Origin of the sequence: Pseudoalteromonas sp. DL2-H2.2 (assembly GCF_021532535.1) — a bacterium.
Classification (GTDB): domain Bacteria; phylum Pseudomonadota; class Gammaproteobacteria; order Enterobacterales; family Alteromonadaceae; genus Pseudoalteromonas; species Pseudoalteromonas rubra_A.
Genome location: NZ_JAKGBD010000013.1, coordinates 57,672 through 115,342 on the forward strand (window position 1 = coordinate 57,672; position 57,671 = coordinate 115,342).

47 protein-coding genes (2 of these 47 cut by a window edge) are annotated in these 57,671 nt (G+C 49.4%); 15 read left to right on the plus strand and 32 right to left on the minus strand.

The window, feature by feature from the left end; translation table 11 throughout:
• The 3 genes from L1285_RS18835 to L1285_RS18845 all read right to left on the minus strand — a co-directional run.
• Positions 1-2,551 carry the 5' portion of an RHS repeat domain-containing protein gene (locus tag L1285_RS18835; RefSeq protein ID WP_235413705.1) on the minus strand. The gene continues 2,291 nt to the left of window position 1, outside the view, so the window shows 2,551 of its 4,842 coding nt (coding positions 1-2,551); the start codon lies at positions 2,549-2,551; the stop codon falls past the left edge of the window.
• Positions 2,552-2,905: 354 nt separating this feature from the next.
• Complete coding sequence (locus L1285_RS18840) at positions 2,906-5,839, minus strand: hypothetical protein (RefSeq protein WP_235413706.1); 2,934 nt, start codon at positions 5,837-5,839, stop codon at positions 2,906-2,908.
• A gap of 600 nt (positions 5,840-6,439) precedes the next feature.
• Positions 6,440-8,497 (minus strand): fibronectin type III domain-containing protein, encoded by a 2,058-nt coding sequence (locus tag L1285_RS18845; protein WP_235413707.1) that lies wholly within the window; start codon positions 8,495-8,497, stop codon positions 6,440-6,442.
• Positions 8,498-9,558: 1,061 nt separating this feature from the next.
• Between L1285_RS18845 and L1285_RS18850 the strand changes: the two genes are divergently transcribed.
• The 3 genes from L1285_RS18850 (at position 9,559) to L1285_RS23915 (ending at position 13,011) form a co-directional block, all read left to right on the plus strand.
• Positions 9,559-10,260: an AzlC family ABC transporter permease gene (locus tag L1285_RS18850; RefSeq protein ID WP_235413708.1), complete on the plus strand. Its 702-nt coding sequence runs from the start codon at positions 9,559-9,561 to the stop codon at positions 10,258-10,260.
• 10 nt (positions 10,261-10,270) lie between these two features.
• Positions 10,271-10,582, plus strand: coding sequence for an AzlD domain-containing protein (locus L1285_RS18855; protein ID WP_125783512.1), 312 nt, complete (start codon positions 10,271-10,273; stop codon positions 10,580-10,582).
• A 431-nt stretch (positions 10,583-11,013) separates the two neighbouring features.
• A complete protein-coding gene (locus tag L1285_RS23915) occupies positions 11,014-13,011 on the plus strand; it encodes a S8 family serine peptidase (protein ID WP_328285059.1) in 1,998 nt (665 codons plus the stop codon).
• Between the two features lie 58 nt (positions 13,012-13,069).
• On the opposite strand, the gene L1285_RS18875 is transcribed toward L1285_RS23915, so the two are convergent.
• Positions 13,070-13,423: a winged helix-turn-helix transcriptional regulator gene (locus L1285_RS18875; protein ID WP_328285060.1), complete on the minus strand. Its 354-nt coding sequence runs from the start codon at positions 13,421-13,423 to the stop codon at positions 13,070-13,072.
• Between the two features lie 175 nt (positions 13,424-13,598).
• On the opposite strand from L1285_RS18875, the gene L1285_RS18880 reads away from it, so the two are divergent.
• Positions 13,599-14,606, plus strand: a complete 1,008-nt coding sequence (locus tag L1285_RS18880; protein ID WP_235413709.1) for an MBL fold metallo-hydrolase — start codon at positions 13,599-13,601, stop codon at positions 14,604-14,606.
• Between the two features lie 143 nt (positions 14,607-14,749).
• A complete protein-coding gene (locus L1285_RS18885; RefSeq protein WP_235413710.1) occupies positions 14,750-16,111 on the plus strand; it encodes an MFS transporter in 1,362 nt (453 codons plus the stop codon).
• 120 nt (positions 16,112-16,231) lie between these two features.
• On the opposite strand, the gene L1285_RS18890 is transcribed toward L1285_RS18885, so the two are convergent.
• The 10 genes from L1285_RS18890 to L1285_RS18935 all read right to left on the minus strand — a co-directional run bounded on the left by L1285_RS18890 (position 16,232) and on the right by L1285_RS18935 (position 29,195).
• Positions 16,232-19,324 (minus strand): efflux RND transporter permease subunit, encoded by a 3,093-nt coding sequence (locus L1285_RS18890; RefSeq protein ID WP_235413711.1) that lies wholly within the window; start codon positions 19,322-19,324, stop codon positions 16,232-16,234.
• Entirely contained in the window at positions 19,321-20,418 is a 1,098-nt protein-coding gene (locus tag L1285_RS18895; RefSeq protein ID WP_235413712.1) for an efflux RND transporter periplasmic adaptor subunit, read from the minus strand. The genes L1285_RS18890 and L1285_RS18895 overlap by 4 nt, the downstream gene beginning before the upstream one ends.
• Positions 20,419-20,479: 61 nt before the next feature.
• Positions 20,480-21,709 (minus strand): phosphatidylserine decarboxylase, encoded by a 1,230-nt coding sequence (locus L1285_RS18900; RefSeq protein ID WP_235413713.1) that lies wholly within the window; start codon positions 21,707-21,709, stop codon positions 20,480-20,482.
• A complete protein-coding gene (locus L1285_RS18905) occupies positions 21,702-22,223 on the minus strand; it encodes a DUF2165 family protein (protein WP_046004135.1) in 522 nt (173 codons plus the stop codon). The genes L1285_RS18900 and L1285_RS18905 overlap by 8 nt, the downstream gene beginning before the upstream one ends.
• A gap of 27 nt (positions 22,224-22,250) precedes the next feature.
• Positions 22,251-23,522 carry an ATP-grasp domain-containing protein gene (locus tag L1285_RS18910; protein WP_235413714.1) on the minus strand — a complete coding sequence of 424 codons (1,272 nt, stop codon included), beginning with the start codon at positions 23,520-23,522 and terminating at the stop codon, positions 22,251-22,253.
• A gap of 1 nt (position 23,523) precedes the next feature.
• The gene (locus tag L1285_RS18915) at positions 23,524-24,864 is read right to left on the minus strand and encodes a coproporphyrinogen-III oxidase family protein (protein ID WP_046004133.1); all 1,341 of its coding nucleotides are present in this window, start codon (positions 24,862-24,864) and stop codon (positions 23,524-23,526) included.
• Position 24,865: 1 nt separating this feature from the next.
• Positions 24,866-26,452 carry an NAD(P)-binding domain-containing protein gene (locus L1285_RS18920; RefSeq protein WP_235413715.1) on the minus strand — a complete coding sequence of 529 codons (1,587 nt, stop codon included), beginning with the start codon at positions 26,450-26,452 and terminating at the stop codon, positions 24,866-24,868.
• Between the two features lie 57 nt (positions 26,453-26,509).
• Positions 26,510-27,361, minus strand: a complete 852-nt coding sequence (locus L1285_RS18925; protein ID WP_235413716.1) for an NAD(P)H-binding protein — start codon at positions 27,359-27,361, stop codon at positions 26,510-26,512.
• 285 nt (positions 27,362-27,646) lie between these two features.
• Complete coding sequence (locus L1285_RS18930) at positions 27,647-28,579, minus strand: AraC family transcriptional regulator (RefSeq protein ID WP_235413717.1); 933 nt, start codon at positions 28,577-28,579, stop codon at positions 27,647-27,649.
• Between the two features lie 391 nt (positions 28,580-28,970).
• Positions 28,971-29,195, minus strand: coding sequence for a hypothetical protein (locus L1285_RS18935; protein ID WP_235413718.1), 225 nt, complete (start codon positions 29,193-29,195; stop codon positions 28,971-28,973).
• Between the two features lie 374 nt (positions 29,196-29,569).
• Here L1285_RS18935 and L1285_RS18940 point away from each other — a divergent pair, with 374 nt between their 5' ends.
• A complete protein-coding gene (locus L1285_RS18940) occupies positions 29,570-30,112 on the plus strand; it encodes a nuclear transport factor 2 family protein (RefSeq protein WP_049863867.1) in 543 nt (180 codons plus the stop codon).
• A 407-nt stretch (positions 30,113-30,519) separates the two neighbouring features.
• On the opposite strand, the gene L1285_RS18945 is transcribed toward L1285_RS18940, so the two are convergent.
• From L1285_RS18945 to L1285_RS18970, 6 genes are all read right to left on the minus strand, one after another.
• A complete protein-coding gene (locus L1285_RS18945) occupies positions 30,520-31,317 on the minus strand; it encodes a hypothetical protein (RefSeq protein WP_235413720.1) in 798 nt (265 codons plus the stop codon).
• A gap of 371 nt (positions 31,318-31,688) precedes the next feature.
• The gene (locus tag L1285_RS18950; protein WP_235413721.1) at positions 31,689-32,579 is read right to left on the minus strand and encodes a LysR family transcriptional regulator; all 891 of its coding nucleotides are present in this window, start codon (positions 32,577-32,579) and stop codon (positions 31,689-31,691) included.
• Positions 32,580-32,699: 120 nt separating this feature from the next.
• Positions 32,700-33,041 (minus strand): transposase, encoded by a 342-nt coding sequence (locus tag L1285_RS18955; protein ID WP_235413722.1) that lies wholly within the window; start codon positions 33,039-33,041, stop codon positions 32,700-32,702.
• A gap of 147 nt (positions 33,042-33,188) precedes the next feature.
• Entirely contained in the window at positions 33,189-33,719 is a 531-nt protein-coding gene (locus L1285_RS18960; RefSeq protein ID WP_235413723.1) for a hypothetical protein, read from the minus strand.
• Between the two features lie 56 nt (positions 33,720-33,775).
• Positions 33,776-33,937, minus strand: coding sequence for a hypothetical protein (locus L1285_RS18965; RefSeq protein WP_164518247.1), 162 nt, complete (start codon positions 33,935-33,937; stop codon positions 33,776-33,778).
• Positions 33,938-34,006: 69 nt separating this feature from the next.
• Entirely contained in the window at positions 34,007-34,252 is a 246-nt protein-coding gene (locus L1285_RS18970) for a helix-turn-helix transcriptional regulator (protein ID WP_235413724.1), read from the minus strand.
• A 238-nt stretch (positions 34,253-34,490) separates the two neighbouring features.
• Between L1285_RS18970 and L1285_RS18975 the strand changes: the two genes are divergently transcribed.
• On the plus strand, positions 34,491-34,712 hold the full coding sequence (locus L1285_RS18975; protein ID WP_235413725.1) for a helix-turn-helix domain-containing protein: 222 nt from the start codon (positions 34,491-34,493) through the stop codon (positions 34,710-34,712).
• A 39-nt stretch (positions 34,713-34,751) separates the two neighbouring features.
• On the opposite strand, the gene L1285_RS18980 is transcribed toward L1285_RS18975, so the two are convergent.
• From L1285_RS18980 to L1285_RS18995, 4 genes are all read right to left on the minus strand, one after another.
• Entirely contained in the window at positions 34,752-35,207 is a 456-nt protein-coding gene (locus tag L1285_RS18980) for a TnsA endonuclease N-terminal domain-containing protein (protein ID WP_235413727.1), read from the minus strand.
• A 154-nt stretch (positions 35,208-35,361) separates the two neighbouring features.
• A complete protein-coding gene (locus tag L1285_RS18985; protein WP_235413728.1) occupies positions 35,362-35,541 on the minus strand; it encodes a hypothetical protein in 180 nt (59 codons plus the stop codon).
• Between the two features lie 487 nt (positions 35,542-36,028).
• On the minus strand, positions 36,029-37,849 hold the full coding sequence (gene glmS / locus L1285_RS18990) for a glutamine--fructose-6-phosphate transaminase (isomerizing) (protein ID WP_235413730.1): 1,821 nt from the start codon (positions 37,847-37,849) through the stop codon (positions 36,029-36,031).
• Positions 37,850-37,880: 31 nt separating this feature from the next.
• Positions 37,881-38,651: a DeoR/GlpR family DNA-binding transcription regulator gene (locus L1285_RS18995; RefSeq protein ID WP_235413732.1), complete on the minus strand. Its 771-nt coding sequence runs from the start codon at positions 38,649-38,651 to the stop codon at positions 37,881-37,883.
• Between the two features lie 682 nt (positions 38,652-39,333).
• Between L1285_RS18995 and L1285_RS19000 the strand changes: the two genes are divergently transcribed.
• The 3 genes from L1285_RS19000 to L1285_RS19010 all read left to right on the plus strand — a co-directional run bounded on the left by L1285_RS19000 (position 39,334) and on the right by L1285_RS19010 (position 42,914).
• Positions 39,334-40,086, plus strand: a complete 753-nt coding sequence (locus L1285_RS19000; protein WP_235413734.1) for a LytTR family DNA-binding domain-containing protein — start codon at positions 39,334-39,336, stop codon at positions 40,084-40,086.
• A 147-nt stretch (positions 40,087-40,233) separates the two neighbouring features.
• Positions 40,234-42,201, plus strand: a complete 1,968-nt coding sequence (locus L1285_RS19005) for a TonB-dependent receptor plug domain-containing protein (protein WP_235413736.1) — start codon at positions 40,234-40,236, stop codon at positions 42,199-42,201.
• A gap of 239 nt (positions 42,202-42,440) precedes the next feature.
• Positions 42,441-42,914: an aminoacyl-tRNA deacylase gene (locus L1285_RS19010; RefSeq protein ID WP_235413737.1), complete on the plus strand. Its 474-nt coding sequence runs from the start codon at positions 42,441-42,443 to the stop codon at positions 42,912-42,914.
• Between the two features lie 80 nt (positions 42,915-42,994).
• Here the strand turns inward: L1285_RS19010 and L1285_RS19015 are convergent, their stop codons facing one another.
• The gene (locus tag L1285_RS19015; RefSeq protein WP_125718576.1) at positions 42,995-43,300 is read right to left on the minus strand and encodes a DUF6482 family protein; all 306 of its coding nucleotides are present in this window, start codon (positions 43,298-43,300) and stop codon (positions 42,995-42,997) included.
• A 174-nt stretch (positions 43,301-43,474) separates the two neighbouring features.
• Between L1285_RS19015 and L1285_RS19020 the strand changes: the two genes are divergently transcribed.
• Genes L1285_RS19020 through L1285_RS19035 form a run of 4 tightly spaced genes read left to right on the plus strand, consistent with a single transcriptional unit; the run spans position 43,475 to position 47,279 of the window.
• A complete protein-coding gene (locus L1285_RS19020) occupies positions 43,475-44,743 on the plus strand; it encodes a LysM peptidoglycan-binding domain-containing protein (RefSeq protein ID WP_235413739.1) in 1,269 nt (422 codons plus the stop codon).
• Positions 44,744-44,767: 24 nt separating this feature from the next.
• Positions 44,768-45,562: a hypothetical protein gene (locus L1285_RS19025; protein WP_235413741.1), complete on the plus strand. Its 795-nt coding sequence runs from the start codon at positions 44,768-44,770 to the stop codon at positions 45,560-45,562.
• 5 nt (positions 45,563-45,567) lie between these two features.
• Entirely contained in the window at positions 45,568-46,221 is a 654-nt protein-coding gene (locus tag L1285_RS19030) for a glycoside hydrolase family protein (protein WP_235413743.1), read from the plus strand.
• Entirely contained in the window at positions 46,212-47,279 is a 1,068-nt protein-coding gene (locus L1285_RS19035) for an AraC family transcriptional regulator (RefSeq protein ID WP_235413744.1), read from the plus strand. Before L1285_RS19030 ends, L1285_RS19035 begins: the two co-directional genes overlap by 10 nt.
• Here L1285_RS19035 and thpR read toward each other — a convergent pair.
• Together thpR and L1285_RS19045 are read right to left on the minus strand one after the other, a co-directional pair.
• Positions 47,246-47,767 carry an RNA 2',3'-cyclic phosphodiesterase gene (gene thpR, locus L1285_RS19040; protein ID WP_235413745.1) on the minus strand — a complete coding sequence of 174 codons (522 nt, stop codon included), beginning with the start codon at positions 47,765-47,767 and terminating at the stop codon, positions 47,246-47,248. The two genes, L1285_RS19035 and thpR, sit on opposite strands and share 34 nt — an antisense overlap.
• Before the next feature lie 80 nt (positions 47,768-47,847).
• Positions 47,848-48,576, minus strand: a complete 729-nt coding sequence (locus L1285_RS19045) for a helix-turn-helix domain-containing protein (RefSeq protein WP_235413747.1) — start codon at positions 48,574-48,576, stop codon at positions 47,848-47,850.
• A gap of 302 nt (positions 48,577-48,878) precedes the next feature.
• Between L1285_RS19045 and L1285_RS19050 the strand changes: the two genes are divergently transcribed.
• A complete protein-coding gene (locus L1285_RS19050) occupies positions 48,879-50,183 on the plus strand; it encodes a serine hydrolase domain-containing protein (RefSeq protein WP_235413748.1) in 1,305 nt (434 codons plus the stop codon).
• On the opposite strand, the gene L1285_RS19055 is transcribed toward L1285_RS19050, so the two are convergent.
• The 5 genes from L1285_RS19055 to L1285_RS19075 form a co-directional block, all read right to left on the minus strand.
• The gene (locus L1285_RS19055) at positions 50,117-51,883 is read right to left on the minus strand and encodes a hypothetical protein (protein WP_235413749.1); all 1,767 of its coding nucleotides are present in this window, start codon (positions 51,881-51,883) and stop codon (positions 50,117-50,119) included. The genes L1285_RS19050 and L1285_RS19055 overlap by 67 nt on opposite strands.
• A 94-nt stretch (positions 51,884-51,977) precedes the next feature.
• On the minus strand, positions 51,978-53,024 hold the full coding sequence (locus L1285_RS23920; RefSeq protein WP_235413750.1) for a helix-turn-helix domain-containing protein: 1,047 nt from the start codon (positions 53,022-53,024) through the stop codon (positions 51,978-51,980).
• Between the two features lie 51 nt (positions 53,025-53,075).
• Positions 53,076-53,618 (minus strand): hypothetical protein, encoded by a 543-nt coding sequence (locus L1285_RS19065; RefSeq protein ID WP_235413751.1) that lies wholly within the window; start codon positions 53,616-53,618, stop codon positions 53,076-53,078.
• 98 nt (positions 53,619-53,716) lie between these two features.
• Positions 53,717-56,863, minus strand: coding sequence for a lantibiotic dehydratase (locus L1285_RS19070; RefSeq protein ID WP_235413752.1), 3,147 nt, complete (start codon positions 56,861-56,863; stop codon positions 53,717-53,719).
• A gap of 10 nt (positions 56,864-56,873) precedes the next feature.
• Positions 56,874-57,671, minus strand: partial view of a lanthionine synthetase C family protein gene (locus L1285_RS19075; protein ID WP_046004107.1) — the 3' portion only. The gene runs 417 nt beyond the window's last position; only the last 798 of its 1,215 coding nucleotides appear in the window; its start codon lies beyond the right edge, outside the window; its stop codon occupies positions 56,874-56,876.

The window sequence follows — 57,671 nt, forward strand, 5'->3', positions numbered from 1 at the left end:
ATGTCAGTTGGTTATTTTTGTTATAACCAAACTTTTGATAGCGGCTAATTGTGCTATTTTCAGAAGTATCATGTGATGCTGTTGTTATGAGGCGCGTCAAGCCATCGTATGTCTCAACCGTTTTGAAAGTCGCCTCGTCAGTACATTCATCTCTATAACTATTCAAAGTACAGCGAGAAATAGTACGGGTTTGATGTTTGTCGTCCCATTCAACTAACGTACCCAACCACTGGCCATGAACCGCGTCACTTTCAAGCGCAATTGACACCAGATAGCCGTTGCCATATTTGTATTTGTAGCGTGTTTCAGTCCCGTTAAAGTCTGTGGCCTTTACAATCTTGCCAAACTCATCCACTTCCTGTGTGCGGCTAATAGTGCTGTCTGACTCAAGTGAGGGCACTGTAATGGTTCCGGGAGTCCCTCTTTTGTAGTTTAAATATTGCGTAAAGCGATTACCTGTACCAACGGCTCTTGCAGCATTATACTCTTCTTTCGCGAGGTTTCCTTTGGCAGTATACTCCGTATATCTGGTCACCCATGTACCAAATTTTTTATGCTCATACGGCAGACCCAACCCGACGTAATCACCATCTTGTGTTGTCTCATCATGATAGACAACTTCCGTCACCTTTTCGTATTTATCGCTGGTATCAGTATCAGATACTTCAACATACGTCGGCAAGCCTAAGATCCAGTTGCCAGTGTGATTATAGTATCCTAATTTTGTATACTTGTTATTTCCTGAAAACGTCTCTTTGATTTTAGTTGGGTAACCATAAATATTGTGTTGCAAGTATTCGGTCACATAGTCCTTACCATCTAATGTGATGGTTTTTTTCTTTACCGCGACAAGTGAAGTGAGTGACTCCGGTATATCTTCTGGAAAGTCTAAGAATTTAAAATCACCGATATTTGCTATTTGCTTATATTCAAACTTAGTTTTTTTAGTTTTACTGCTACTGGTGTCTGTAATAACTTCTTCTAGAAGCTGACCATGTTGAAACGATTTATCATCTGAGAAGGTTTTCTTTATGGTCTCATCTGCATTTGTAATCGTTACCTCAATCGCATCTTCTTTATCATAGCTAGTATCAGCATAATCAAAGGTTAACACGTCAATATCGGCTGTACCATTATTCACAGTTTTTTTATGCAGCTTAATATTTTCACTGTATGGATCGCGACGAAGCTTATCAAATACTTTATAGTCGTAACTGATGGTGCCGCCCGATGGCAGTGTTACTTGAGTCAATAAACGAGGGCCGTAATAATTAAATGCCGCGCTTTGCGATTCAATATCAAAATAGGCCTTCTTATCGTCAATCGTTCCCTCACCGTATTTATAGCCCCACTTTTTCCCGCCGGTTTTAACGCTTGTTAGGTAGTGACGCCCGTCTTGCGAGCTTTTTTCATAATCATAACGAATGAAAGTTTTATGAGTGTAAAAATCATAATCCCCCTCCCCCATTGAAATATTTTTGATACGCTCCCAGCCAGTCGCTGATGTAACAACAATATCATCCCCTGGCGTCCCATCTGGGTTCGGTGTTCCTGGAATAGTCTCTAATGATGTATCATAGTTGATCCTGATAGGCGTCTCATTCTCACGCAGTATTTGTACCAACCTTTGCTCTATGTAAGGTACATTGAAGTGTGATGCCATAGCCCCGATATCATTTCTTGGCATCTTTGAAAAGTTGAACACCTCATAAACGTACTGAACGCTTTCTCCATGCACATTTGATTTCTCTGAGGCCAGCATTGTCACAGTACCGGTATGAGCAAAGGATGAACTTAAGTAGCTTGGAAAAGCACTGAGCGCTTGTACCTTATCTATTGTATAAGTGACCCCTTGCGGTGACTTAACAATAAAACCGTTGCCATCATTTGTACATGAAGCAACCCAGTTATGGGTAGTTACCCATTTAGCTGTCGGATAACGAGTGGTATCGGTGTTTTTAAATAACTGTTGTGCTGGTTGACCAGGTATTTTCAGACGCATGCCCGACCAATACTTTTTGGCAATTTTATCACCACCGCTATTCAGCCATGAAGCTCTGCCATCGCCAGGGTATGGGTCTTTACAAATTCCCTGACGTGTTGTGCTGGTATGTTTTATGTATTTATCGTACTCAGCAGTGTCAAAGTCATAGATGTATGGTGTATCACCCATTCCATATAGAGGTCCCGTTGGGTCCCAACCGCGAACGATACCAAAAGGCACCGTGGGAATGATTATTCTTGGTATCTCCAATCGCCAGTTGCTCATATTGGCAACTTGACCGTTATTACCCCACACACGCTCAGAGTCGTCAAAGCTTCTTGAAAGCACAATGTCCAACCCCGGGTTACCAGGAATAACCGCATCAACGACTTCGTAGGATAAGCGCCCACTTTGTAAGTCGATTTTTTCTCCATACTGATTCTGATCATCAACCTTGAGATAATTTATTTTCTCACCCTGATATTCAGATGCCTCCATAGCATACGCTGAGTTGAATACCACCAGCGCTGAAAGGCAACAATATAGCCTGCTTTTTAATAATTCCATTCGCAATTTCTCTTCGCTCTTTACTTTAATTCTCATTTAAAAAATTATCACCTCTATCCAAAAAACGTTTAAACCCCTTTGAACAGCAAAATCTAAAACTTAAAAAACACAAAAAACAATCCACTTCATAAACACCAGCTTCATAAAACATGCACCGAACCACAAGAACAAAAAACTTGATATTATGAAACCAGTAGATTTAACAACTAATCTTACTTATCAAGCACCCATAAAACAAACAATAACAACTAGTTAACATCACTAAAAAAAGAAGATAAATAAATTGGAGGGAATGCCCCCTGTTGTCATTTTTTAAACAGCCCCTCATAAATCATTTTGAGGGGCTGCTTGCCTTTATTCCATTACCGTCTCGGCAACAGGGTTGCCGAGTAAGTCTGTGTGAATAAAGATCGTCTTATTTTTCGGGGTATATTTGATAATATAAGTCCATTGAGTACAGGTACCATCGCCAAAACATGCTTTAATCCTATAAAACTGATTCTCTGTTGGTACAATCTTATGGCGAGTATCGCTGCCTGCAAGGGTGGCAAAAGCACTCCACTCTAACGCTAATAAATCGTCACAGCTTTCTGCACAAACGGCACTTTCAATAACATAACTGGTTGCGCCAGACACTGTCTGCCAAGTTAACTCTTTTCCATTATTTTCTGGCGCAAAGTCTTCTGATATTTCAACGGTTCTGCGTACCACAGCGCTGCTTGTACAGTTGTCATCGTTTTTGTTACAAGCCTGCACTTTAATATCGAGTGATGTTGGGTCCGTCACTAAGAGTTCATGTGAATATTCAAGCTTTTTGGAGCCACCCGTATGCGGAATGTCGATACCTCGGCACTTATCTGTACCATCACTTGCGACACAACTGACCTTGAAATAGGCCCCGTCCCAGATCAACCCATCAGGGCGATTCCAGTCTATTTTGAGCGCTTGGTTTACCGATGGTGATGCGGGGGTTACCGAAACGACCGGGGCGCCAGGCTTAGCGAAAGACACAATACGGATCTTTTCACTCAACTCTCCACAACGATAGCCACCTGAGCTTGTCGCTGAACATGACGCAATTTGCAAGGTGTAAAACCCTTTAGCGCCCACATTTACGTCGACTTTGCCTTGCGTTTTAGCCGCGTGATCAACCTTCTTCGCAGCTTCACCTTCTGGGTAATAGTAGATATCGAAGCTATCCGCACCCACAATAGACTGAGCAAGGTTGACCGTCATCGTTGTATTTTGTGGGTAATAGAAATCCCACTCGACGTTGTAACTCGGGTCACCATGCCCAGGAGGTGTGGTTGACAAGGTTGTCTTCTTACTCACTGCACAGTGCGCATCAGATTTGTTACACGCCTTTACGTGAATATCTAACTTATCCGCATTTGGAACGGTAAACGTATGGCTATACTCAGTTTTATTTGAGCCACCTTGATGCGAGATTTTTTGTCCACAAGCTTCAAGCTTAGCGTCCGCTTTGCAGCTGACAAGGAAGTAGCCGCCAGACCAGATCAAGCCATCTGGACGATTCCAAGTAATTGTCGCCTGTCCATTTACCTCGGGCACTTGTGGTGTTACAGAAATGACAGGGGCTTGTGGGTTGTTAAACGACACAATACGGATCTTTTTACTTAACTCCCCACAGCGAGTGCTGCCTGAGCTTGATGTGGTACACGAGGCGATTTGCAACGTATGGTAGCCTTGCTCACCCACATTAATATCCATTTTGCCCTGAGCTTTTGAAACGTGCTTTACTTTTCTGACTTCACCACCCTCTGGGTAGTAATACACATCAAAACTATCTACACCGTTCAGTGACTGAGACAAGTTTACTGTCATCATACTGTTTTCTGGATAGTACAGATCCCAGTTTACGTTATGACTTGGATCCCCGTGCTGCGCAGGGTTTGTCGTAAAACTGCTGGTATTACTTGATGTGCAATACGAGGCCGTTTTGTTGCAAGCTTTTACCTGAATATCAAATTGGGCAATATCCTGTACAGTAAAGCGATGACTGTACTGTGATTTGTTTGAGCCTCCCACATGCGGAATACTCTGATTGCAGACATCTTTTCCTGTGTCGGTGACACAACTGAGCTTAAAATATGCACCTGACCAAATCATGCCGTTCGGACGATTCCAGTTGATGGTCACTTCCTCATTTAACTCAGGTGTATTTGGTGTTATCGATAGTATTGGAGCTTCAGGTTTAATAAATGACACAATAGTCCGAGCCTGGCTCTGTGCACTACATTGAGCACCGCCGGAGTTTGACGAAACACACGATGCCAACGCCAGATTATATTTACCAGCACTGCCAACATTAACGTCTATCGTTCGCTGAGATTTTGGCACGTGCGCATATAGCTGTGGCGAACTGCCATCTGCGTAATAGAAAACTTTGAAACTGTCAGCACCTTCTAAGGATTGTGGCAGTTTGACTGACATAGTCGTGTTTTGCGGGTAGTAAAAGTCCCAATCAACATTGTATCCTGGGTCGCCGTGAACCGCAGGAAGTACATAGGCAGAGCTAACATGGCTACCGGCGCAGTAGGAATCCGTCTTGTTACAGGCTTTTACTTGAATATCGTAGCCACTTACACTGCTTGCCGTGAAACTATAGGAGTAGGCTGATTTGTTCGACCCGCCAATGTGTGGAATATTCTGGTTACACACATCTGTCCCGGCGCTGTTTATACAGCTAACCTTGAAGTAGGCCCCTGACCAAATCATACCGCTTGGACGATTCCAGGCCACGGTTACCGTTGCGTTTTTACTTGGATAGACAGGGCTCACCGATGCAGAGGGGGCACTTGGGGTCGTAAAGATCACAACTCTACGGGGAGGGCTCTCGGCACTACACCCCGCACTGTTACAGGCCTTAATTCTGATATAGTTTGGCCCAGTTGATACTGAAGAAATATATTCCCAGGTACTGCTATAAAACGTACGACTCACAGAGGTGCTGGTTGAAGATGTGCCGTTATAGACCTGATAATAAGTAGCCCCTGCAATACTCGGGATCTTAACGCGCACGGAAGAACCTGCAGGGTGATATAAGTCCCAGTTCACATCAGGCTCACCCGGTACCGATGGAATAGTTGGACGTTCGGATAAATAGACGCCAACGCTGTTTGACTGTGCACAGCGACCACTGCTATCACAGGCTTCAACATAAAAAGTATGTGTACCTGGATAGTTTTGGATCCACCGACTAAAAGATGTACCAGAATAACCTGTTCTAAATGCAAATGCGCTTTGTCCTGGTTTGGCTACCCACAAATTAAAGTATGAAGTTCCACTTGGCTTAGACCATGACAAATATGTTGTATCTCCCAGATACATAGAGCTCTTTGATGAACTTAGATTTGGCGACTGAATAGCAAGCACATATTGACTGAAAAATAATGCTACTGATAAAAATAAAAACCTACACACGACATTTTCCTTTCAATACTTTTACTCCTTGGCACTCAAATAGATCCAGCTTCAAATCCACCCTATATTACTCCTAATTAATTGTTATTAAATTTAAAGCGCCAGTATAGCCACGCAAAAACCAAAAACAACCTTTTAGGTACAAACAATAGGCAAAGCATTGTTTATTAGCAGGCTTATATATTTAATCAAGAAGAAAAACCAAAAACGCTCAAATAGGAAACAAAAATACAGTAACGTAATACTGCATATTCACTATGGCTTTTCTCGCATATACATAACGTGCTCTTCGCGTTAATGATATTTTTTATCTGCTCACGTGTGAGGAAATTAGGCGAACGATGTTTCTGAGTTTATGTAGGACAAAGTACACATAGAAAGTCTGAGAGCACAGCCAAATACGTCCTTATAAAACGCTTTGCAATTGCTGTGCTCTCATTTTACCTATGGCTGAGTCGTCTCTGCGATTGGGTTACCAAGCAGATCAGTGTGAATAAATATCACGCGTTTCTGTGGTACTGTGTTTTCAACATACGTCCAGGACGTGCACACGCTCTCGCTGAAACACACTTTTATACGATAAGCGTTCCCCTCAGATTTCGATATATCATGCTTATCATGACTGCCATCCAGGGTCACAAGTGTAGACCAGCTCAACGAGGGCATATCACATGTCCGTTCACAAGTCGCATCTTCTATTACAAAATGCATTGCACCAGGTACCAGTGACCACACCAAATGTTGATTCTTAATCTCTGGCGAAAACTCGATATCCATAACATCAACAAGCGTTTCTGTTAGCCAACGATTCGTACAAGACGCTTTTAAGCCATTAACCACACGACAAGCCTGCGCGAAAAACTTATATCGACCAGGTTGTTCAAACACAAATTCATAGGTGCCCTTAGTGCCGTTGGCACTACTTGCAAGCTCCACCATATTTCTTTGCTCTGGGGCAAGTACAAATAGCGTTGTCATTAGCGGGGTACTTGGCTGACTTACAAACTCCCAAGTGATCTGCTCTGATTTGTTAATAAACGTACGCTTAGCAACGCCAACCTCGAGTTTTGAGGTATCCTCAGGTAATCCCTCGGTTAGGTACTGTGCTGTTGGCGCCGACCAGGCAGAACAGATTGCACTTCCTACATTCCCCTCACATGAGCGTATTTTGTAAGAACGCTGTCCCCCCTCCAGATTACTCCAGGTCACGCTATCGGCATGGATGATATATCGACCGGGTTCTGTCCAGTCATTGTCATTGTACTTGATCAAAATATCGTAATAATCAGCATTGGGAACCGCGCCCCACTCTAAAGTTGACGTACTGCCAGTGACTTGTACATTATGGATCCAAACAGGTATGAGCACCTTGTTTGATTCTCCAGACCAGGCACCACAGTTGGCTAGATTGTCATCACACGCGCGTACTTTATAGCTACGCTCACCAGAGGGCAGGTTCTCCCAACGAATACTGGTATCGTTGCTGGTGTAATTGCCAGGTGTAGTCCAATCTTTACCATTGTATTTTATTTGAATATCAAACTTACCGACTAAAGGTGTATTCCACACAACTTCAACACCATTGTTTGCAGTAAGCTGTGCCTGTGGAGCTTGAATGTAGTTCATCAAAGGAGATGACACCTCAGAATAATCAGAACAGCCCGCGCTATTACACGCTCTGACTTTATACCGTCTTGTACCCGATTCAAGGTCTGACCAACTGATACTAGTGCCGGTGTATTCGTAACGACCAGGCTCTGTCCAATCATTTGACTCGTATTTAATGCTGAGATCATAGTAGGTTGCACCATACGATGATCCCCAGGATACTTGTATTCTATTGCCATGTGCACTTGCTTGTGGCTTACTCGGACGCCCCGGAATGCTTACAATGCGGATCTCTTCAGAGGGCACAGATAGGCTCGAACATCCCACCGCATTACAGGCTTGTACTGAGTAAATACGCGCACCAGGATAGGCATCTTGCCACGCAATCTGGTTTGTTGTGCTTTCGTAATTTTCAACATCAGAAAACTCCGCATGCGACCATTGTACCTGTATCTTATAGTTTGTTGCCCAATCCACCTTGTTCCAGGTTACCAGAATATCTTTTCCCGTCAGTTGTGCATCAGGCTTGTTTGGTGCATTTGGTGTTGGCGTACTCACCCAATTCGAGGGGCTTGACCAGGACGAGCAGCCGTTTTCGCTATTACAAGAACGCATTCTGTAGTTGCGATTATTTAAAATTTCAGTTGGGTTTTCCCAAACATGTGAGCCGCCGTAGTATTTAAAATTTGACGTTCCCCAGCCACCATTTCCGTCTCGATACTGCAATTGGTAGTAGCTCGCACCAGAGGCAGTACCCCATGAAAGCGTTACCTTTTGCGCGCCCATTAATACAGAAACGTTTGCAGGAGTTGCAGGGATCGGTAAAGGCGTACTGATCCAGTTAGAAGCGCCAGACCAAGATGAACAGTTGTGCTCGCTGTTACACGCACGCATACGGTAATTACGATCATTTAGGGTCTCTGTTACATTGCTCCATGTATGAGCGCCGCCATAATAGCTACCATTTGACGTTCCCCAACTGCCATACCCATCTCGATACTGTAATTGGTAATAGCTCGCACCGGATACTGTACCCCAAGAAAGCCATGCACTTGAGCCATCACTGTTGATTGATGCTGATACATATGAGGGCGTGCTCGGAACGGGCAGAGGCGTACTTATCCAATTGGATGCACTTGACCATGAGGAGCAGTTATTACTGCTATCGCATGCGCGCATTCTATAGTTGCGGTTTAGCAATGTGCCGGTATAACCATACCAAGAGTGTGAACCACCACTGTATGAACCACCAGACGTCCCCCAGCCACCATACCCATCTCGATACTGCAACTGGTAATAACTAGCACCTGAAACGGTCCCCCAATAAAGAGATACAGTTGTACCATTTATAGACGCTGATACATAAGATGGAGAGCTAATTGCCAGTACGTTCGCGCTTAGCAACAGTGCAATTAACGAGGATATAACCCTTAACATAAAGTATTCCCTTGTAATCGACTAAAAATACGCTCCATGTTTGACGTGCGTTCTAACACCGCGTCATTATTAATATTATTTTTCAATACGTTATCTCTACCGCAAAAATCAGCCGGAGATCTTACCCGTGAAAGGTACGATGTATCAAGTCAAATAACACCAATTAAGCCGCCTGATCCCTCTCAGCCCATAAATATTAACTTTGCAGGTGTTCTGACAGGTCGAATCAAGCAGTAGAGGTTTATTTTTACTGAGTTCGGCTGGCGTTCATGCAATGACTCAGCCTCCATGGCTGGGCGACTTCCTTACCTGCGTGCCTACTTGAATACATGAAACCTGGACCAACAAAGCCCACCACCTGATGAAGTTTTAGTGCTTAATTATTGCTCACAGGTTCTGTTCAGGGTACATTCTGAATCTAAAATAATAAAAACAAGCAGCCTTCGCGACAACACCCATTCAGTCTTCACTGTTATCTGCGCAGGTTGTCATGCCACTCACAGATTTAGGTAGATACTATGAGCACGGACCAAGCACAGCCGGTCAGGTCAATCAAACTGGCCGCATTTTTTGACATTCTTCCCTTATCCATTGCCGTGATCCCCTGGGGGATTTTATGTGGTTCACTGGCCATTCAAGTGGGGTTGAGTCCGCTGCAATCACAACTGATGTCACTGCTGGTCTTTGCCGGCGCGGCGCAACTGTCTGCGGTGACCCTGACAGGGGCCGGTGGCGGTATCGCGACCATTTTAGGCAGTACAGCCGTGATCAGCTCACGTCACTTGCTCTACTCTGCCACTTTTCGCAGCCATGCCATGGGCTTACCTTTACATCACAAAATGCTGATGGCCTTTTTGCTGACTGATGAAATGTTTGCCGTAACGGAGAATAAGCGTAAGGAGCTGGGCTACTTTCCCCTCGACTATGCCTTGATCTCAGGCGCCACGTTTTATGCCATCTGGAACTTGTCAACACTGGCTGGCATTGTGGCGGGTACCAGTATTCCAAATCTTGAAAGCCTGGGGCTCGAGTTTGCTATAGCTGCCACTTTTATTGCCATGGTGGTCCCGAATATAAAATCCTCGCCAGTGTTAGTCGCGGTGCTGGTCTCAGCCTGTTGCGCAGTTTTGTTTCATAAACTCGAGGTCCCCAATGACCTGTTGCTCTCTGCGCTGGTCGGTATGGTCGTCGGTTATTGTTTAGATAAAGAAAGCGATTAGGAGGCGTGCTATGAGTTATGATCTGATCTTTTTAATGGCGTTGATCACCTTTTTTATGCGCTATGCCTTTTTTATGGAAAAGCTGCCCATCAAACTCGATATGAGAGTGCAGCGGTTTTTAAGTTTTACCGCACCGTGTATTTTAACCGCGATGGCTGCCCCCATTGTATTTGGCGAAGTAACATTCAATACGCATGATCTCACCAACCCCTTTTTGCTGGGGGGAATATTGGCTATCGTATTAAGCCTGCTGGTAAAAAACACGCTGATTGTGGTGTTGGCCAGCATGGGGGCGTTCTTTTTACTCAAGACTCTGCTCTGAGCGCCCGTAGCACCACTTCAGCGGGTATAGACAACGACGAGCACTGCACGTGCTCGACTTTATACGCCATTTGCCAGTCGCGAGATTTTCCGTACATGCCCGACGGCTAACCTCACCACCGTGGCTAATCTGTACTCGGATTTTGTATTTTTTATCTGTCAGATCAGGCGTATAGGCCAGCAGGTACATTTCAGCATCATACAACCCAACTCTGAGACCCCTTGCTAGATCACCTCAGCATGAGCATGCACCTCAATTAGTCACCTTTTTTACTTATTTGTGTAATTTTAATTAACAATGGGTTGCAAATAACAATTTCAAGGGGTAGTTTGATCCTTAATGGGGTACAAAATAGACAATAAATCAAACCTCATTGCATTGGATGCAGCAAAAATAACAAGTAGCAACAACAAAAATCAGTAGGAAGTAACATGACTAAGACATTCAGACTTACCTCGTTAGCTCTTGCGCTATCAGCACTGTCATCAACCGCCGTCAACGCACAGGAAACCAAACAATACATTCTTAAGCAAAGCAATTTAGCGATTTTTGCACCACAAACCAGCCGCTTTGAGCGCGCCGCCATCAGCCAAGACTTTGCCTCTGAGCCGGAGGCTGAAGTACTGTCAAATGATGACAAGGGCACTGTGGTCACCATGGAACTGACTGCACAGCAGGTTGCTCAGTTAAAAGCCTCTGGCCAGTATGCCTACATTGAAGAAGATTACGAGTACGTGCCTTTCACATCAACCACCAGCGCTGAAGTGTCGCCTTATGGTCTGGCCGAAGTACAGGCGTCGCTATTACAAGACACCAACGCCGATCTGTTTAAGGTCTGTGTGATTGACTCTGGCTATGATCTGGGTCACCCGGACTTGCCACAAAATGCCACTGGCTTTACCGATCTGCCGGGCGGCCTGACCTGGTATCAGGACGGCTCTGGTCATGGTACTCACGTTGCCGGGACCATAGTGGCACTGAAAAATGGTCAGGGTGTGGTTGGTGTGCTGCCCAATGACAAAATTGGCGTGCATAACGTGCGCGTATTCGACAATGACGGCAAGCAAGGTTTAACTTCACGTATTGCCCGCGCCGTCGATAACTGTGTTGAAAATGGCGCTAAAGTCATCAATATGAGCTTAGGTGGTGGCAGCCCCAGCCAATATTTCCAGGAGCGTCTGCAGGCGGCCTATGACAAAGGCGTACTACTGATCGCAGCAGCCGGTAACGGCGGCGACGCCACCCTAAGTTACCCTGCCAGCTATGATACTGTGGTATCGGTGGCCAACATTGATGAAAACCGGGTTAAAAACAGCTCATCTCAGTACAATGCGCAGGTCGAGATTGCCGCACCTGGCACCAACATTTTATCAACGGTACCGCGTGGCACTGGTATTGCGGCTGGCGTGACCGCCAACGGCGTATTTGTGAAAGGTGGTGGCATGACCAATTCGGTTGAAGGTAAGGTCAGTGCCGAACTGGTTGATTGTGGTCAGGGCCTGAGTGCCTGCGCCGCAACGCAAAGCGTGTGTTTAATTGAGCGTGGTGGCGCGTCTTTTAAAGACAAGGCCTCCAACTGCCAGGCCGGTGGCGGTGTCGCAGCCATAGTGTACAACAATGCGCCGGGTTCCTTTGGTGGCACCTTAGGAGATGGCGTACATGGCGTGACCATTCCGGTTATTTCCCTGTCGCAGGAAGACGGTACAGCCCTTCTGTCATCTGTAGGTAGTACGGTCGAAGTGCAGCTAGAAGCCATACTGGATTACGATGAAAAATCCGGCACATCGATGGCCAGCCCACACGTAGCCGGGGTTGCCGCGCTGGTCTGGAGCCAGCACTCAAGCTGTAGCAATGTCGATATCCGTAACGCCCTGAATGCCACCGCCATCGACTTAGGCTCGGCAGGTCGTGACCATGAGTACGGTCATGGCTTAGTGCAAGCCAAAGCTGCGTCTGATTATATTGCCACCAACGGTTGTAGCGGCGCGCAAGACAACCAGCTGCCGGTTGCCAGCTTTACTGCAAGCTGTACCGACCTTGCCTGTAGTTTTGATGCCAGCGCCAGCCGCGACCCGGATGGCCAGGTTGTTGCTTACGACTGGAATATTGACGGCTTCGCAACCACAGGTGCAAACGTAAACCATGCATTTGCTAATGCGGGTAGCTACCAGGTGTCTCTGACAGTGACCGATGATGCTGGCGCGACGCATACCGTGACTCAGTCAGTCTCTGTCACAGATGGCAATAATAGCGGTTGCAGCGGCCTGGAAACCTGGTCGGCCAGTAAGGTTTACCGCTCAGGTAATGAAGTAGCCTACAATGGTCACAGATACCACAGCAACTGGTGGCACCGTGGCAAAAACCCGGCGCAAAACTCCAATGTGGGTAATGCCTGGAATTACTGGACAGACTTAGGTGCCTGTAACTAAACACCAAACAAAGTGATATTGAGAGTAAGATGTAAGGCGACACCTGAGTGTCGCCTTTTTAGTTTTTCTGGCGCTGTTGCCGCTGGCCCCATTCGCACAGCATATCCAGAATTGGCCTAAGCTCATCCGATAATGAAGTACTGGTGTATTCCACCCTGGGCGGCACCTCGGCATACACCTCACGAAAGACCAATCCGTCGGCTTCCAGCTCTCTCAACTGTTGAGTCAGCATCTTTTGCGTGATCTTTGGAATGCGCTTTTTCAGCTCACCAAAACGCAGCGTATTATCGCGCAGGTGAAACAGAATGATCACCTTCCACTTGCCGCCGATCACGTTCATGACTGAGGTCATCGGACAGCCACCTAAATTAATGTCATTTTCTTCTGTGCGTAACGCTTTGTTTTTTGTCATTGGTTACCCCAGCCATACTAGCTTACAAATTGGTGCTTACTTGATCTGAGTATATCTGAACTCTATAGTTTCAAAAAGATACTAAGGGCCATTTTGATACTTTTATTAGTTTTAAAGGCACATATTGTGCTGGCTGGCCCTGAGAAACGTAACACGACTGCATCAGGAAACACTCATGACCACATCAAAATATGCTTTATTCGGCGCACTGGCTATGCTTTCAACCACCACCGCTCTGGCTGGTGACTTTATTTACAAACCCGCCTCTGCCACTGAGATAGCAGCACACCATCAGAAAGTAGCAGGCAGCCACCGAGAACGCTTTGTGAAACCCTATGAAGTGCAGCGGCTAAGCCAGAATGTGTACTGGATATCCGTGGCCAATTACAATGTCACGGCGGTGATAGGCCAGCACAGTGTGCTGCTGATCGATGCCCCGCACGGCACAGGCAAACAATTGCTCGCCGCCATTAAATCATTCACTGACAAACCGCTCAGTGGCATCGTCTATTCCCACGCCCATGCCGATCATGTGGGCGACTCCAGGCTTATCCAAACAGCACTGGCCGACACCCACATTGAGATTTACGCCACCGCAGAGGTACGCGATGCACTACATTCCCACAAGGTAACTGCACCTGCGCCAGTCACTCAGATCATAGGCGACACGTTTAAGTTCGAAGGCCACACATTTAAAACACTTAGCAACTTTAATGGTCATACTCAGGACAACACGGTGTTATTAATTCAGGATCAGGGACGCACCATCATCCATGCCATCGACCTGGTCCATCCGGATCAGCTAGAATTTCGCAGCTTCTCGAACGTTGAAGACGCTATTGCCTACAAAAATGACATAGATACTCTGATGGCGCTGGACTGGGACGTGATGGTCACCGGCCACAGCAATCTGGGCTACAAAGCCGATGTGCAGTTTGTTCAGGACTATATCCGCGATGTGCAGGCCTTTATTCATGCCGGACTGGCCAAAGCCCAGTTTGCCGAGCACTTTAAGGGTGAATCGCCTTTCAGCTGGTATGCCGGTTATACCAATGAGGTGATCGACTTTGCGCACGCTAAAATGGCAGAAAAGTACCGTGCGGGCAAAGAAGAAGAGTTTGATATTGTAGCCAAATCACACGTCCGGGTGATGTTCTGGGCAATGTTTGCACGGGCGCTGTAAGAGTGTCATTGTGTTGGGGGCCGGTGCCCCCGCTGACCCGACGCTAATGCGCAGGTACTCACCCTTTCGGCCCCAAAGTTTGCTAGTCAAAGCGCCATTGTTCATCTACTATGTGACTGTATTGGCGCATAAATAACAATCAAATGAAATCATTCCCGTCGCTCTATTTTACCAACCTGTTTTTGATCGGTGGTACAGGTTTACTGACCACCTATCTGGCTTTATATCTGGGCAAGCAAGGGGTCTCCACCTTCTGGATAGGTTTACTAACCTCGTGCTATTACCTGGGCCTGTTACTGGGCTCTAAACTGGGTTATCACCTGATCAAATCGGTGGGGCACATCCGCACCTTTGCAGCCAGCACCGCGGCGGTCACCGCCTGTGTGGCTGCCCACGGGGTGAGCGATAATATTTATATCTGGCTGGCGCTGCGCTTAATTGTCGGGCTTGGGATGATGTGTAACTTCATGGTGCTCGAAAGTTGGCTGAACGAGCAGGCAGCACCGGAATCCCGTGGCCGGGTGTTCTCTTTTTACATGATCACCTCATATCTGGGCATGGTGGCGGGGCAATATGCGTTGTCGCACTTTCCAGAGTTGGGCTACGCACCGTTGTTTTTGGTTTGTATGGCGCTGTCGGTCGGGATCATTCCGATTTCAACTACCCGCAGGATCCACCCCAAGCCACTCAAACCCATTCAGGTCAGCCTGTTTAGTTACATCCGTAAGGTGCCCCAGTCAATGACAGCCATTCTGTTTGCCGGGATCATCAACGGCAGTTTTTATGGCCTTGCACCGACCTTCGCCCACTCATCGGGCTTTAACGCAGAAGAAATCGCCCTGTTTATGTCGATCACCATTTTTGCCGGGCTACTGGCGCAATGGCCGATGGGGATCATTTCAGACAAGATCCGTCGTAGTATTTTGCTGCGCAGCAACGCTGTGATCATTGGTGTGGTGAGCCTGCTGCTGTTTTTATTGCCTGTCTCGCAGCAAACCGCCTATGTGTTGAGTTTTATCTTTGGACTGTTTGCGTTTACCTTATATCCGTTATCATCTGCACTGGCAAACTCACGCGTTGATGACGAAGACAGGGTTGGCGTCTCATCGGCGCTGCTGGTCGCCTTTGGTGGCGGTGCGGCAATTGGCTCTGCGGTAAATGCTCAGCTGATGGCCGCCTTTGGTCATCAGGCGCTGTATGCCTCGATTGCGCTGCTCACTGTGCTGATGTTTACCCTGCTCACTTACATCAACTCACGACAAAAAGCTGAGCGCCCCGAGCCGAGCGACTACGTGGTGGGCACCTCCGATGTCACTAATTCACCGCTGGCCGCCACCATGGACCCGCGGATTGAAGAAACCACAGCACATGAACAAATGCTGGTTGTGGATGAAGATGAAGTGGGCGACACCCAGCCCCGAGACTACGATCCAGCGGAACAAGAGCCCGATGATGCACCGCAACCGGAAGACAAAAATAAACAGGGCGTCATACACGATAAGTAAGGCGAGTAAAGAAGGGCTGAGTAGCATTAACTCGTGCGTTACTCTGGGATTGGCTTAAATGGGATCTGCCGACAGCATCACTGCGGCAGCTCCCATCGGCAAAATCAGTAGCAGTGATTACTATGCACTTGCCAGCCCTTGCGGTTTCTCAGTGCCCTCAAACTCCGCATCCTCAGCGGCATGGTGGTTTGCAGCCAGACGCCGGTAGACACATGGCAGCACAAACAAGGTAAAGACCGTGCCTATCAGCATGCCAAACACCAGGATGATACCAATACTGTTACGTGCTTCTGCTCCTGGGCCAGATACCAGCACCAGCGGGAAGTGACCCAGCACCGTTGCTGCGGTGGTCATCAACACAGGTCGCAAACGCGTATTGGCGGCTTCAACAATGGCATCGGCTTTTGCCTTACCGGCACGCTGCAACTGATTGGCAAACTCAATGATCAGGATGGCATTTTTCGCAATAAGGCCAACCAGGGTGATCAACCCGATCTGCGAGTAAATATTAATGGTGGTCAGCCCAAGGAAAGGAAACAGCATAGCACCCGATAAAGCCAACGGCACAGAGCCGATGAGCACAATCAGAGGATCCCGGAAGCTGTTAAATTGTACCGACAAAACAAAATACACAAACAGCAAGGCCAACAATAATACCCCAAACAAGGTATTGCCCTCTTGCCTTAACTGGCGAGATTCTCCCGCATAGTCAATGCTATACGTCTCTGGCAACAGGCCTTTAGCGGCTTCCTCCAGGGTCGCCAGCCCCTGCTCTTTGGTGGTACCAGGCACTAACCCTGCGAAAATCCTGAACGCATTTTGCTGCTGAAACTTACCCAGCGCGCGTGGTGCAACAACATGCTCGATGTCCGCTATCATAGACACGGGAATAAGCTCTCCCGATGGCGCACGCAAATGAAGCGCCAGCAGTGATTCCGGCGATTGTCGCGCATGGCCCTCTATCATGGGAATAACGCGATATGCTTTGCCCGCCAGCTCAAAGTGATTAACGTGATCGCCCGACATTAACACTCCCAGCTGCTGACTCACATCCGCGATATCCATGCCCAAATCGGCAATACGCTCGCGGTTTAGTTTCAGCTCCACCTGTGGCAAGTCTATTTTAAGATCGGTATCGACAAACAGGAACTGGCCGCTTTGATATGCCGCGCCAATCATTTTGTGGACATATTCGAGCATTTCTTCCCGGGAGTCGCCGGACTGTACCACCAGCTCAACATCAAAGTTACCGGCAGTAGGTAGCGCGGGAAACAGCACCGGAAATACCGTCAGCCCTGTCACTTGCGACGCGCTGATATAGATATCCTCAAGCATGTCCTGTACAGCCATGTCACGATCAGCAAAGTCCACAAACTCAATACCGCCGAACCCGCCTCCAGGGCCAATCAGTTGCCACATGGATTTGGCGCCAGGCACCTGCATCATACTCGCTGTCACGTCCTGCATATAATCCGTGGTGTACTCCAGCGACGAGTCCCCCGCAGCTTCAAAGATAATATTGATACTGCTTTGATCCTCGATGGGTGCCAACTCTTTGTGAGAAAACATATAGAAAGGCACCACCAGCAACGCAATAATGACGCCACCAAACAAGATCTGCACATCCCATTTAAAAACGACATTCAGCATCTTGCTATAGCGATTCGTCAGACGCGCAAACAAGCGGTTCACACGCAGTGTTAAATAGCTTTCCTTACCACCCGGAGCACAGACATATGCGCTCAGTACCGGCGACAAGGTCAATGCAACCAGGCCCGAAATAATCACGGAGATAGACAGAGTAAACGCAAACTCTTTAAACAGTACACCGGTCAGTCCGGATAAAAACCCGATAGGCGCATAAACCACGGCCAAAGTAATGGTCATCGCGATGATGGGATTGAGTAATTGCCGGGCACTCATTAACGCGGCTTGCATGCGAGGTACCCCCTGACTCATATATCGGGAGACATTTTCGACCATGACAATGGCATCGTCCACAACCAAGCCCACGCTCAGTACGATTGCCAGAATGGTCAGTAAGTTGAGCGAGAAACCCATCAAATACATCGCAGCTACCGCGCCACAAATAGAAATGGGGATGGTAATCAGCGGCACAACTGCGGTGCGAAAGGAGCCCATCAAAAGCAGGACCACAACGCCTACCAGCAGGATGGTTTCAACGAGCGTGATGAATATCTCATTGATGGCATCACGCATAAATAAGGTACCATCAAAACCAATGCGGATCTCCAGCCCACTCGGCAATGTCTGGTTGATTTCTTCAATCTGGTCGTATAACGCATTGCCGATTGCCAACTCATTCGCACCCGGTAAGGGCCACACAGAAATATACACCGCATCGCTTTGCGTTTGACGCGCATTCAGCGCCCCTTCCTCTTCGCCCAGCTCAACCGTTGCGACATCGGCCAGACGCACCAGCGCATTCTCATGCTCACGGATCACCATCTGCTCAAACTCGCGCGCGCTGGTGAGCGTTGTATTGGCAAGAATATTAATGCGGCGTTGTTGGTTTTTACTTTGCCCCAGGGTCGAGATCACATTGTTGCGTTGCAGCGCGCTGTTGATGTCTTGTGCACTGATGTTAAAGGCCAGCATTTTGGATGGATCAAGCCAGACTCGCATCGCAGGCTTACGGCCCCCTTCCAGGCCAATGCGTTGCACGCCTTCAATAGACGCCAGTGAGGGGTTTACATATCGGGTGAGATAATCCGTTACTTCGGCGCGTGAGTAATGATCGGTGACCACATCGAGATAAAATACCGCCGCAGGCCGGTCTGCTCGCACGACATTGACGACCGGATCTTCCGCTCCCTGTGGTAGCTCATATTTGATTTGATCTAACCGCGAAGCTAACTCAGCCAAAGCCGCGGAACTGTCCTCGTTCAGCTTCATCCAGGCTGTCACGGTACTGAGCCCCTCAACCGTTTTGGCATCGACATAATCCACACCCGGCAGTGTCATAGCCACCCGCTCAATCGGCGCACTAATGAAGCCCTCAACCACCTCAGCTGAGGCGCCCACATAAGTGGTGGTCACAACCAAAGAGGAACTTTCTACCTGAGGATACTGCGAGATAGGCAGCTCTACCCCCGCACGCAACCCCAGCAGGAGTAATAATAATGACAGCACCACAGCCAAGATGGGCCGCCTGACAAACACATCGACAAACCGCTTTTGAGTATTCATCATAACTGATTTGCCCCTTTGCCGGTTTCACGCTCAGAGACAAACACCAGCAACTGCTCTTGCAGTTTGAAAGCCCCATTAGCCGCGATCAGGTGCGCTTCATTGAGCTCTGCGCCAGCACTGATCACCGCCAGCTCCTGCTCACTGCGTATCAGTGTCACAGGCTGGCGAACTGCCCGGTATTGGTTCTGTGCCTGCTCACCTTCGAGCTTATAGACATAGTGGCCCATGCCATCTTGCAATACCGCGCTGCTCGGTACATAAAGCTCACTGGTTGGCTCTCCCAGCGGGACAAATACTCTCAATGGCGTATGTGCTGGCAGCACCCCAGGTAACCTGGCACGATATTTTTGTGTTCTGGAAAACTCAGACAGCAAGGTTTCTTTAGCAATCACCTCGGCGTGTGTTTGCCGGCCATCGGTAAATTCGACCCAGACTTTGCGCTCAGCAAACTGATCTGTACTTCTGTAAGGCACTTTAAAGTCAACCCAGACGTAATCCTGCGCCCCAACCAAAGTGGTAATATGGGTATTGGCAGACAATAGCTCACCGACTGCCAGCTCATGCAAGCCAACGGTTGCATCAAATGGGGCAACCAGGGTCTTGCGTTCGATGCGCGTTTGTAGCGCCTCGATTTCGGCAAGGATAACAAGGTATTCACTGCGGTCATTATCTAACCGGTCGGCACTGGCGGTGTTCTGTTCGGCCAGCCGCTTGGTACGTTCCAGTTTTGCTTTCGCCAGTTTAGATTTCGCGCGTAATGCCGCCAGCTGCGCGCGCTCCTCTGACGTATCCTGACGCAGTAACACCTGTCCGGCTTTGACTTTCTGACCAGAATCAAAGTTCACAGCAACCACACGCCCTTCCAATTCATTGCGCAACTCAATCGTTTGCGGCGTGATAACTTCGCCAATGGTTTCAATTCTGTGCTGTAACATTCTGGAGACAGGTTTAACCGCTTCTACTGTCGCCGAAGGTTCAGGAAAAGACTCAGCATAAGCAATGGCTTGCTGTATTTGTAGTACTTTGAATGTGGTCAGGGAACCCACAACACATGCGCACGCGATCAGTGTGAGCAGCCAACGTTTAATGACCATAAATAGACTCTCTCATAAGTAAAATTAGTATGAAATGTGGATGGCTCCAATACTGGACAACTCAGATCGGGCTCAGCGCGCCTAACGATGCACCTTGCTTAACTCGAATAGCGGGGTATACGCCTTGTTGAAACAAGGTCAACACGGTTGAACCACCGTACTGAAAGCATGCCAGCTTTTGCCCGGCCTGCACGGTACTGCCCACTGGAAATGGGGGATCATCAGCCAAAGACTGGGTGCAACCGTGATCCTTAAAAACAATCGAGTTCACATCGTCAAGACCAATTGCTATCAGCGCCACTTTGCCATACACCGGGTTTTCAATAATGATGTAGTAACGGTGGTACACGCCAAATGCGCCATAATGCGTTTTGTAACCGCCAACATTACCGTCGTTGTAAAACCGCTCAAACTGCCCGGACATGCCAAACACCACGCCACTGTCACAACCGACCAAACGAGATTCGACAATCGTGCCACTGATGGGGGCATGAATGTGGTGATAGTCTGTAGGCAGTAACACCGTGGAGGTTGCAGTCCCCCCGTAGAAAGCCTCACTGTGTTCACTGCCATACAGCAAGGTGGTCACATCCAGCGACGTTTCAAATTTAGTACCCAACTGAGAGAAAGGACCCAGGTTTTGATTAACGACATTCACGATGCCATCGCAAGGCGCGATATAGTGGCTTTCCTCGTCGCTGTCTTGCTGAATGGGGTCGCGAAGCTCGCGGGTGAAGAACTGGTTGTAACTTTCAAACCCATTCGCGGGAATAGCAAAGCGCTGCCAGGATTGCTCACCCATCGCCTTTCGCCACACCGCTTGGCACTCTAACGACCAGGATGCAGCGCTGTCCATAAACCGGCCTCTTGCGCGGATAAAACGGTGGCTCCACTGCAACCCCTCCCCCTGACAAAAGAGTTCGGATGCGGCCGGGTTTTGGTGAAACAGGCCATAGAGACACATATAAAATAACACGCTGCTCTGTGGCGTTGGGATATTGACCAAAAACGCGATAAAAAATGTGAAGAAATCAACAGCCTCTTTTTCTCGCCAAATCCACAGTGAGGCACTGTGCTGCGCAGTGTGTAAGGGTGACTCAGGCCACCCATAGGAGTTGGCTATTGCGCAGCTCAATGCATTACTCACTGCGAGTCTGAACGAGTCGTTTTCGACCAGCATCCACTTGAGTTCATCCATCACCTCCCAGACGACATCTTCGACATCGTCATGAGTGTTCCGGTAATGGGCAAGTACACTGTCCAACTGGTCAAGAAGAGCTGAATTAGCCATGTCTTTCTCCACCAGTCAGTTGCATGTTGTCGTCTTCATTCTGCATCACCATCATAGTGAGTGCCGAAATGGCCAGGATATACATGAACGCATACTGCTGCACCATGGCGGCTTCAGCGCCTTGCAACCAGATCATGTAAACAATATCGGCGAAAATAAAGAACATAGTAAAGAGCATAACACTGACAAACACCGCCCCCGCCAGTACGTATTGTTTGGCATGCTTAAATGCCTGGGCATTGTTTCTTGCTGACCACATTTTTGCCGTTGCCAGCACAAAGCAGACAGCAGCAATAAACTTACCGATCATGATGCCAAGCAGCGCCAGATCAGGGCTCAGCTCCCTGACAAAAGGACGCGCAGACAAAAACACGTCAGGTATGTTGCCCATCGCCATCACGTCGGCAACCTGCCCCTTATGCAAAGAGTAGCTAACCACGTTTTCTAAAAATGTCAGCGAGCTCCACAGTGCCAACATTGCAACCACGAAAACTTTGAGTAAACGAATGTTCATTTATGCTTTGATCCTTCTATTAATATATTAAGCGCTGATCCGGTCGCTATCAGGCAAGATGATTGGACGCACCTGACTCTGAATACGCTCGTGTATCTGCAAAGCGTCTTCTCGTGTCGCCGACGACAACAGGTAATACAAAAGGTGGGGCTGGGCGGAATTAGGCATGGCTCTGACAACATCTCCAACCTGATTCAGTTGCTTCACTTCTTTCACCCCACTCAGCTGCTCAAACACCTCCAACCCTTCAATCCCGGTCAATGTGCCGGAGTCTGGATACAAGACCCCACCATATAACACGGCACCGATATTGGTTCGCTCTGGTAGTTCGACAGACAAACCCAGGTATAAACGCGCCTGCAATTCCAGCGAGCTGACGCCCAGTAACAGGGCAATGGCAGCGGCCGTATAAGCACCACCCGGTCTCAGGCCTGCTTCCAGGATTTTCGGGCCGCTGTCTGTCATGCGAATTTCAACATGCGCGACGCCACAGGTAAGCCCCAATGCCCGCACGGCTTGTGCAGCCAGTTCAAACAAGGCCAGCTCCAGAGCGGGCTCAAAGTTGCTGGGAGACACTGACATAGACTCAGGAAAATACGGGCCTTGTGCGTTGGCTTTTTGAAAAACCCCCAACAGCACCTCAGTATCACCATCCACATACAAGTCGATCCCCAGCTCTTCGCCCGGGCAAAACTCCTGTACGATAAGGGGCAGTTCAAATTGGCCAAACTTATATAAGCTGCGTTCAAAACCACGTGATTGCAGGCCAATATGTTGCGTAATTTGCTCAACAGCCGCTAAAAACGCCTGATCAGAACTGACCTTCACAACCCCCTGACTGCTCATCGCGTCGACCGGCTTAACTATCACCGGATAGGGCAACTGAGATTGCCAGCTCATATCGGGGTCGCTGAGCTGTCCGACGGGAAATGTCAAAGGCACAGGTAAACCTGCCTGATGCCAGCATTGATAGCTGGCATGTTTGTCGCGGCTCTTTTTGGCAGCATCAAGCGCGCAATGCGGCAACTGTAAATCCCGCGCCACCAAGGCAGTGCTGAGCACACTGCCTTCGTAAATCGGCACGATGGCCTCAACAGGACACCGAGCATGCAGCGCTCGAATGTCCCGAAGCAAGTCTTCGTCATTGTCCAGATCGCAAAACAGAATTTCGTCTACATTTTGCAACTCGCTCGCATCAAACCCATGCGGTACAACCAGGGTTAAGCGATCAGCAACACGTAAAAGTTCAGACACCAAATAGTTATTTGGATACGCGTGGATAGTAACGATGTGCGCCATATTAGAAAGTCCCTGTTCTGGTTGCACTTGAGCTTTCCAGCGATTCCCGTGACATACCCGCAAGCCCGGTCTGGCGGTCTTCCATCAGGTCGTAACCCATGTTCACAAGCCAGAGCTTACCTTGCTCAGTAACATGGAATGCCTCAGCCGTTTCGTACATTAAGCCTTCTTTCATCCACTGCTCGATCAACCCGGCTGGGATACTGCGGATCGCGTCCGTGAAGCGTTTCTCAATTCTGAAGAATTTGAGCCCAAACAAGGCACCCCGGTTCGCCGGAACCTCCAGTGAGTCAGAGAAGCGCATCAGCGGTAATTCACCTTTATTCACTCGCTTCACATACGTGGAATCGCGCTCTTCATTAAGGTAAACCTGGCCATTAATGTAACCGCGGGCAGAAGAGCCAATCGCAACCGTTTCTGCACTGTGCTGACCATAACCCCCACCCCACAGCAGGCGCATAAAGTGGTTAAGCGTTTTAAACTTAGAAAAGTGCTGATCGGCCGGGTTACAATAACCCAGCTCCTGTAGCCGTTGTTTCAACTGCAAATACTGAGCAACCTGAGAAAACTCAGACGGCTTTGGCGGGATATCGCCACTGTCCATGCGGCTTAAAAATGACTTAGGAAAGCCATAATAGTGCAAATTGTAATAGTCGATGCTGTCGTACTGATCGCGCTCGAGCTGTGCACAGTCCAGGTTCAGCTGATTAATATCCTGTCCCGGCAGGTTATACATCATATCAATGTTGATATCGCTGAATTCCAGTTTTCGGCCTAGCTCAAGACACTTGTGTACATTCTCCAGGTCGGCGTTAATGTTCAGCAGATCGCGCATTTTGGGATCGAACGTCTGAACACCATAAGAAATACGGGAAATACCGTGCTCTTTAAGGATGTTCAATCGCGTGATGTCGGAGAGTGTATTTGGCTCGCCTTCGAAGCTCCACTCACAGTCAGGTTTAAACTTAAAGGTATTGCGTAACTTCACTATGAGCTGTTCAATCAACTCTGGCGGCAGGGTCGACGGAGAGCCACCCCCAAAATACACTGCCTGATATTCAATATCGGCGGTATAACGACGCTGGCTCAGCATGTCAATTTCAGCACACATCGCATCTACATAGCGATACATGATCTCTGCTCTGTTTTGCACACGAACGTGAAACGGACAGAACTTACACAGATCCTGACAATACGGGATGTGCAGATACAACACAGCTTCCGCATCGTGGTTACGCTCACTATCCAAGGTCCTCTCAAAGTCCTGTTGCAAAGACGGGCGCGACAACACTTCGAGTATTGGATAAAAATAGTAAGTAATTGGATAAACGCTGGTGTACATTTTATGCATCCTCACCCAGTTTAGAACGCTCAGGATCCGCGGTTTGCGTGGATTGTTCACTCAAAGCAACCATGCATTGCGTCAGGTAGTGCTCAAGTGCCTCTACCATCTCCGGATCTGTCCAGTCGGCTTCCAAATCTTCAATAATGTGGTGCTCTGACGTTTGAACCCCAAAGTGATACTCACGGATCACAGGGTGTAAGAACAGGCTTTCCTGGCCCTGGTTGTAGGCATCCTTGTTAATGCGCTCAGCTTCAAAAATATCACCTGATTCGGAATGACCATATTCCATCGTCACAACGAAATAGACACTTTTGCTGCTAAACAGCTCAATCGCATACTCAGCCGGAATGTCGCTAATGTATTGCCCTTGCTCAGCCAGGATCACATCAGAAAAATATCCCGGTTGTTGCCATAGCGAGCTGGCTCGGTTAACACGCTTAATAATGGATTGCGTAAAGTCTGCTGCCGATGATGGCACAGCCTCACCCGGCCAGCTGGCCCCTTCGTACTGTTTGGCCAGTATATTTACCAACGCCTTACAGCAATATCTGAACCCGTGGATAAACCCGGAGGTTGCTTTTCTGTAATCCAGCACGTGTGTCAGGGTGCCAGCAAAATACAAGTCGCTGATATTGCTCGATTCAAAATTACGCTTCAGACACGGGAACTTGCCGTTAAACTGCGTATTGACTTCACAGCCTTCGCCCCAGATATCGTCGGCCATTTTAAACCCGGCGCACGACAACACAGTGTCATACATAATGGTTTCGACTTCGCCGTTGGCATGCTTGTAGTGGAAGGTCACGGCATATTGGTCGCCCACCTTTTTGATGTGACTGATGTCGGCATCCATAATGGCATGCTGAGATTTCAGCTGGTACATATCCAGGATATTGTTATTTACGGCGCGCAAGTGGCCAACGTAATGCGACTGCCAGGCAAACTTTAGCTTTTCTGGGCTACAGATGTGGATCAGCGCCGCGTTGCCCGCCAGGTGATCGGCAGTTTCAAATGCCGAGTTACCTTTACCAATCACTAACACCCTTTTGTTGTTGTAGTGACTTGGCTCGATATCCATGTCGGAATAATCGACTACGTGCTCGTATCCATCAATATTCTCCGGCAGATTCGCTTTGGTAAATCCACCTGCGTAAATACATACTTCTGCCTCAAAGACATCGCCAGCCTTCGTCTCAATAACAAACTTGTCTGTTTTACGAATGTTGGTTACCTGACAGTCAAACTGAACATTCAGGTCATAACGCGCTTTAAACCCGTTCAGATACTCCACCATGCTGTCGGCATGCGGAAACAGGTTTGTATCGTAATTAGAGAACTTAATGCCCTGATCGTCGGTTAACAGAGAGTTCCAGTCATGGCGTAAATTGAACTCATAATCATCACTGCCGGTAAAAACCTTATTGATAGAAATCAGCTTTCTGTGTACCGGGTACTTAACAAAAGCCGCTCCACATGCAGGCGCCGCATCCAGAACCAGATAATCCAAACCTAACGCCTGCAAAAAGTAGGCGGTTTGCAAACCTGCTGGGCCTGCGCCAATAATGACATACTTATGCTTTTTCAAAATATTACCCCTTAAAATAATAATGGTTACTATTGACTGAAACTTCCGATAGTACTGTTAACTTAAAAACGTCTTTGGCTGCCAGCCAAGTTCCCTGATCGCCTTGTCACTTGAAAAAACCTGAGTCAGGCTATAACCCTCGGTCCAGGTCCCGTAGATTTCTGCCCACTGTGACTCTAAGCCACACTCAAGCGGTTGATCCGACAGCTTTTGCAGTAAATCTTTTAGCGGAGCACGGTGCTCGGCTGAACCGATATACTCTTCTCCGTTGCGGCCGTTTTCTGCCACCAGGCGATACAATTGCGCCAGATTTTTACGCTCCACCAGTGACCAGGTCTGGGTTGCATCTTTTGGTAGCGCAGGATGGCCACAACGCTCTAGCTCCCAGCTCAGAATAGGCGGCAGGAAGTGCTCTTCCTCGCTGACCACGTTTGCCGGGCTGACCACTCGCAGATCAATGTTTTCCTTACCCGATAAAAACTCGATGCTATCCAGCATCCACTGGAAGTCGGCCACAGATTGCTTGGGTGTTGATTCCGTGATCACGGCGTCGTGACTGCCGTATGTCCAGCACCCGGCGGTATAAACGACGATCAGCGGGTTGATACGCTGTAACGCATTGTTGGCGATGGCCTGCATCACTGCGTGGTCAACCTCGGCCATGTGCTCGTCAAACGTACAGGCTGTATGAATAAACGCGTCACACTCATAGAGTTCATTCACCCAAGCCTGCGGCTCGGTTAACGACCCTAACACCGGTGTTGCGCCCATCTGCGTGACCTTGCCCGCACTGTCTTCATCCTTGCATAGCACTTTGACCTGGTACTTATGCGCCAGCAGCTCCTGCACAATTGCACTGCCGATATTCCCTGTTCCACCTGTCACAAATGCTGAATTGATAGTTGACATACATGCTCCTAATCTCATGAAAAAATTAATGGCGCTACGTTAACTTGAGCCGTTCCCAAATTACTACTGCCAAAAGTGCAACTAATTTTTTACATCTACAAATTTGAATTTAACGTCGATTTTCGTGTTGAAATCACAAGGCAGGTGTCTGGTCGTCCTCAGTTAAGCCAACTCAACGACAAGGGGTACACTGTATTTTGCAGACAATATGCAGTTGAACTGGCGATCCGAATGAAGAGCCAATAAATACAAATATTGATTTAAATTAATAGTTTAAAAAATCGGCTAGGGGGTATCTAGCCGATGTACTTTGCGAAACTGGATAGGGGTTAGATTATGAAACTGACGGAAATTTCGGATCAGTACATCTGGTGACTGAAAGCCACATTCTGACGCCACTTTTTTAAGTGGCAGGTTGGTAGATGCCAGTAACCTGGCCGCCACCAGGCAGCGCCATTGCCGCACAAAGTTAAGCGGAGATATACCGGTGACTTGCTTAAAACGGGTAGAAAAAGACGATTTAGACAGCGCTGCGATGCTTGCAAGCTCTTCCAGACTCCAGTCTTTTTGCAACTGCTCCTGAATTGCCAGCATCACAGGTGCCAAAAACCGGTCGTGTAAAGCCTGCAACCAGCTGGGATTAAAAGACGTGCGATCCAGGCTTCTCAGCACTTCGACCAGCAACAATTCGAGCAGCCCTTTTTGCGCCAAATAACGCCCGGCAGACGGCGTTTTATTCTCTTCATAAATCCACGACAAGATGGTGTCTAGCTTACCGTGTTGCGGCGCATCTATGATGATCACTTCAGGTAAAGAGCTGCTCATCTGCGTGCCACCCCAATACTGGATGGGAGAAAACACAAAGCAGCCACACATCATGTAACAGGGGTTGCCCTGTCCTCCTATCACCATAGCAGCAGCACTGGTGGCGCTTTCAACAAACAGCTCTCTGCTATTTTGGCAGTGCACCCCATGATCACTCATGATTTTGTGTGCGGTGCCATAAGGCAGCAACATTAACTGCCCGGAATTCAGCTGCACGGTATTGCCGGTCGCCAGCTCAACGATACAACTTCCTTCCTTCACAAAGCTGAAACTGCAGTTATCCTGCTTGTTTTCTTCTATCCCCCAGGGAGCCCTTAGCTGAACATGCGAAAACACCTCACACTGAGGCGCCAAATGTGAAATAAATAGACTGAGTGGATCGACACTGTGCATCCGTTAAACCTTCCTTTGTCATTCCCGAATTCAACTCGGTGCACAAAACCGACACCAGACTACTCGAATATATAAGAATAAACCCATGATTTTATGACTTATTATGCATCAAAAGCGGGCGCAAAAAGAAACCCAGATAGCACCAACACTGCCAGCACCAAAACCCCTTGAATCGGCCGCTCACAGAGAGACCAAGTACATGTAAGCGTGTGGTTCAGGGCAAAACAGATAGCCGATAATAACGACCTTGCCCAAGTGCATAGCAATACAACTTAGTCTGTTAAGGCTAACAACACAGCCAGCCAACAATTTGGCCCTGTGATGTAGTGCTGCGCACCAACCTGATAGCCCTTCGCCTGCTACCCGTATCGCCTGTACTACCGACGACCGATTACCCGTCGTTAAGGACGGTATATGCATGCATATCTGCTGAACTTTTCAGCCTTAAAAATATACAACAACGGGTACGCAATGTGTACCCAAATTTACCCATTGGCATAATCGAGGCGGCTCCTGCTTGATAAAACAGCTTTAGTGCGGTGCTTGCTTCTGGCACTGGATACGCTGCCGTGTTTTCAGCTCGGAACACCCGGCTGGCGGCAGAATCGCTCATCATTAAAGCCCCAGCCATCAAAAAAACTTGGCGTATTGGTATGCCGTGTATTTTTGCCTGCCTTGAATTGGCTCAGTGAACGGGTGAAGGCACAGAATCGTACTTATGTTGTTTGGTTGAGTGCAGCAGTTATTTTTATTTCAAATAGTTTCAAAACCTTACGCCACCCACTTCACCACGATGGCCTACTCCGCCATGCGTTTTTTAGGTGCAATACGCAGCGCCAGCGTACACTTAATCACTCTAATGGCTTGCAACACGGGTTACCAAAAAGTGCCCTGGTAAGCAATTTGTGCCTTCTTGCAAAGGTGGTTACTATTAATTACCATGGTTACCAGATGAGACTTAAACCCTGAATTACAACTTAGGAGCACCCCATGTTGAAAACCTTAAGCGCAGCATTACTTTTACTGATCAGCACCGTCACTCTTGCTGCTGGCAAAGACGCCCCTAAAATCCAGTTTGATCAGTTAAAAAAACCAAACTGGAGCGAGCAGGAATTAAGCAACGCCCGTCTGGTCACCGACTTTGTACAAAACCTGATGAACGACCACAACTTTGACTATGTACTGGCACACTACAACGACAGTGCCTACGTGCAGCACAACCGCAACTTACCAGATAAAATCCCCGGTCTGGTCGGCTTCTTACAGGAGTTTGTTGAGAGCTACCCGGACTACAGCTACGACGTAAAACACATCTACACAGACGGCGACTTCGTGATTTTTCACTCTCACGCCACACTGGATAAAGATCACCGCGGCAACGACCAGAAAGGCATGAACATCATCGACACCTGGCGCATCGAAGACGGCCGCATTGTAGAACACTGGGACTCAATCCAGGCCCTGGACCTGTCAATGCGTATTTACTCACTTTTCAGCGGTGGCGACATTCAAAATGATAATGGCGTGTTTTGATAGAGAGTTTTGATGGGGTGAGTGTGGAGTGAGTACAGCCGTCTTATGTCAGCTTTAACATTCAGAGTGAAATGACGCAGCCCGACAAAAGGCACTGACTTGCAAATACAAAAAGCCGCTCACAATGGTTTTATCAGCCTGAGCGGTTCTTTGCGCTTAAAATTCGGGGATCCAGCAGCGTGCAACCTCGCCAAATAACGGTTTATATTTACTACCGCTGCCCCTCACCGACTATTGCCTTTAGAACAGAACCTGCGTACTTATAAAGCACGTTAACTCTCACCACTTTGTTGATAAAAATTATTGTTCTATATAACACCAGAATAGGCGCTGATTCTTTGTAGAATCTGCGCCAAAATAAACAAAGCGGTCGTATTAACTGTTTACCGTTCGAAGGCTAATAGACGTTAGTCCAACAATTTAGGAGTTTTGCCAGTAAAATCAATCCATGAGTTAGTACCTAAAAGCTCTGCGCCTTCAACACTTGGATCTTCATATCGCATTACGAAGTTTTTTGGGCCATGCGCATAGGCTACTACAAGTCCATATTCAGAATCCAAGTAACCGCCATGTGGCACTAAACCAGGGTAACTAATTCTCCATGCTTGTCCGCCAATGCCTACGTGACCTAATGTTAATTTACCGACTACATTATCAGGTAGTAAGAAAAACCATGTCCACGGACCACCCGAAACAATCGTCATAACTTCATCAATGCCAACGCCACTTTCTGAGCTATTTACGTGAAGCCTGCCAAATTTATCTTGCAGGAATGCCATAACCTCAGGTGTCATTGCTTTCATATCATAAACTTTTGGGTACGGCGCTACACCAACTTCAGATGTTGATAAAAAGCCACCCCGATGCATCTCAGGTTTACGACCTGCTTTCTCAATTTGCTCTAGCAATTGTCCCCGATGTAATGAGAAAATAGAAAGTAGCTTTTCGCTTTCGGCTTCAGTAATTGCTCGTGTTTTTGACGCTTCAAGTATTGGAGTTGCTTCTTTTGGCAACGGTAAGGTACTGACACGTACTCCCGCAGATTTTAATACCGCATTTACCTTGTCTACGCCTGTCGTTGCTTTTCTGCCATCACTATAAGAAAGTGTCAGCTGACCTTGTGTTGAAATTGTATTTGCAACACTTTGGGCTGCCGCTCCAGTGGATATCACTGTAATAAATACTAGGTTAAGTAATTTTTTCATGACTCTCTTCTCCTCAGGCAGATTTTAATGTCTTCATTTGTCTAAGCTTGATTAACGAAGCTAAGTCTACGGCACATAAGATGGTTGAAAAACATCAACTCAGTGAACTGACTGTTTACTTTAAGTAAACAAAGCAATCAAAAATCAAACCAAAGATCACTGGATAAGAAATATTCATATGTAAGAGTGTTATCGCGTTTTTGAATCAAAATATTGTTCATCAGCAGATAAAGGCAGGTTACACAAGTCCCCTCAAGAAACGTTCAAGCTCCTCAGTAGGCCGTTCAATTACCCGAATATAAAGAAGGTTGCTTATGAAAAACTTAAAATACCATCTCCTATCATTACTGGTGATTTTCTTAGTGGCTGGCTCATTTAGCGAAGTAGTCGATTAAGAAGTCAATAAACGTGCGTACCTTTTGAGATTGCGCTTTGTGATAAGGGTAAATAGCGTAAAGTGCATGCGTTTCTGCTTGCCATTGTGGTAATAGCTTAACCAACTCTCCTGATTTTAATGCTTCATCAACGAAAATCTCAGGGGTAAGCGCAATGCCAATCCCTGCAATAACGGCCTGCTTTAAGGCGAGACCATTATTAACAACATAGGAGCCTGAAGTTAAGTCGATTGCCTTCTTTTCATCATGTTGTCGAAATACCCAATGTCTGGGGGATGATGACAAGCTATAGATTAAGCAATTATGTTGGCTGAGATCGTCAGGGGATGATAACGCATCGGCTCGTTCAATATACTTTGGCGAAGCACACAGAACACGTTTCATATCGAGCAGTTTTCGCGATTTTAGACTAGAGTTTTGTAACGCTCCTCCGCCACGAATGGCAACATCTAAACCTTGTTCAACGAGATCTACGTAGTGATCACCCAATGTCACTTCAATAGAAATTTCTGGATGTAATTGCATAAAATCGCATATTGCAGGATTTAATTTCAAGATCCCCATAGACATGGGAACACTGACTTTAATTAAGCCACTGAGTTGGTGTGAAGACTCTATAATAGAGAGATCTGCGTGTGATAACTCATCTAAGATAGTTCGCACATGATCATAATAGCGTTGCCCATTTTCAGTGATATGCATTCTTCTGGTGGTGCGATTGATTAAAGGGCTTTTAAGGTAGTCTTCTAATTCATTGATGTTTTTACTGATGGCGGCCTTGGACAGCCCCATGTCTTCAGCAGCCGCTTTAAAGCTACCTAATTCAATAACACGACGAAAAACAGTGATAGCTCTTAATTTATCCATGCTTGCCTCACAACCATATAAAAAGAACGCTATAGTTTACTTAAAGTAAATTATAATATCACTCAAGCGACTTTTATCCACCAAGCAACGTCAGCTCTAGTTAGGGCAAGTTAGTGCAAGTTAATACGATTCTTTAATACTTAAATTAAGCACTTTCACTTTGATCACCGCTTCAGTGTGCTGCTGATTGAATCCACGACTGACCAGCTTGTCACCCATTAGCTGTTTATACCGATACATTACTGTTTCCGCCAGTGAACATTGATGGTTGTTCACATACTTTTTCCACTCACTGCTACCTAAGTGCTTTGTTAAAATGACCGCGCTGTTGCGAGCATGTCCATCCTCCCACAACAGCGCGTTACACCTTGGAGGGATCACTGCGTCGGCCTTTTTGGCCACCACTTCGGCATAACAGCCTCTAGTACCATAAGCGCCATCCGCTTCTACCGAGCTGATCACACAAGGCTAAATTAGTTCAATGATTTGGGAAACAACGCCATTACAAACAAACGTAGGCAGCCAAAACTAGAAAACCGCTCTAGTGACTACAACAACCAGAGCGGTTTTTTGCTATTTTACTGCTTTAAAAACAACGACTAAACTTAATCACTGCCGCTGACCGTCTTCCACCTTATCCTGAGAATAAAACCCGCGTACCGCATCTATCGTTAAAGACAGAATAGCCAACACCGATAACAGCGTAAGCACCAGCTTGATGGGTTCATAGGCGTTGTAGATAAACATGGGTTTGAACTCGGTGAATTGCCTGATTTCACGCTCTATCAGCGCCGCCATATTAACCACAACAGACACGGATAGAATCAACACATACATCAGCTCGTTCGAGGTCATCTTAAAGTTAGACAGGCAGTCTTTGGCAAACTGGCTCAGCGTACCCAGCCTGAGCCCGACTAAGGCCGAAGCCAAAGCGTGACGTTTTATAATCAACAGGATAAGCGCCGCATCCTGCACACTCATAATCAGGTAAAACCAACCCTCGGTTGTCAGTGCCCAACCATACAGCAGTATATCGACCGTTCTGGCGACAAGTATACTGCACGCTACCCACCTGACATTAGGACTGTTTCGGCTGGCAAAAACGGCAATGACGAGCGCAAACCATATGAAAATATTCATCAAATGATTATGGTCTACTGATATTTGAGATAAAACGTCCATATAAATCCTGGAAATTAGTTAGGCTTGTTTTGCCCTTTCAGAAAAGCAGGGTCGATAGGTGCAAATTGAGGGTCTACCTGACCACCTCCACCAGACACGCCGCTGGCCCCCGCTACAGCCTTTAGACTAAATGCATTCAATGTTTTTAAGTGCTTTTTTTTAATCGTATTTTTCATATTATTCCCTAATTGTTGAGTTAAATAACGCTTCGAGTGTAACAAGTGAACTGCTGTGAAAGAAGTGTCTCATTCAGAAATTCCGGGGTCTTCTTTAACCTCTCCTTGCTGTTTCTTCTGAGGCAAAAGCGACCTAGGATTTAGCCCACAAACCACATACATTCTGATGAGCTGAGGCAGGTCTGGTGCTGTTTTCCCGCTCTCCCAGTTATACACGGTCTGCTTTGATACACCCAATTTTTTTGCAAACTGTACCACACTGTAAGGCCCAGAGAGCCTTAGCTGCTGAACCAGATGTTTTGAATCGAGAGTCAATTTTCTATCCTTGGTTTTTTACCTCGCTTACGAGCAGCACAAAGGTGCCCAATCTAAACAACCACAAATGTTAATGATAAGAAAACTAAACGTATATTGTCAAACCTATTGGACTCACATTCCGGTAGCATACCTTTAAGCCATAAAACGCCCGCTAATTTTACTAAACCGGTTGATTCAAAAGGAAAAGGAAACAATGAAAAACAACAACCACATCAGGAGCAAGAAGGTCAACCGCATGCTAAGAGCGCTACAGGTAAACCTGCGCAACCTAAGGCGCGATCACAAACTCTCCCAAGCCCAGCTGGCCGCCAAACTGAATGTAGACCAATCCACCATCAGCAACTTCGAATCCGGCAGATCGGTTATGACCATAGAGCAGATTTATCATCTTCACCTTATGTTCGGTGAAGACTTCAATTGCCCCTGTATTGATTTTATCTTGGGGCGGGATGAGTAAGAACGCTCAAAGAATCAATACAATCTACTTCTTTTCCAGTCAAAAGCACTTTTCGATCTCGAGTATCTCTATTTTTCGCTGATCCTCAAATGAGCTGACATATTTGCCCTGTAGCGCAAAGTAGGGAAGATCTCTTGAGGTTGTTTCAACAAAGAAGTCTCTTGAAAGGTATTGGTCAACGCCACGAACATTTGGGTGCTTGATACCCGCAGATTCCGCTAACTCAAGCGTTATCTCGCGCTCTAGAGGGAACTGCTCTTTGACTTGCAGCACATCCTCCCGCCACTCGAGCAAGTAAAACATGGATAGTTCAAGATCGGATAATAAATGATGAGTGCGTTTTGATTTATAACCAAAAACCCGATGTACACGACCGTCTGAAGGTGCATCGTAATCAGTCAACCAAGGCTTGTAATCTTGATTGTCGCCAGCACCGCGCCCTTCTTTGATCCACTTACGATATTGAGCCTCAGTATGGCCAATCTTCCTAGACATAATATACCGCTATAACTGATTGAAATTTCAGCATAGCTAGAGTGAAAGTGTGATGCAAATTTATTCATTGATGGAATCACTGTGAGCGCTCAATTGCAGCGAAACATCAACTAATTCTGGCCAGAATGCAATTTACCGTTGTCCTATTGAACCCTCATAGGTTTATCTCGATCACTGCCTTCACCAAAAGGCACAATGCAGCAATCAGTAACGATCCGCCCCGGCAGGCAGACTCTATACAACGCACCTTAGCAATTAACCTACACGCCTCATCAGCTCCTTTTTTACTCATTACACCACTAACTTCAATCTTGCCTTTATCTCGTAATTTCATATGAAGACACCTTAACAATTCATTTAATGGACACAAGCCACTCTAGCAGAGTCAGAAAGATGAATTTGCTGTACAGCAAAACCTTAAAAGACCACACAACAAAGGGGTTCCTCGGTGGAAAATACCGCTAAGAAATACACTTTCCAGCTCTTGGCTTGATGACATCATTATTCGTAATTGGAGCAGGGAAGTATTTTAACCTGGGTTAAAAAAACTAAGCAGAACTGGTATGAACGTGAAAGGCTAGATAGCAGAGGCTAACAAACTACTGGATTACTTCTAGGGATTAGAAATCATGCACAGCAACCTGAAAGGAAAAATTGCGGCTTCCCTTAGACACACATGAAATAAAAATATACGTGTGTCATGACATCTGAGAGGAAAACCGCAATATGAGTATGAAACTTTATTACTTAGGATGATACTTTAATACTTAGTATGAATCTTTATTCCTAAGCCACATCTTTATTGTTCAATCTAACCCAACTTACTCTACCGTAACTGACTTAGCCAGGTTTCTCGGCTGGTCGACGTCGGTGCCTTTGATCACGGCAACGTAGTACGACAGTAGCTGTAGCGGGATTGTATAGACAACCGGGGCAATGATGTCTTCTACGTGATTCACGTTCATTACGCGCATGGTGTCGTCTGATGCGAAGTTGGAGTCTTTGTCGGCGAAGACGTAGATGATGCCGCCGCGGGCGCGGACTTCTTCAACGTTTGACTTCAGCTTTTCAAGCAGCTCGTTGTTTGGCGCGACGACGATGATTGGCATGTCGGCATCGATCAGGGCCAGTGGGCCGTGCTTCAGCTCGCCTGCGGCGTAAGCTTCAGCATGAATGTACGAGATTTCTTTAAGCTTAAGCGCGCCTTCCATTGCGATTGGGTACTGTGAACCACGGCCCAGGAACAATGAGTGGTGCTTGTCGGCGAACTCTTCTGCCAGCGCTTCGATGCCTTCAGCCATGTTCAGTGACTCTTCCAGTTTGTTTGGCAAAGTCTTGATGGCGTTGACGATCACGCTCTGGTCGCGGCCTTTTTCCTGTGCGATTGACGCCGTTAGCATCAGTAAGCCCACTAATTGCGTGGTAAACGCTTTCGTTGACGCTACGCCAATTTCGGCACCGGCTTTGGTCATAAAGGCCAGGTCGGATTCGCGTACCAGTGATGAGCCCGGCACGTTACAAATGGTCATAGAAGCCATGTAACCCTGCTCTTTGGCCAAACGCAGTGCAGCCAGGGTATCGGCAGTTTCACCAGACTGAGAAATGGTTACAAGTAAGCTGTTTTCGTGTACGAACGACTCTCGATAGCGGAATTCAGAGGCAATTTCGACATTACAGCTTACGCCTGCGTATTGCTCTAGCCAGTAACGTGCCACCATGCCTGAGTGGTAAGACGTACCACAAGCAATGATCTGAACGTGTTTAACGTCTTTAAAGATCTGGTTTGCTTTATCACCAAACGCATCTACCGAGACTTTGTCGCCGTCTAAACGACCTTCCAGCGTGTTGCGCACGGCCATTGGCTGCTCGTAAATTTCTTTAAGCATGTAGTGGCGGTATTCACCTTTGCCCGAGACATCCTGAGAAATGTTCGATTCAACTACTTCACGCTCAACACGTTCACCGTTGACGTCGTAAATTTCAACCGTATCGCGAGTGATGCGTGCCACATCGCCTTCTTCTAAGAAGATAAAGTTGCGTGTAACCGCCAGCAGTGCCAGCTGATCAGACGCGATAAAGTTTTCGCCCAGGCCTAAGCCAATCACCAGCGGGCTGCCTGAACGGGCCACGATGATTTCGTTGTCGTTGGCTTTGTCGAATACCACAGTACCGTAAGCGCCTTCAAGCTGCTTAACCGCGGCTTTAACCGAGTCCAGCAGAGAGTCGTGCTGCTGACGCAGTTGGTGGATCAGGTGAACCATCACTTCGGTGTCGGTATCAGACTCGAAGGTGTAGCCATCGTCTTTAAGTACGTTACGTAGTGACTCATGGTTTTCGATGATGCCGTTGTGTACCAGCGCAATTTCGCCGTTTGAAATATGTGGGTGAGCATTTACTTCGGTTACACCACCATGTGTAGCCCAGCGTGTGTGCGCAATACCTGTGTGTCCGCTGACACCGGCTTCGGCCACAGCCGCTTCCAGGTTTACCACTTTACCCACAGCCTTAACCGTATTCAGGGTGCCAGCTTCGCTTAGTGCGACACCGGCTGAATCGTATCCACGGTACTCAAGACGCTTTAAACCTTCGATCAAAATACGGTTAACAGGACGTTCTGCTACCGCACCAACTATACCACACATAAACTCTCCATTAATTGCACGTTGTGTGTTGTCATTCTACCTCTGCACAGATCAGCTGTACGCCACGGGCCTCGATCGCCTGGCGCAAGTCGGCAGCCAGGTTGTTGTCGGTGATCAAGGTCGTGACCTGATCCCAGGGCAATTCTAAATTCGGTATTCTGCGGCCGATCTTCTCAGATTCGACCAGTACAACCACGTCACGGGCCGCTTCGGCCATGACCTGGCTTAATCCCACCAGCTCATTGAACGTGGTGGTGCCCCTTGCCACATCTATGCCGTCGGCACCAATGAACAAGGTATCAAAATCATAGGAGCGCAAAACCTGTTCGGCAACCTGCCCCTGAAACGACTCCGAATGGGGGTCCCAGGTGCCACCGGTCATCAATAAGGTAGGCTCGTTTTCCAGTGCCAACAAGCGGTTGGCAATATTTATGGCATTGGTCATGACCACCAGCCCGCGCTTTTGCGCCAGCTCCGGGATCATGGCTGCGGTAGTACGGCCACTGTCGATGATAATGCGATGGTGATCTTTTATCAGCGCGGCGGCGGCTTTGGCAATGGCCACTTTGCGCAGCGTATCGCGCTCATCATCGCTTTTGGCAACAATCTCTTGCGGCAGCGCCACAGCGCCCCCGTAGCGACGTAGTAGCAGACCGCTTTTTTCTAATGCGGTTAAATCCTTTCGAATCGTAACTTCCGATGTGGCAAATTCACTGGCTAAGGCTTCCACGCTTACTTCACCTTGCTCGTTTACCATGGCAAGGATTGTGTGTCTGCGTTGTTGTGTATTGCGCTTGGTCATCGTGGTTTTATATAAATTTATAAGTTTCGTTTCGAACGTTTCGGAATTATAGTCGAAACTTAACGTTCGAAACAAGTTAAATTTTAATCATGTTGGGCGGTATGGGTTTGGGTGTGAATTGGGCGTATAGAACCGACCTGCGGTACGGGCTGTAAGTGGTTCCCGGCTCGTTGGCCGGGATGACGGAAGACGGCTGCGGACTGGGCGTATAAAACCTACTGCGATGTGGGCTGTAAGTGGTTCCCGGCTCGTTGGCCGGGATGACGGAAGATGGTTGCGGGTTGGGCATATAAAACCTAACTACGATGTGGGCTGTAAGTGGTTCCCGGCTCGTTGGCCGGGATGACGGAAGATGGTTGCGGGTTGGGCATATAAAACCTAACTACGATGTGGGCTGTGAGTGGTTCCCGGCTCGTTGGCCGGGATGACGGAAGATGGCTGCGGGTTGGGCATATAAAACCTATCTGCGGTGCGGGCTGTGAGTGGTTCCCGGCTCGCTGGCCGGGATGACGGAAATAACTGTGTACTGGGATCTCAGAAGACGGTTGTGGGATAGACGTACTAACGCTACCTGCGGTGCGGGCTGATGTTTATGACGCTTGAGTGATCGCTGTTTGGTTTGGCTTCACATCCGTTAGCAGAATGCTAAAATATGCCGGTGTATCAAATATGGGAAATTTTCGTGTCGGCTCGGATCAGACAAGAATGGTTACTGTCGCTATGTGGCTGGACGCTGGTGATTGGCTTTTTGACCTTTATTGACTTGCTGCACGACTGGTCGGTGCCCGAAGGCGAGCGGCTCAACAACCCGCTGTGGTGGGCAGTGCAGGAATGGGGCTTGTGGTATCTGTTAACGCCTGCGCTATTTCGTGCGCTGGCCCGGCTTGAACCGGCACCTCGGGTAGACACCAGCGCATTTTTGAAAATCATGACAGCCGCCTACTTTATTGCCATGCTGTTACAGGCCTTATTCGATCTGGTCGCGCTGGACGACCCGATTGCCTATACACTCTACTACTTTGCGCCTTCCCATCTGCTGGTGCTGTTTGTGATCACTATTTTATGGCACACCCGGCTGCGCACCACTGCCGACCCTCAGCAGGATCAGCAAGCGTTATGGGTCGATCAGGGCAGAGATAAAGCCCTGGTGGCTTACAACGACATCACTCATATTAGCGCAGCCAGCAATTATATGGAGATCCACACCCGCACGCAGCAGTACCTAAAGCGCGGCACCCTGAAAGAGCTAATGGCGCAACTGCCACCGCAATTTGTCCGCACCCATCGCTCGCATGCGGTTAACCTGTCGGCCATAGAGCGGATCCAGAACAAGCCCTCTGGCAGCGCCATTATTCAGCTGTGCGGTGGCGCACAGGTTGCCCTGAGTAAAGGCTACAAACAGGAAGTAAAAGCGCGCTTCACCCAAAGCGTCTAAAAAACATACTCACCATTCGTCCCACCCTGGTCGGGACGAGAAAACAGTCCCGGTCCATTCATCCCGGACAGCCACAACTTACCCCTAAGGTTTTGTTTCCTTTGGTTTGAATGTCGTAATATGGCGTCAACTTTCAAGGAGCGTTGTATGAACCTGATGAAACCTGTACTGCCACCTTCGTTGCTGCTGTGTTCTTTGCTGGCTCCTGCCTATGGCCAGCAACCAGCCGACAAAGTGTTTGATCACAATGCGCTGGCTAAGTTTAATGCCCAGCATGCACTGGATCTGCTCAATCAGTTGCCCACCTTTGTACTGAGTGAAGGTAACAATGAACGTGGCCTCAGCGGGGCCAGCAGTAATGTCCTGATAGACGGCGCGGTGCCCTTATCTAAATCCGACTCCATCGAAACCCTGCTGCGTCAGCTGCCTGTCGGCCAGATAGCCGCGCTGGAGTTGTACAGTGGTCAGCACCCGTTCAGCCAGCTCAGTGAATACACTCAGGTGGTAAATATCATTAAAAAAGCGCAAGCAGGCTCCATAGATTGGCGTGCCAGCATGCAATCTCAGCATAGCGACCACACACTGAACGAAGCCATGTTAAGTCTGCAAACCAGCCACGCTGACTGGCAACATACGGCAAGCGTGAAGTGGCTAAACAACCATGCGTATTCATCCGGTGTGCTCACCCAGTATACCGATGCTCAGTCGCAGCAGCCGGCCAGTATCGAGCAGGAGCATTTTGCAGAGCGCGAGCAGGGCGTGCAGCTGGCTTTGATCAGCAGAACCCAACTGAGCCATGGCAGCTTGCAACTGAATGCCTCAGCCCAACAAACCGACTGGCGTACGCGCTATCGCTGGACACCTGCTGAGCCTGCCCCGGTAAATGGCACCACAGACAACGAGCAGGTAGACGAATATGAGCTGGGCTTTGACTGGCTCACGGTCATGCCCGATGACTGGCAATGGCAACTCACAGGCCTTGCCAGACAAGCGCAAACCGACTTGTCTATACAAGAGTGGCAAAGCCCGGAACCGGCATTTGTGACCTTTGAGCAAGATGAGCGCGAGCGCGAACAGGTGCTCAGGCTGGCGTATGGTAATCCGACGCTCGCCCTGCAACCCAGTATGGGTATTGAAGGCAGTTACAACTCAGTAACGGCTAACACCTGGGATGGGGGCGATATTGAACACAGCAAGGTCACTGAAACACGTTTTGAGCCCTTTGTGGCGGCCAGCTGGCCCATTGCGCCTAACTGGCAGCTGTCGGGCAAACTCGCGCTGGAGCAGGCGACTCTGACCGCGGGTATCGACACCAAGCAGTCGCTGAAACATCGCTTGCTCAAGCCGCAGCTTAAGCTGGGACATGACCTCAGCGAACATTCACAGCTGACCTTCAGTGCACAACACCAGGTTGAACAGCTCGACTTTGCACTGTTTCAGGCCTCGCAGAGCAGCGGTTTCTCGCGCACCCAAAGTGGTGCCACTCAGTTAAAGCCAATGCAATACACTGAGCTGATGCTCACCTGGCAATATGAGCGGCCCGGCTGGTTTGAATTCACCCTCAGCCCGCTCTACCAATGGCAAAAAGATATCCAGGAATATCAGCTACAAAGCGATGGTAATGGCGCCATCAATAATGCCGGACGCGCCCGTTACTTTGGCCTGGACAGCGAATGGAGCATCAATACCGACCGCCTGCTCAGTGCCAGCCGTATCGAGCTAAGCTACACCTGGCGGGACGCACGATATGACGATCCACTCAGCGGTGTGCGTCCAATCACGGATCTGACCCCACACGAATTCATCGTCGGGTTTCGTCGCGATCAGGCCAAGTTATCCTGGGGGGTCGAGGCCTTTTTGCCTACCCGCCTGCGCGAGTACTATCATAATGAGGTGTTGACCGAGCGGGCAGGCACAGAACTCAGTGCCTTTATCCAGACTCAGATTGGCGATGGATTATCACTGCGGGCCGAAATGAACACGCTTAATAAGGCAAAATACCGCTATACCCGAGTCCTGTACGAGCCTGATCGCAGCCATACCCCGGCGCACAGAGCCGTGCTGGATGAAACCATACAGCCTCAGCTAAGCCTGACGCTCAGTGGTCAGCTTTAGTTTGGCGTCGGGCACTACCCATTGCTGAACACAAGGAAGTATACGTAGCATGGTAAAAGGCAAAAAAGTCAGAGGGATAGTAGGCTATAATGCGCTTAAACACTTTCTGATGACACTGGATTATGCACGCGGCCATATGCTCCTGAGCGTACCAGAAAAACGCTGAGTCGAATTTTCCACCCGATCAGGGCCTGCTCGTCTATACTTAGTTGCACTGTAAGTAAACGCGAGGAGGTCCCATGACTCATCGTATCAGTGCCTACTTAGACACACACCTCATCCCTTACCGTGTTATCGAACACGTTGAGAGCCAGTCATCCCTTGGTTCGGCTTATCTTAGCCAAATTCCTTTACCGCAGCTGGCAAAGGCTGTGATACTGGAAGATCACGAAAGCAAACGCCTGATGGCGGTGTTGCCCGCCAACTACAAAATCAGCCTGAGCAGACTGAACGATGCCCTGAAAAGGCGCTTTCACCTGATGAAAGAGCGCCAGGTTTATCGGCTGTTCGCAGACTGTAGCCCGGGAGCTGTACCACCGATTGCTGAAGCCTATCACCTGGATATCGTCTATGACGACCTGTTGCTCAATCTGCCCCATGTGTATATTGAGTCGGGCGACCACAGGCACTTGCTACAACTGGATCAGTCGGACTTTCGACAGCTGATGGAAGACGCTAAGCATTTACGCTTTAGCCACGAAACCTTCCATTAACCGGGCTTGATTTAAGCGGCGTGCGCCATTAGCATGCGCCCCATCATCCGGATGAGGCGCACGCCAGTGGCACAATATTGCTACAGTGAGGCTTTATTAAGCGGCATAACAAAACGGCAGTGGCCATCGCTGACATTGCCGATCATTTCATCGTAAGCGGTTTCCATATCAAAGGTGGCCTGAGTGGCACCCAGTTCACTGAGCACCAGCTCGGCTTCACGCAGGGAATTGTAAGTCAGGGTTTTGCCGTCGCGGTCGGTCAGCAAATGATAATTGCCCAGCGCATCAAGCCCGCCGGCCAGATAATGGTTGGAGTCGGCATAACTGAGGATCACGGCATCCATATGGTTTTGATCCAGTTCATTTTTTAGCTCGGAACGTAACATAACTACCCCCTGACGGTGCAAACTATTCAGGCAAAAAACGGTTTGCCCTTGGATATGAGTGTAGCTCAATTTACGTACAGTTCGGCCAGTGCGATCAACCACAACCAACAAGAGTGGCAAAAATTCCCAATTTATATACAATCAAAACCAATAATAATAATGCCAAATAGTCCGATGCCAGCCAGAATCCTTGCCCTGTTGATAACCCTGATCGCACTCAGTGGATGTCAGTCTACCCGCTCAGATAGCCACCTTGATGATAGTCTGGCGACCACACACAATACACCCAAGGTCTCATTCGAGCCGGACAGGCCGTTACCCGCACTGCCAACGCCCCACACCAGTGATGATGTCTGGCAGCGTATCCGCATGCAGCTGAGCTTTGCCCCCTCTTCCCACCCCAGAGTGCTGGCGCGGGTTAACTGGTATCTGCAACACCCGAATTATATGCACACCATCAGCGAACGGGCTCAACCCTACCTGTATTACCTGGTGACTGAGGTGGAGCGCCGTGGCCTGCCCATTGAGCTGGCGCTGATGCCGCTGATCGAAAGCGACTTTAACGCTCAGGCCTATTCGGAAAAACACGCCTCCGGACTGTGGCAGCTCACTCCGTTAATCGCAAAACATTACGGCGTTACCATTAATCCCTGGTTTGATGGACGGCAGGATCTGATCCAATCCACTCAGGCGGCGCTGGATTTTTTGCTCTATCTGAACAAGCGTTTTGATGGCGACTGGTATCACGCCATTGCCGCCTATAACACCGGCGAAGGCCGGGTTGCCACCGCCATTGCCCGCAATCGCAAAGCCGGTAAGCCGACCGACTTTTTTTCGCTTAAATTACCAAAACAAACCCGCCATTACGTGCCTAAGCTTCTGGCCGCCGCCGCCCTGCTAAAACAACAGCGCATGCATTTTCCGGCCATCGACAACCAGCCAGCCTTTACTCAACTGGCCCTGGATAAAGCCGTGATCTTACCCGAGCAACACAACTGGGCAGAGCTGGAAGTGCTCAACCCGGGCTTTCGCCGCTTCCCGGTGCTGCTTAACGGGCCAGGCCATGTGCTGGTGCCAACAACCCGCACGCAGGAGTGGCAGCTGGCAGCCGCTGATTTTCAGACATTACCAGATACTCGCTGGCAAAAGGTGGTGGTGCGCCGTGGCGACAGCCTGAGCAGGATAGCAAAACAGCATGGTTTGTCGGTCGCTGAACTGCGTCAGTTTAACCAGCTCAGCAACGATATGATCCGCATCGGCCAGACTTTGCTGTTGCCATCGCGCTCAGAAACACTGGATTACGTGGTTAAACGCGGCGACAGTTTGTGGCGGATCGCCAGGCAGTTTGGTGTCTCGGTCAAGGACCTGAAACGCTGGAACCAGCGCGACACCAACCGGCTAAGGCTGGGAGAAACCCTTGCCATTCATCTTTCGGCCCCTTAAACGTACTTCGACAGGACTCGCCCCATGACGCAACAGCAAACCACCTCAAGCGAGGTGGATAACACGCACCACATAACCCCCGTACAGGACGACCCTCATCAGCCTGACGAGACACAGCAGGCCAAACCAAAGCGGTTTTTTAGGGGCAAGCAATTGCGCCTGTCACGCTCCAAGATGAATACTGTGCTGGCACTGTGCGCCATGCTGATCTCGGCCGCGTCTTTTTATGCCACCTATATGCAGGCCAAGGCCGCACAGGAGCAAGTGGCCGCCGCAGAGCGACAACTGGAAGCCGAAACCTGGCCCTGGCTGCAATTTAGCTACAGTAACTTTGACCTTGAGGCAGAAAGGCCCAGGATCACCATTGGCATTCTGAACTCGGGCACCGGCCCCGCCCTGATTGAATGGGTGCAATACCACTACCGCGGCCAGGCCTATGACTCGCTCACAGCCCTGTTCGATGCCTGCTGTAACATCAGCGCGTATCGCGAAGCACTTGATACTGCGCAGCAGGACGACAACGAGGTTAACGTGCTCGCCAAGTTTGGCTGGTATATTACCAGCCGGGCCGAACATTCATTGCTTGCCAACGGCGCCACGCTGCCCCTTTTCACCATGCAAAAAAGCAATTTTAACAATCGCTTATGGGATAAAATTGATGATATATCGGAGCAGGTAGAGGTCTTTACCTGTTATTGCTCGCTGCTCAAACAATGCTATATTTCTTCCGTCGAGTCGCATGTGTCACCCGTCGAAGATTGCACCCAGGGCAAACTGACCCTGGCGCAACAAGATAACACGACCACAGAGGAGCATTAGCGGGTTTGCTGAAACGCCTTTTATCAAAACATCGCACCTCATCGCCCGCCGTACGGCATATTTGTCACTTTGAGGGCGTGGTCGATCACTTATATCTGGATACCCGGGGCAATCCCACCATAGGCGTGGGCTTTCATGTCGCCAGTCAGGATGCCTTTACCCGCCTGAGCCTGCGCGACAAGCGCACCAACAAGCCCGCCAGTCGGGCACAAAAACAGCAAGAGTACACGACATTAAAACGACTGCCAGCCGGGAAAACGGCTCGCTGGTATGAACAGCACTGCACCTTACACTTACCCCACAGCGAAAGTATGCGCCTGCTTGAGGAGCAGATACGGGCCTTTGAGCAAGAGCTGGCCCGTCTGATCTGCCCCGCCAATGGTTACACCCGGGCATACCACCAGCTACCTGAGAACGCCCGGCTTGCGCTGTTAGACCTGGCCTACAACCTGGGCACCACCAATTTGAGTAGTCGCTGGCCCAAGCTCTTAGCTGCCCTGAAACGCGAAGACTGGCAACAGGCGGCAAACGAATGTGCCCGCAAACATGTCAGCAAAGCCCGCAATCAGGCCACCCGGCAGCTATTTATGCAAGCGTCTAAAAATGACAGCCTGGTGGCCCGGCTGCTCAGGCGACTGTGGCGTAAATTATGGCGCTAGTCACGCTCGCGGATCTGTTCTTTCGCTTTAGCGCCCTAGGGTTACTCATCGCGCTGGTGCTGTTTAACTGGCCCCGCCTGACTCACTTTGAGCGCCTGCTGAGCGTAGCCCTGGCCACCAGCCTGGCGTGTTTTGTGCTGCTTACCCAGCCTTTGCCTGAGTGGCGCTTTAACCCATTACGCAACCTGTTTCTTGCAGGTACGGAGCTGCTGCCTCTGATCTTATGTGCCTGTGCCTGGTATCTGATCACCCTGCGTATACCGCACTGGCTGACGCTGAGTTGGGGACGCTGGCTGCTGGGGTGTGCTGTACTGGCCAGTAGCAGTGTGTTTTTGGTTTATGGGGGCAACACCCACTGGCATACACTGATGCATCTGTTTTCAGCATTCGCCATGTGTGCCGCCTTGTATTATTGTTTGGCGAATTTTAATGACGACCTGGTGCACAGCCGTCGTCGCATGCGGCTGATCCTGGCCGCCTTTGCCCTGCTGCACTGCCTGGTGCTGGTTGGATTTGAGCTCAGTGACAGCCTTATTCGACGGGATCCCATTTATCTGCTGGCCAATGTGGTGTTTATTTTTTGCCTGTTGTTACTACTCACCGGATTGTCCCGACCAGCCGTCAGAGGCAACGGCAACCCCAGTCAGGCCGCCCAACAAACACTGCCAGTGCCTGCCCACTGGCTAACCACTTATGAGGCTTTGCAAACCCTGCTGGCACAGGGTATCTATCGTGAGCCCGAACTCACCATTGGTCTGCTGGCCGAGCGCCTTGATATACCCACTCACCAGCTGCGCACCCTGATCAACCAGCAGCTTGGCTGCAAAAACTTCTCTCATTTTATCAATCAGTATCGGCTGACGTATGCTGCCGAGCAATTGCGCGACCTGGCGCATGCCCGCACGGCCATTCTGAGCATTGCTTACGATGCCGGATTTAACTCCATCGGCCCATTCAACCGCGCCTTTAAACAAGCTTATGCCCTGACACCAGGCGACTACCGCAGACAACACCTGAGCGCTGTTCAGAGCAGCTCAAAAGATTGCACGGGCTCATAAACGAGCCCACGCGTGTCGCATCGATAAGAATGATAAAGGTGAAACCGGGTGACAGTCAGCATGAAGGGAGTAATCGATGAGCGCACCTCAGGCTCGCCCTTGTGCCCTCTCAGTAAGGTAATATGCGGTGCAAAAGGCAAGCGGTTACAATGCAACCCCAGTTTGGCACCCATATCACGTAACGGCTCAGCAAGCGCACTTAACTGTGCAGGTTCAGGCTCCGGGCGTAAAAAGAAAATCCCGTTACCCGACCAGTAACCGGTTTGTGCAAAGGTCAGCGTAAAGCCGGATACCGTAAGCTGACGGGCAAACGCCACCATGTCCGCCTCCTGCGATTCAGTCACCTGACCAAGAAAAGCCAGCGTCAGGTGCCAGTTCTCCATTTTTGTCGGTGCTTTGCAGGCACGCACTTCAGTGCGCAGCCAGGCATTAATGTGCGCCCGGCTGTGTGCATCCAACCCTATGCCAAAAAATAAGCGCCTGGCCATAACCCACTCCTGCTACTGATACGCTGAGTATATCGCGCTACGCACGTATTTTCCCGCCTAAGCAGTATATGACGACCAGGCTAGTGAGCCCGGGCGTAGCGACGCTCAAGTAAAAGGGCCAGTAAACCTGCGACAAACAGCACGATACCGATAAACTGCATCCAGGCATTACCGGGACGAGACACATGATGCACACGCTCAGGTTGCACCTCAAAATACCGGCGACCGTTATCAACCTGTACCACAAAAGCACTGCCGCGATAGTCAAAACTATACAATAGCTCCGGCGCCTGGCGCTTCTGATACATCAGTCGCAACGCTTCATAGTCGGCCCGGTTCTGTTTATCCGCGTCACTCACGTAACGATGCCAGCGAGTGTATAAATCGAGAGGCTCTTCGTCTCTCAGCTCTCCATAGGAGTGGTATTCATACTGGCGTTCAGGCAAAAAGAGCGTGCGATAGCCACTGTAAAATAGCGCACACCCCAAAGAGATACACACCAGTGCCATGAGTATCCAGCTACGCCGCCGTGCCAGCTTATGTTTATCAAGGTTTTGGTACCAGGCTTCAATGTCCGGGATCTGTGCCAGGCTCTGCTTGTCCCCCTGCTCAGCAACCCCTTGCATAAAGCTCCCTAAATCCAGATCAAGTGCAGCCAGCAGTTTCCTGAACACCTCATTAGAAGGAATTGAATGATCGTTCTCCAGTTTAGACAGGTAGCTCTGCTCAACCGTCATTTGCGAGGCCAGTTGCGGCTGGCTCAACGCCCTTTGTTGTCTGAGTTGTTTGATGTATTGTCCAAGTGTCATGACTAGGTCCTTGTGTTGTTTATCTTGCGGCCAGTCTTGGTAAGTCATGGATTAATAACAAGATGAATATCCAAGCATACGCAGGAATATTGCGCCATACCAGCTTCATGCAAGATTAAAGCGCTGCAAAACAGGTGTTTTTGCCGCACATATGGCCTGAACAGGTCTACCTATTTAGCCACGGATTTAGCCACGGATTTAGCCATCTTTTCACAATCGGCCAGCATTTTTCACTTTAGACAAGATTTAAAAGCTTAATTCTCAGATAGTTAAACCTGTTTATCGCGAATTAAGGATCAACAATGAAACGCCTGCTTAGTCTGCTGACATTACTGCTCTTAACCGCGCTGGCCTATTTTGGCTGGCCCGTCTATCAGTTTTATGCCTTCAACCTGGAAAAAGTGCCGGTGCTGGCCAGCGCTACGCCGCTCCCCGGGGGCCCGTTGCCACACCAGTCGCATCATTCGCCAGTGCTCAATGCATTCAACGCCCGGGCCGCTGATATTCTTAAGACCACCAGAGCCACCAGCAAGGCGCCCGGTATTTCTGCCGCCATTGCCCATCGTGGTGAGCTTGTCTGGCAGGGCACGCTCGGGTATGCCGACATCAAAACCAAAACGGCGCTCACACCTGAGCATCAGTTTCGCATTGGCAGTACTTCCAAAGCCGTGACTGCCACACTCATGGCAAAACTCATGCAGGAACAAAACTTTAATTTGGATACGCCGCTACAAGACAGCCTGACCCCGCTGCCCAACCCGGCGTGGCGGGATATTACCCCGCGCCAGCTGGCATCGCACAGCGCCGGTCTGCCTCATTACAAAGGCAATCAGGATCGCATCGGGCTGTATCGCTCGCTCAGCCTGAATACCCAGTTTGATCGGGTGCAGGATGCCGTTGCGCAGTTTGATGAAGGGCCGCTGCGTGCCAAGCCGGGCGATGCATTCTATTACTCCAGCTATGGTACTGTGCTGCTGAGTGCGGTTCTGGCGCAGCATGCTCAGCGCCCCTATCTCGACCTGCTCCGGCAGCATGTGCTGACGCCGCTGGGGATGCGCCACAGTGGCACGGAGTCACAGGGCAATAAGCTGGCAACCTTCTATTTTAATCGTCGCGGACAAGATGCCCGGTACATTCCCTGGCGCCCAGTGAACCTCAGCCACCGCCTGGCCGGCGGCGGCCTGATCAGCACACCCAGTGATCTTGTGCGGCTCGGCAGTGGTTATCTCGACCCTCATTATTTGCACCCAGCGGTGCGCAAACAGATCTGGACACCACAGCGCCTGAATCATGGCGAGGTCAACCCGCAAAACTATGCACTGGGATGGCGTCGTCATGAGTACCAGCATAACGGTCAGCCCGCGTTTACTTACTATCACCACGGCGGCGTATCGCGAGGATCGCAGAGTATGTTAATTGTGGTACCTCGCCACCAGCTTAGCGTAGCGGTGAATATCAACAGTAAAACCAAGCCGTTTTGGATCTTCGGTGAAGCTGCACTCAAGCTGGCGCACGCTTATGTGCAGCAGGCAGAGCAGGATCAGCGTGATTTACCCGATACTAAGGTCAGTGCCGCATCCAGCACCGCATCTTTATTAGCAAAGTAATCCTTTGCCGTCAGGGCAACCGGCAGGTCTGGTGCCAGCCACACCCGGCTGTCTTCTGCTGCGCCCTGCTGATGAAACTGGGATGAGATCACCCCAATCTGGCCACTGAAGGGCAAGGTGAACCAGCCCGCCTCACCGATGGCATTGGGTCGGGTCCCCGAAGGCTCGCCGACCAGAACAGGGCTGGTCAGCTTACTGATCCTCACCAGCAAGTCGTGACCGGCTGAGAAGGTATTGCGTCCAACCAGGATGATCAGCTTGCCCTTAGGTACCAGAGCCTCAAACAACACTGCGGTGGCAATGGTACTGGGCAGCAGGAAGCCATTTCCACCGCTGTTATCACGCAGGTCCAAAATAAAGTGCTCCGCCTGCCCGGCCAGCAGGGTATCGCGCAGCTGCTGATTAAAAGTATCCAGCGACACATCCTTGCGCTCACGTACGGCATTAAAGTTCACATAGAGTGCCTTGTGTTCAGGCAGCAATTTGGACCAGTAAGGCTCTGACTGTGGGTGCTGGCGTGGCAACTTTGGAAAGCCATTAAACTGCATAGCGCGCGGCGTCAGCGTCAGCTGCTGTGTTTGCAGATCATCTCCACGGACCGTCAGCGTGACCTTGCTTGCGTCTTCAACCACCCCAAGTCCCTGCAATACCTGAGTCAGGCTCAAATAGTAAGGCCCCAGCCACGCTTGCTGCATATTATTATCGCGCGGGTTAACCTCCCCGGCTTTTTCCAGTGCCTGTAATGCCGGGGTATTGCCTATCGTCAAAACCTGTTTGCCAATGAGGTGTTGATAGTCGGAGTCGGCCGCCACAATAAACAGCCCTTCTTCAAACAGATAAAACTGCACGGGTAACTGCTGAGTGTTGCCCGCCTTACCCCAGGCCGGAATAATGAAGTTGTGACCATTTTCCAGCATGCCGAGCAACTGCATCAGTTCAAACACGACCTGCTGGTCACTCAAAGCGGGAATGCGCTTATCAATCTGTGCAACCTTGCGCTCAAAGTCCTGCTCGCTCATGCGGTGAAAGGCCGACACATGTAAACGCCGGATCTCTTCAGCCAGATAATGCAGATCATGACGCCAGCGTGCCTCTCTGTCGAACTCAGCAACTGGCTCTGCGCCCACTAGCCGACGAAAATCGGCATCCTGAGCAAACGCTGCAAAGTGCGGATTGGGCTTGCGGCTAAACAGGCTGCGGCCCGTCAGTGCCGGTTTGTCATCCCAGCGCGCCTCGAGTGCCCGCTCAAGCCACAACATGGCATTGCGCTTATCTTTGAGCGCACCATACAACTCAGCTAAGGTCACCATCATGTCGTTGGGGTTGTCATGCCATTTCGGCAAACGCTTTAACCGCACGCCCAACCGCAACGCCCGTTTAAGGGGGGCAATGGCTGCCCGCCACTGTTGTTGCTGACGATACCCCAGGCTCAGCAGATACCAGGTAACACCATCGTTTTGATAGTCTGTGGTCAGCTCGCTGGCCAGTTTAACCACCGCAGGCCAGTCTTCACGTTCAACCAGAGTAAACAGCTGCTCTTTGCTGTGGTAATAGCCCAGTGGATCGCGCACCTGACCAGGCAATACAGGGATCTGATATGCATCGTTATGATACCCGGGTGTGCCACGGGATGGGGTTGCATGTGACTGCTGAGCGCTCAAAATAATGAGTCCGAGTAGTCCAAAAACGGCTTTATACATTTGGTTCTCCTCTTAAGTTAGGAACCAATGTATTGAATAAACTACTTTTATTCGTCCAGATTCCGGATCCTGAACGAATAAAAGGGGTGTTTGGTTAGTTTTTCAGCGCACCATGTCGAAAACGCGTCGGCGTCATTCCCGTGCGGGCTTTAAAGGCCTGATTGAAGGTCGACTTAGCATTAAAGCCATTGTTCATCGCAATATCGAGCACCGACGCCCCAGCATGGGCTGGATCAGCCAATTGCTTTTCAATCTGCTCAAGCCTTACTTCATTGATATAGTTAGAGAAGTTATTTCCAGACACCGAATTAATGGCCCACGAAACCTGCTTCACCCCCAGTGACAGCTGATCCGCGATATGCTGAATACTCAGTCGAGGCTGACAAAATAGTCCCTGCTCCCGAACCTGTGCGTCTACCGATGCAAATATCGACTGCGCCAGCTGCGTGTCCTGTGCAACGTCATCACGCTGACTGAGGGTTTGATATTGGGCCAGACGATTAAACACCTGCGGCTGCTTTATCACGCCAATCAGCAACACCGACAGAATAGCAAAGAAGCCCACTTCATGGGCTAAATACCAGTAGGCTTTCCAGGGCATCGGCGTGAGGGGCTGCACATTCATGCGCACAAAATCCGTCACACTCAGCACGGCATACACGCCGAGCAATCTGGTCAGCCAGGTGAGATCCATCGTTGCCGCATCGGCATGTACCTGATACACCGTATCGCGATAATCACGCAGCAGTTTTAAAGACGCCACCAGATAGCCCAGCAGCATGATGCTGCCCAGCGCAATCAGCGGCTGAACATAGTCGGTCAACCCTAGCGACAGCAAAGGTAACAGTAGATGACGGGCAGACTGCAAGCAATCTGTTGATGCACCGACCAGATTACGGACACTGAGATACCAGACTGGCCCCATGGCCACAGTAAAGGCCGGTGTGATGACATAGCCTGCCAGCGTAAAGCCAGCGCTTTCAAGCACGTTGGCAAGGCAAAGTAAGGTCTGAAAAACAAAAAATAACACCAGGCAGCGACTGTGAGGATTTTGCCACACCAGGGTAGCGGCAAAGCACATCTGCCAGGCAAAGATCAGCTGAAACACAGTCAGCCCTGAAATACTGAGCGAGGTGAACACGTTTAACTCTTTATTATGGTTATTATTGACCGCACTGATTGACCGCAGCGGTTATTTAAATTGTACCGATCCATTGCTGCGCACATAGGTACGCGACTCAGGTTCGGTCCATTTGTCTTGCTTCAGGTACTGGGTCGATACCGTAAAGTGGCCTTCCTTAAAACGACTGATGGATTTCACCTGAGTAATGCCATCCTGATTGCCGGTCACGTCCTCAAAGGCGACAAACTCGGTGGGGCTGAGCACCTCTATGGTGCCCTGGGTATAAAAGCCAGCGGTGGTGAAGTAATAAAACACCAGCGCATTTTTGCTTTTATCCCAAAATATCAGCGACTCTCCACCGTAGATGCCAGCATTGATAGAGTGCAAAGTACGCACCGCAGTGCCATTGAGTGCACGCTCCCAGCGACTGATATCACGCATCGGTGGCTTGCCCGCCGGTACCTCAAAATCCGCCTGCCAGGTGCCCAAAAACGGCTGAAACACAGCCAGCTCTTTGGCAAGCGGCGCAGGTTTGTGGTCATCTGAGCGCACCTGCGTGCTTAACACCAGCACAACCAGGGCACTGAGCCAGAGAGTCAATATTCGGGTCATAATGCCATCCTTCATTTTGTTTTTACTCAAGGGTAGCCAATGGGCCCCATAAACACAAAAAGCGCACTGCAAAGTGCGCTTTTTTACGGCTCTGTTACTTAGTCGGCTTTTTTATCTGCCGAGAAGTACTTACGACGCAGCATATCGTGGATCACCAGCTCCTGCTCCCGACCATAAGCCTTGAACATGCGGTTATTGTGCATATGCAGCAAAGAACCCAGCAAATTATCTTTGCTACAGTTGAGTTTGCCCTCATCAAGCATACGATTGAGCACAGTCACCACCGGCTCGGCCGCCTGATACCACTGAGACAGGATAGCAAACAAGGCCTGTTGTACTTCATCCGCAGGCTCGTCAGTCTGCTTGGTCAGCAAGGCAAAGTCTTTATCCAGCTGGGCTTGGTAATCGCGATACCGGTTACCCAGCTGTTTGCGCAGCACACTGGTTTCATTAAACTCTCTGCCAAAGCCATCACGTAACTGGCTGATCAGAGTAAAACGCGTTGTATCGTCATATTCGAACAGATCCAATAACTTATGCGTCTGTGCCAGCGCCATACGCCAGCGCACATCCTCACCGTGCTCGTCGATCAACGCACAGGTTTTTGCTATCAGCTCACTGTCGTACATAAACAGCGACTCCACCAGCGCCATCGACTCAGGTCCGCCGTAGCGCTCAACTTCCCGCTCATAGGTCATCAGCTCGACCTTGTGCAACTCACCACTCTCTACTTTCGGGTCGAGGAGTGCATTCAGTTTGGGCAACAGCTGACCGCACAGCAATCCGGGATCGCCATGAAAACGCAAACGCAGGTGCCAGTCAGGATCGCCATAACGGATAAAGAACCACTTGTCGTACAGGTCGCCACTTTGTTCTATCAGCGGCAGCAACTCATCGGTCAGTAACTGCTCGACCAGTGAGTTACCCGAGTAAATCTTCAGGCTTAACCACTCAGAGCCGGCACTAAAGCGACGCTTCAACGGCGCGGCGGTGATGTTACCCAAAGGGTCATCGTTAAAGTGCTGATGTGCCAGAGCATGCTCATTGATAAACGGAATAATGACTTCGTTGCTGTAGCGATTACCCTGGGCATCGACCACTCTGGACGGATAATGCTGGCTGAGTACTTCTTTGAGCTCAACCCGGCGATGGCCTTTGGTTTCGGCAAGTAAAATCGCAAACATGTCCGGGTTACGTAAATCCAGCTGCAATACGTTATCAGACATAGCAAAGCTTACTTGCGGGTCGAGCTGATAGGTATCCAGCAGTGCATCCAGTTTAGCGCGATCAAACTGGCCTTTTTTGCTCACGGCTTCCAGCTCAGTTCGGTCGATACGCCAGGTTTTTTCATTCAGGATAAGATTGTCCAGCATCAGTCGGGGCACAAAGGCAGCGCGCTCCAGACTCGCTGGCAATTTAAACTGTGGTGGCCTGCCATCCTGATGTTGCAGCATACACAAGAACTTATAGGCACTGAGGCTGCGCGCAGAATAGTTGTGGGCACTGGACAAGCGCGGCACCACTTGCTTATTCAGGCGCTTGCTCCATAGCTTGACCTTCTGCCCTTCCACCCAGACATACAAGTCACTTAATGGGATCTGATACTCATCATCCAGCGCACTGTCGGCGAGGAAAACAATTTCGTACTGGCGCAAGTGCGGGCGCGCAATCACGTTGCCCGGACGCCCTTCCGGCATGTGCACCACTTCAGCAAAAATCACGTCGCTGCTGTGCGCCTGCTCACGGGCCAGGTGCGCCACCACATTGTCTTTCAGGCCATCATCCAGATGGCAGAAACGTCCCAGCAAGTTGGCCGCAGACGGGCCATAACAGCCATTAAACTTATGGACCGCATTGCCCTTGTCATCCTGATGCAAGCTCACCATGGCCGCAAAGGAGTAAGGGAACTTGGCTACCGCGTCTTTGTTCGTGACTTTTTGCTTAAGGGTTTTAGCACGCAGCACCACGCAGTCTTTACCGCGGTTTTGTGGCTGACTCAGGGCATCTTCCACAATGCCATCCAGTACGCTGACTTCAGGCATAGTCTGTTGGCCCGCTCCACTGCGCGCCAGGTTCAGCCCGGCTACCAGCGGGGCTTCATAGCCGGTTTCGGTGGAAATGCCGATCCCAGACTCATCGTCGAGGATTTTATCGAGCGCGACAAACTGGCCCTCAAAACGGGCATTAAACTTGGTCATAAACTGGCTCAGCGCATTGCCCTGATCGGACACACTCAGTCCGGCGATCAGTTCCAGTTGTTTTTGCAGTCGTAATACGTCCTGCGCTGCCAGCTGGCAGTCGTTAAAGTGGCGATAAATATCACTCTGGAACAGCTTGTTCTCCTGGACCTTCACCGGCAAACTTTGCAGATGCTCCAGCAGTTGTTTATAAGGTTTGATGTCACCCGTTTTCTGTGAATCCAGACTATCAATTTGCGCCAGTGCCGTGGCCAGTTTGTCAGCCGTCTCAAACTCTTCGATGGCGGTGATGGACTTCAGTAGTGCCCTGTCCGGCGACTCACCCGTCAGTGGCAAGGGGATATCTGCCAGCAGCACCCCTTCATCAATCAGGTCCTGGATATAGGCTTCTACCTCTTCCCGATCCGCTTCGTCATACTGGGCGCAAAACTGCGCAACCAGCGCATTAAAACTTTTGCCTTCACGCGCAGCTTCCAGCACAAATCGGAAGTACTCGTCACTTTCCACGGCGCTGAGGCGGTACTGCATGGTCTCTTCAGACAAATACGTTTCTATGTAGCGACACTGCTCGGCAATAAAGTAGTGTGAGGAGTTGGGTTTGTAGGTCAGTGTATCTGAGCGAGAAGCGTGCTTGATAAAGTGCTCTTTTAGCGCGTTCAGATAAAACATATCGAGCCGGGTTTTACGGCTATCCTGAGTCAGCTCGGCTACATTCAGCTCGGTGTGCTGCTCAATGCGGCCCTGATGAATGCCGGAAAACAAACCAAATGGCGTGGGCCGGGAGCACATTCGAACCATGTATTTGATGAGCGCATGGGCAACCTTTTTGCCTTGCTTTGAGTCGGGCTTGGTGCGCCACTGTTCAACTCGCTCCAGTAACGACGGGCTGGCAAGGTAAATGGCTTCTTCAACACCCGGTGTGGCCAGCCAGGCAGCCAGCACGACATTGGTATCGGCATTGTCCTCGCCAAATTGCGCCAGTTGCTCAAGCCCGAGGCGAGGCGTACGAATTACAAAAAAGTCTTCATTTTTTAGCTGTTTAGACATCACTTACTCCCTATGCCATTAACAAACAATCAACCCAGCCGGTATCATCATCAAACAAGGTGGTCAAAGCCAGGCCAATCCCGGCATACCCCATTAGAAAGCCAAAGTCTTCATGATAGTCTTTGTCTAACCCATTGTACGCATACAGGGACTCGACACCCCGCTCGGTATACTGCTGTAGCGAATAATCGACCCAGTATTGCATCGCCTGAACAAGACGTGGGTGGGGCATTAACTGGTTAAGAATTTGGTAAATCAGTGCCATACCATAAAAGCCGTGGCACAGACCGGCATCCGTAATGTGACCAGACTGTTCATCGCGCTCGGCCGCATGCAGCGCAATGTCTAATGCCCGCTCGATATAACTTGGACGGTCCAGCTGCTGACCAACACGTGCCAGCGTCATGGCAATCGTCAGGTCGCCATAACACCACCCCAGCCGCGAATGGTGTTCACCTCCGGCGCAAGAACCAAAGCACGCTTGCGATGTGCTGTCGGGACTCTGCTGCGCTAACAGCCAGTCACACGCGCCCAATAACAAGGTGGTCACACGCGCCTGCAAGCTTGGAATATGTACCGCAGGCAGCAGGGCGGCGATGATACCTGGCACACCATGGGCCAGACCCAGGTTATACTCGGGCTCTGTGGGCTCATCTTTATTAAACCGGTAAACCGACTCTTGTGGTTGCGACCAGGTTATATGGCCATTATCCAAACGCGTGGCGGTACTTTCCAGGCCGCTGACAATGACCTCATACAAAGCAGCTTGATCAGATTGTTTGGCACGGCGAGACGCATAGGGTGCAAA

Coding starts and splice junctions, on each gene's coding strand:
- L1285_RS18945 (WP_235413720.1), bottom strand. CDS start 31,317: ATGAAAAAATTACTTAACCTAGTATTTATTACAGTGATATCCACTGGA.
- L1285_RS18940 (WP_049863867.1), top strand. CDS start 29,570: ATGTTGAAAACCTTAAGCGCAGCATTACTTTTACTGATCAGCACCGTC.
- L1285_RS19050 (WP_235413748.1), top strand. CDS start 48,879: ATGAAACGCCTGCTTAGTCTGCTGACATTACTGCTCTTAACCGCGCTG.
- thpR (WP_235413745.1), bottom strand. CDS start 47,767: ATGGCCAGGCGCTTATTTTTTGGCATAGGGTTGGATGCACACAGCCGG.
- L1285_RS19070 (WP_235413752.1), bottom strand. CDS start 56,863: ATGTCTAAACAGCTAAAAAATGAAGACTTTTTTGTAATTCGTACGCCT.
- L1285_RS19045 (WP_235413747.1), bottom strand. CDS start 48,576: ATGACACTTGGACAATACATCAAACAACTCAGACAACAAAGGGCGTTG.
- L1285_RS18905 (WP_046004135.1), bottom strand. CDS start 22,223: ATGAACATTCGTTTACTCAAAGTTTTCGTGGTTGCAATGTTGGCACTG.
- L1285_RS18850 (WP_235413708.1), top strand. CDS start 9,559: ATGAGCACGGACCAAGCACAGCCGGTCAGGTCAATCAAACTGGCCGCA.
- L1285_RS18925 (WP_235413716.1), bottom strand. CDS start 27,361: ATGTCAACTATCAATTCAGCATTTGTGACAGGTGGAACAGGGAATATC.
- L1285_RS18875 (WP_328285060.1), bottom strand. CDS start 13,423: ATGACAAAAAACAAAGCGTTACGCACAGAAGAAAATGACATTAATTTA.
- L1285_RS18855 (WP_125783512.1), top strand. CDS start 10,271: ATGAGTTATGATCTGATCTTTTTAATGGCGTTGATCACCTTTTTTATG.
- L1285_RS18980 (WP_235413727.1), bottom strand. CDS start 35,207: ATGTCTAGGAAGATTGGCCATACTGAGGCTCAATATCGTAAGTGGATC.
- L1285_RS18950 (WP_235413721.1), bottom strand. CDS start 32,579: ATGGATAAATTAAGAGCTATCACTGTTTTTCGTCGTGTTATTGAATTA.
- L1285_RS19010 (WP_235413737.1), top strand. CDS start 42,441: ATGACTCATCGTATCAGTGCCTACTTAGACACACACCTCATCCCTTAC.
- L1285_RS19005 (WP_235413736.1), top strand. CDS start 40,234: ATGAACCTGATGAAACCTGTACTGCCACCTTCGTTGCTGCTGTGTTCT.
- L1285_RS19065 (WP_235413751.1), bottom strand. CDS start 53,618: ATGACCCGAATATTGACTCTCTGGCTCAGTGCCCTGGTTGTGCTGGTG.
- L1285_RS18900 (WP_235413713.1), bottom strand. CDS start 21,709: ATGGCTAATTCAGCTCTTCTTGACCAGTTGGACAGTGTACTTGCCCAT.
- L1285_RS19020 (WP_235413739.1), top strand. CDS start 43,475: ATGCCAGCCAGAATCCTTGCCCTGTTGATAACCCTGATCGCACTCAGT.
- L1285_RS18890 (WP_235413711.1), bottom strand. CDS start 19,324: ATGATGAATACTCAAAAGCGGTTTGTCGATGTGTTTGTCAGGCGGCCC.
- L1285_RS18895 (WP_235413712.1), bottom strand. CDS start 20,418: ATGGTCATTAAACGTTGGCTGCTCACACTGATCGCGTGCGCATGTGTT.
- L1285_RS19055 (WP_235413749.1), bottom strand. CDS start 51,883: ATGTATAAAGCCGTTTTTGGACTACTCGGACTCATTATTTTGAGCGCT.
- L1285_RS18975 (WP_235413725.1), top strand. CDS start 34,491: ATGCTAAGAGCGCTACAGGTAAACCTGCGCAACCTAAGGCGCGATCAC.
- L1285_RS18910 (WP_235413714.1), bottom strand. CDS start 23,522: ATGGCGCACATCGTTACTATCCACGCGTATCCAAATAACTATTTGGTG.
- L1285_RS19015 (WP_125718576.1), bottom strand. CDS start 43,300: ATGTTACGTTCCGAGCTAAAAAATGAACTGGATCAAAACCATATGGAT.
- L1285_RS18935 (WP_235413718.1), bottom strand. CDS start 29,195: ATGATGAGCGATTCTGCCGCCAGCCGGGTGTTCCGAGCTGAAAACACG.
- L1285_RS18930 (WP_235413717.1), bottom strand. CDS start 28,579: ATGCACAGTGTCGATCCACTCAGTCTATTTATTTCACATTTGGCGCCT.
- L1285_RS18960 (WP_235413723.1), bottom strand. CDS start 33,719: ATGAATATTTTCATATGGTTTGCGCTCGTCATTGCCGTTTTTGCCAGC.
- L1285_RS19035 (WP_235413744.1), top strand. CDS start 46,212: ATGGCGCTAGTCACGCTCGCGGATCTGTTCTTTCGCTTTAGCGCCCTA.
- L1285_RS18845 (WP_235413707.1), bottom strand. CDS start 8,497: ATGCGTGCGTGTAACAGCGAGCACAACTGTTCATCTTGGTCTGGCGCT.
- L1285_RS18880 (WP_235413709.1), top strand. CDS start 13,599: ATGACCACATCAAAATATGCTTTATTCGGCGCACTGGCTATGCTTTCA.
- L1285_RS18985 (WP_235413728.1), bottom strand. CDS start 35,541: ATGAAATTACGAGATAAAGGCAAGATTGAAGTTAGTGGTGTAATGAGT.
- L1285_RS18885 (WP_235413710.1), top strand. CDS start 14,750: ATGAAATCATTCCCGTCGCTCTATTTTACCAACCTGTTTTTGATCGGT.
- glmS (WP_235413730.1), bottom strand. CDS start 37,849: ATGTGTGGTATAGTTGGTGCGGTAGCAGAACGTCCTGTTAACCGTATT.
- L1285_RS18995 (WP_235413732.1), bottom strand. CDS start 38,651: ATGACCAAGCGCAATACACAACAACGCAGACACACAATCCTTGCCATG.
- L1285_RS19025 (WP_235413741.1), top strand. CDS start 44,768: ATGACGCAACAGCAAACCACCTCAAGCGAGGTGGATAACACGCACCAC.
- L1285_RS18965 (WP_164518247.1), bottom strand. CDS start 33,937: ATGAAAAATACGATTAAAAAAAAGCACTTAAAAACATTGAATGCATTT.
- L1285_RS18915 (WP_046004133.1), bottom strand. CDS start 24,864: ATGTACACCAGCGTTTATCCAATTACTTACTATTTTTATCCAATACTC.
- L1285_RS23915 (WP_328285059.1), top strand. CDS start 11,014: ATGACTAAGACATTCAGACTTACCTCGTTAGCTCTTGCGCTATCAGCA.